This window comes from Chryseobacterium sp. RR2-3-20 (assembly GCF_017808115.1).
In the GTDB taxonomy this organism is placed as follows: domain Bacteria; phylum Bacteroidota; class Bacteroidia; order Flavobacteriales; family Weeksellaceae; genus Chryseobacterium; species Chryseobacterium oryzae.
On sequence record NZ_JADQBD010000020.1, the window covers coordinates 1 to 45069 of the forward strand.

The following is a 45069-nucleotide window of genomic DNA, read 5'->3' on the forward strand; positions in this document are numbered from 1 at the left end:
ATCAAGGGGTTCTTTTTTGAAATTAAATGTAAAGCTAAATGTAAAATAGGTATTTAGGCTGTTTCTATTTTTAATAATTTTTATTTAGGACAGTATTGACTTTAACAAAAATAAATCTCTTTATTACAAGCTTAATCAATGGATTGCCAAAGATGCGGTTATCTTACATATTGCCAATGATTTCGGGCAGAAAGACGTTCTTCTTACCCTTCAGCAGGCGAAAAGAAAGCTGTTCAGCCAAATACGAGATTCAGAAAAAAGAGCTGTTGCAAAAAACAATTATCTGGTAAAGAAAAGAAAACTGTTTTATATTGAAAACCTATCAGAAATCAATAAAAAGGTTGATGTGCTTTTAATTTCAGATCAAAATTTCGATCTAAACAGCATTACAGATTGCCCGGAAACCGTTATTCTCCTCAATATTGAAAATAATGTTTTTGAAAACCAAAATTATAAACAATTGTTTAATTCTGGTTCATTAAAAATATTTAGGCACGAATAATAAATCTAAAATCATATTTTTGTAATACATAAAAAAGATTAATGCAAAAAAACATACTCGTAATTTATTATACTCAGACCGGGCAACTGGAAGATATTGTAAAAAATATTGCGAAACCTTTTGAAGATAAAAAAACTGAATACAAAGTAACTTATTACAATATTCAGCTAAAAAAAGACTTCCCATTCCCATGGCCGGGTGATGTTTTTTTCAATACATTTCCAGAATCTTATTTACAGATCCCAAGTGAAATTTTACCTCCACCGGAAGAAGTTCTCAATACAAAATTTGATCTGATTCTTTTCGGATATCAGGTATGGTATCTTACCCCTTCTATTCCTATTATTTCTTTTCTGAAAAGCGGTTTTGCCGAAAAGATAATGAAAGATGTACCGGTTGTCACTATTTCTGGCACCAGAAATATGTGGATGCTGTCTCAGGAAAAATTAAAAGTATATTTAAAAAACCTCAACTCAAAATTAGTAGGAAATATCGCTTTGGTAGACAGACATGATAATTACACCAGCGTTCTTACCATTCTGAGATGGCTTACAACGGGTAAAAAAGAGAAATCCGGAATGTTACCCGCCGCAGGAGTTTCGGATGAAGAGATACAGGGCTCGGTAAAATACGGCAGAATTATAGAGCAACATTTCAGCAGTAATTTTGTTGGTCTGCAGCCGGAACTTGTAAAAAACGGAGCTGTGGAAATACGCCCTTTTTTGGTAAGAGTAGAAAAAGTGGGAAACAAAATCTTCACCGTCTGGTCTAACCTTATCATCAGAAAAAAAGAAAAACGCCCTTTGCTTATTAAACTCTTTAAGGTATATTTGATGGCAGCGATTTGGATTATTTCGCCAATTGTTCTTATATTTCACCTGCTTCTTGCTCCCCTTTTATGGAAAAAGAGAAAAAAACAAAGAGAATATTTACAAGGTATTAATTTAAAATAAAAAAATGAACGAAGTATTTATAACCAAGGCATCTACATACTTGCCAAATGAGCCGATTTCTAATGATGAAATGGAAAGCTATCTTGGCCTGGTGAATAATACCCCTTCTAAAGCACGTGCTTTAATCCTGAGAAACAATAAGATTACCACGAGATATTATGCTTTAGACAAAAACGGAAAACCCACACATACCAACGCACAGATTACGGCAAAAGCTGTGGAAGGTCTTTTTGATGAGCATTTCAAAAAAGAAGATATGGAGCTTCTTTCCTGCGGAACGACTTCTGCAGATCAGATCCAGCCTTCCCATGCATCTATGGTACACGGCGAACTCAACATGGGAAAATCGGTAGAAATTAACACTTCTACAGGATTATGCAATTCCGGAATGAATGCTTTCAATTATGCATTTTTAAATGTGAAAGCAGGTGTGAAAGACAATGCAATCTGCGTAGGTTCTGAAAGGTTTTCTGCATGGATGACCGCAGATAAATTCAACCACGAAGCCGAAAATCTTAAGCTTTTAGAAGAAAAGCCCATAGTAGCCTTCAAAAGAGAATTTTTAAGATGGATGCTTTCTGACGGAGCAGGAGCTCTTTTATTGGAAAATAAACCGAGAGAAAACAGCACTTCTTTAAGAGTAGAATGGATTGATTTTTATTCTTATGCACATCAAATTGAAGCATGCATGTATTCCGGGTGCGAAAAACAGGAAGACGGAAGCCTGAAATCCTGGGCCGAATATCCTGCCGAAGAATGGCTGAACCAGTCTATTTTTGCTTTAAAGCAGGATACTAAAATTTTAGATAAATACATTCTGGTGAAAGGTGCAGAAAGTTTAAGAACTTCTTTTGATAAGCACGAGCTGGATCCCGATTCTATTGACCACGTTTTGGCACATATTTCTTCAGGTTATTTCAAAGAAGGCCTGAAAGAGGAGTTTGCCAATGTAGGCTTAGATTTTCCATGGGAAAAATGGTTCTACAATCTTTCTGAAGTAGGAAATATTGGTGCAGGTTCTATTTTTATTGCCCTGGAACAGCTTATGAATTCCGGTAAACTTAAAAAAGGGGAAAAAGTGCTGCTCTGCATCCCGGAAAGCGGAAGATTTGCTTATTCTTGCTCACTTCTAACGGTAGTTTAATGGAAAACAGACTGCCTTCATCCGACAAGCAATTTGTAGAAAGCCTTATTCCTCAGAAGTTCCCTTTTGTTATGGTAAGTGAACTCGCAGAATATTCAGAAAATCATTTAATCTCCGGCTTTACTATAGAAGAAGAAAACATTTTTGTGAGTAACGGAATTTTTCAGGCATCGGGTTTAATCGAGCATCAGGCACAGAGTGTGGCTCTTCATACCGGATATCAGTTTTATCTTTTGGGAAAACAGGCTCCTACAGGATATATCGGAGCGATAAAATCTTTTGAAGCCGAAGCATTACCAAAAATAAATGATATTTTAAAAACCGAAGTTTCAATTTTAAATGAAATGATGGGTGTAACATTGGTGGAAATCGTCACCAAAATCAACAACGAAATCATTGCCAAATCACAGATGAAAACCGTAGTGAAAGAGTAAAATTAAACAAAAACTTAGCGGGTTACGCCCGTTAAGTTTAAATAATAATCAATGGAACCAAAACAGGACAACCTCATCGATATTTCTCAATTTTTGCCACATCGTACTCCAATGCTGATGGCAGATTATATCCTTGAGCTCACTCCTGAAAAAGTAGTCACTTCATTTGAAATAAAAGCAGGCAATATTTTCGTCAGAAACGGTTTTTTTTCGGAATCAGGATTAATTGAGCATTCGGCACAGACATCTTCTTCCATTTTGGGGCAAAATTTCTTTGCCAACCCCGATTCCGATACGAAAGTGATCGGTTTTATTACCAATATCAAAAAAATTGAAATTTTCGAACTTCCCGCAGTAGGAAAAAAGATCATTTCTAAAGCCTCATTAATTTCAAAATACGAAAACATCTGCCAGATTTTCTGCGAAACTTTTTTAGATGAAAAACTTTTGATACGTACAGAAATCAGTCTTTTTATTCAGGAAGTAAATTAATTCAACTTCATTTTTCAATATTGAAGAGGCTGTCTCAAAAGAGAGACAGCCTTTTTTATGCAAAAAAGGAAAGCCTAAGCTTTCCTAATAGTTGCAAATTTTGTAATTTGCTGTGTGTTAACTAAGTCAAAAGTAGTCTTTAAAGATTACAATCCCAAACAAAATTTGCTTTTTCCTCCGAATTTATCGGAGTTGATTGATGAAAAGCATCCTGTGAAAATAGTTTCAAACATCATCGATGGTTTGGATATTAAAAATTTAATCAAAACCTACAAACCGGGAGGAACTTCATCTTACCACCCGAAAATGCTTTTGAAAGTATTGATTTATGATTATTTGAGTAACATTTATTCAAGCCGGAAAATGGAACAGGCATTGAAAGAAAACATCCATTTTATGTGGCTTTCGGCGATGAGCCGTCCTGATCATAATACTTTGAACAGGTTTCGAAGCGAGCGATTAAAGGGTGAAGTAAAAGCCATCTTTACACAAATTGTTTTGCTCTTGGAGAAGGAAGGCTTGGTAAGCCTGGAAACCACTTTTGTAGATGGGACCAAGATAGAGGCCAACGCCAACCGCTATACTTTTGTTTGGGGAAGAGCCATCAAGAAGCATCAGGTAAGAATTGCAGAGCAACTGGAAGAGCTATGGAATTATGCAGAAAGTGTGGCAAAAGAAGAGCTTCAAAACACTGAAAACATCGATTTTAAAGAGATTGATTCAGAAAAAGTAACACAAACCATCGACAAGATCAACGAGGTGTTGAAGGATAAAAAAATACCTTCGAAAGTTCGCCAGAAACTGAATTATGCCAATAAAAACTGGGCAAACAATTTGGATAAATACAAAAAACAACAGGCGATTTTACAAGCCAGAAACTCTTATTCCAAGACCGATACAGATGCTACTTTTATGCGGATGAAAGAGGATCATATGCGAAACGGACAGCTCAAAGCTGCCTATAATCTACAGATTTCTACGAATAAACAATTTATTTTACATTATTCCATCCATCCCAATCCTACGGATACTAAAACATTGGAGTCGCATTTAAAAGGTTTTGAGGACAGCTATCATAAAGTTCCGAAAGAGCTCGTTGCCGATGCAGGCTACGGTTCGGAAGAAAACTATAACCTACTGAAAAACAAGAAAATAAAATCTTATGTTAAATACAATTACTTCAGAAAAGACCAAAAATCGCAACAAATAACCACTTCTCAAAACAATCCTCGACTGGCAAAAATCAGGGAAAGGGTTTTCAAACTACTCAATACCAAAAAAGGCATTAAACTCCGAAAACAGCGATGTCACGATGTTGAACCTGTTTTTGCAGAGCTCAAACACAACAAAAACTTTAAACGCTTTATGCTTCGAGGAAAAACCAAGGTCGAGGTAGAAATAGGCATCCTAGCCATTGCCCATAATCTCAAAAAAATGGCAAAAGCAGCCTGAAATAGACTGTTTTTTGACTTTTTTAGCTTTGTTTTTCAAAGTTTTTATAAAAACAAAACCCTAAAAATGTTTTTTTTTCAACTCAGCACAAAAAAGAGGCTGCCCTTTTGAGACAGCCTCTTTTATTATTTAGACAAGTTTAGAGTTCAATATTCATCAACAATAAAAAAGTGGGGCATTACTGCCCCACTTCAAACAATTTATATCAATGAAAATTAATATCCGAAGATCTCTTCAAGAGTCACTTCTTTAAATTCTCCCATTTTATTAATTGATTCCATATTCAGGTTTTCTTTTTTCCCGATAATGGCTGTATTATATTTTAACGGTTTAATATCAGAATTGTAAAAATTAGTCAACTGAGGCAACGTTAAAGTTTGAATTTCCGCATAAACATCTTTTCGGATATCGTAATCTACACCCAGTTTTTTAAGTGCTAATTGATTGAAGAAAATATTGGTTCTGTTGATTCTGTTAGACGCAATTTGCTTTAAGGCTGAGCCTTTAGAATTTTCGAACTGAGCAGGAATCTGTGGAAAATCTGCCATCAAATCATTCATCGCATTTACTGCTAAAGGTAATTTATTTGCCTGTGTTCCGATGTAATTGGTAACATAGTTGGGATGACCTTTTTCTGACGCATTTGCGAAAGAAACATACGCTGAATAAGCTAAAGATTTACTTTCTCTAATTTCCTGAAACACAATAGACGAAAGTCCTCTTCCAAAATACTCATTGAAAACATTTGCCTTACCAAAATCTGCAAGGTTAACATCTCCACCTCTAGCTACTTTAGACATTTCCATTTGTACCATATCGTAGTTGGTAAAATAAACTTTTCCTTGTGTTGCCGGTTCCGGATACACTTTGGCTACTGCAGGTTTTAATGATGCATTGCTGATAAAAGGCTTAACCGATTTTTCTAAATCTGACTGGCTGTCTCCATATAAAAATACTTCATAAGGATAGTTATTCAGTGTTTTAATTTTAGACATTAAATCGTTTACATTGATGCTTTGTAAACGTTGTTTAGAAATAATATCTGTCATTCTAGACTCTTTTCCATATTTAGCATAATTGGAAAGAGCAGCCATAATTCTGTTTTTATCTTTTTTCGCAGCTTCTCTAGACTCAAGAATCGTTTTAACGGTTTGATCGTAGATAGTTTTATCTGCTTTCACATTCGTCATCCAATGATTTAAAAGCTGAACTCCTTTTTTCATATTGGCTTCAAGACCTGTTAAAGTAATAAAAGTTTGGTCATTTGAAGTTCTGAAACTGTTTGAAATTCCAAGCTTGTAAAATTCTTCTTTCAATTGTTCCGGAGTATATTTATCTGTCCCAAGATACTGAAGAACACTTACGCCTAACGATAATTCTTTATCATTATCTGTTCCGAAAGGGAAAATATAAGTTACCTGAGCAACTTTATTGTATTTATTTTTTACAAAACTGACTTTTTTATCTTTAATTTGACTTGTAGCGATAGCAGTTTTGTAATCTATAAATTGAGGCTTAATTTCGGCAGGTTTATTGGCTAAAATATCTTTCAGGAAAGGCGACTGAGCATCTCTGTTAATTTTAATGGGTGTAATTCCCGGGTTTTCTACTCGAACCAATTTATCATTCACTCCTTTCTCCTTATAAACGACAACATAATTATCTTTAAAGAAATCGTTGGCAAACTTTACTATATCCGCTTTAGTAATTTTCTCGTACTGGTTAATTTCATCCAGTTCCTGTTCCCAGGTTCTTTCCCCAATGTAATTTCCATACAGTTCTGTTGCTAATCCATCGGCAGTTTCCCAAGACTTCATACGCTGAACTTTCATATCGTTTACAATCGCTTTCAAAATCCAGTCGGGGAATTCTCCTTTTTTCACAAGATTTATCTGTTCCAAAAGAAGTTTTTTAGCTTCATCAAAGCTTTGTCCGTCTTTAGGAGTTACCGATAAATTGATAGATCCATAGGTTTTCAGAGGATTTGCATAAGCTCCAGCTCCAAGTGTTTTTTGTTTTTGGTTTACATTCAAATCAATTAAACCAGCATCTCCATTATTACTAAGAATTTCTGCAACCATATTGGCAAGTCTTGCCTGTTGAGTTCCGTAAGAATCTGTTCTCCATGCCATTGTCATTCTTGGTGTAGAAGGACTTTTTACTGTTCTCTCTACAACTTTTGTCATAGGTTCTTCAGAAACCATTTTCTTCATCGGCAATTCTTTGTACTTGAACGAGCCAAAATACTCATCCACCAGTTTTATGGTTTTGTCGAAGTCTAAATCTCCTACCAAAACTACCGCCATATTATTAGGTACATAGTACGTATCAAAATACTTATGAATAGCCTTCATAGAAGGACTTTTCAAATGTTCGGATGTTCCGATTGTTGTTTGCTGACCGTTAGGATGTTTTGGGAAAAGTGCATCCATCAAAGCATAATTAACCAATCTTCCGTCGTTATCCTGTGCTCTGTTATATTCTTCATAAACGGCTTCCAATTCTGTATGAAAAAGCCTTAGAACCAATTCAGAAAAACGTTCTTTTTCAACCTTAAGCCATTTTTCAAGCTCATTAGAAGGTATATTATTCTTGTAAACTGTTTCGTCTAACCAAGTATGAGCATTGGTTCCGGTTGCTCCCAAAGACGAAATAGCCTTATCGTATTCGTTGGCAATAGCATATTTTGAAGCTTCCTGAGATACTTCATCTATTTTTTTGTATAACGCTTTCTTTTTTTCAGGATCTTTTTCTGCCTTATGTTGCTCATAAAGATCTGAAATCTGTGCCAAAAGAGCATTTTCTTTTACCCAGTCTGAAGTACCAAGATGAGAAGTTCCCTTGAAAACCATGTGCTCCAAATAATGAGCAAGACCGGTATTATCACTCGGATCATTATTAGAACCTGTTCTAACCGGAATATACGTCTGAATTCTTGGTGCATCGTCATTTTTTGCAAGATAGACTTTCAGACCATTTTTCAAAGTGTAGATTCTTACTCCAGCCAAATCGTTTTTTACAGTTTCGTAAGAATAGCCTTGTGCATCGGTCTGTTTTTGGGTTTCAAACTTTTGAGCCATTGCCATAATGGTGCAGAAAAGAGAAACGGATATAAAAAATTTCTTCATATAAAATAAGAATTAAAAAATATTGGTAGTAAAAATAAGCATAAAGTTACATTTAGAATAATTATTTCTCAAACCTATTTTTTTTGAAACATGCCTCTCCTCGTAATTAAATGATTATAAAAACCTTCCTGAAATTGATAAAATTAAACACTTTGTTAACATAATAAATGATTTACGATTCACAACAAACGAGCATTTCGAAAAACCCATTTAGAAGATACTTAGAAAAAACCATGAATTTATGTCCTGCAATTTTACTACTTTAGCCATTTAATTGACCTTATTATCGAAATAGTTGTGAAAAAACAAGACATCCCACAGGACAAGGGCAGTTTAACCTCTGCTAATATGACGGAGGTTCTGTACGTTACAGACGAAAATAATAATTACGGCACTGCCAAAAGCAGTGGTTGGGATATCAAGAATGCGGTTTTGGACGAATCTATGGAGCTCATCTCAGAACGTGTGGATGAAGCAAAACGCAACGTTGCCAATAATATCGTTAGCCCGATTATCTATTTTATGGAACTCAACAAAATGGATTTCCAGGTTCTTGCAGCCTATGTTGATAAATGGCAATGGACCGTTAAAAGACACGCAAAACCATCAGTATTCAAAAAACTTAGCGATTCTACCCTGAAAAAATATGCCGACGCATTCGGAATTTCGGTGGATGAATTAAAAAACTTCGACGGTAAATAACAATGAAAATCAACTTTGAACACCACCAAACCGCTCACTGCGAAAACGGTGTTGCCTCCAACCTGTTACTCAACAAAGGCTTAAAACTCAGCGAACCTATGATTTTCGGAATCGGTTCCGGATTATTTTTTGTGTATTTACCTTTTTTAAAAGTAAATTTTGCACCTGGATTCAGTTATCGGCCAATGCCCGGCTCAATTTTCAGCAAAGCGGCAAAAAGACTGGGAATTAAAATCAAAAGACAGAAATTCTCCAATCCAAAAGAGGCACAAGCTGCTTTAGAAAAAAATTTAGAACAAAATATTCCGACCGGACTACAGGTTGGGGTTTTCAACCTCACTTATTTCCCTGAAGAATATAAATTCCATTTCAATGCACACAATTTGGTGGTTTATGGCAAAGAAGATGGAAGATTTCTCATTAGCGACCCGGTTATGGATTTCGCAACTTCCCTTTCGGAAGCAGAACTGGAAAAAGTACGTTACGCCAAAGGCGCACTTCCGCCAAAAGGTCATATGTATTTCCCAACCTATATTCCCGAAACCGTGAATCTTGAAGAAGCCATCAAAAAAGGCATTAAAGATACCTGCAAAAATATGCTGGCTCCCGTTCCTTTGATTGGTGTAAAAGCGATGCGCTGGGTAGCGAAAAGCATCCCAAAATGGGCAGAGAAAAAGGGAACGAAAGTGACCAATCATTATCTCGGGCAACTCATTAGAATGCAGGAAGAAATCGGAACCGGCGGCGGCGGATTTCGGTTTATTTATGGTGCGTTTTTACAGGAAGCGGCTGTCATTCTAAAAAATGATGAGCTAAAAGAATTATCCAAAGAAATTACAGCCATTGGTGATCTGTGGCGAGATTTTGCCGTGGATATTGCAAGGGTTTATAAAAACAGAAATTCGAAAAGTGATATTTACAATCAGCTTTCAAAATCGATGTTGCATATCGCGGATTTGGAGGAAGCTTTTTATAAGAAACTGAGAAAAGCGATTTAACCGTCAGTAGATTAATTTATCTAAATTTGTACTAAAATGCAATCACTTATGACAACATTCAGTTTTAAAATAGATTCCAGCGAGAGTAAAAAAATCAAAGCCATTTTAAAAGCTTTAGGTGTTGCTGATTTAAAAATACAGGAAGATGAAACTCCTTCGAAAGATTTTTCTGAAAAAGTAAAAAGAGCAAGAAAAGCTTATTCAGAAGGAGATGTTGTTGCTGTAAACACAAAAAACATATGGGAAGGTATCAAATAGTCCGTACAAAAGAAGCGGAAAAAGACCTTGCTAAAATTTTAAAGTCTGGCAATAAATCTGATGTTAAAAAAGTGGAAATTTTCTTTAAAGAATTAGAAGAGCATCCAAGAACGGGAACTGGAAATCCGGAACAATTAAAGTATTTTGATGGAGAAATTTGGAGCAGACGAATCAATAAAAAAGACAGGTTTGTTTATGAAATTTATGAAGAAGATAAAAATGTAATCGTAGTAAGTTCTTTGAGATATTACAGTGATAACTAATCTCTTCTAAATTTATTCATAAAAAGTCAGAACTAACAATGTCAAATCCCATCATCGAAATAAAAAATCTCTACAAAAAATATAAAAATGCAGAAGACTTTTCTGTCAATGAGATTTCTTTGAACATCAATAAAGACGAAATTTACGGCATTCTCGGCCCCAACGGAGCGGGAAAAACCACTTTGATTTCTATGCTTTCCGGTTTAATCAAACCGACATCGGGAAGTTTTACCATCAACGGACTTTCGCCTCAGAAAAACAGCACGAAACTCAAACAAATCATTGGCGTTGTCCCCCAGGAATATGCACTCTACCCGACTTTAACCGCCAAAGAAAACCTGATGTTTTTCGGAAGTTTGTACGGTTTAAGCCACAAAAAACTGAGAAATACCATTGATGAAGCATTGGAATTGATGGGTTTAACGAAATTTGCCAACAAAAAAGTTGAACAGTTTTCCGGTGGAATGAAACGCCGTTGCAACTTGATTGCGGGAACGCTTCACAACCCGAAAGTATTGTTTCTGGACGAACCGACTGTTGGAGTGGATGTCCAGTCCAAAAAAGCGATTATTGATTATCTTTTAGATTTGAATAAAAAAGGAACCTGCATTATTTACACCTCGCATCACCTTTCTGAAGCGGAAGAATTCTGTACAAAAATTGCCATTATCGACCACGGAAAAATCCACGCTACAGGAACGCCTCAAGAACTGGTGCAAAGAGTTGCCAATGCAGAAAATCTGGAAGACGTTTTCATATCATTAACCGGAAAAGAACTGAGAGATGTTGTATAAACTGTGGAGAAGTTTTTTTAAGGAAATCCTTTTACTGAAGCGGGATATCGGAGGAATTGTCATTATATTCCTAATGCCTTTGCTGCTTATTATTACCATTACGTTGATTCAAGATTCGACGTTTAAAAATCTGGAAGGTTCAAAAATCCCGATTATTTTTATTGATAACGACCATTCTGAAATTTCAAAAAGAATAGAATCTGAACTAAAAGCCAGCAAAAGTTTTCAGCTTTTGACAGATTACAACGAAAATTCGGCTAAAGCTGCCGTATTTTCGGGTGAATATCAGATGGCAATTGTAATTCCACAGAATTTAACGAAAGATATCAATTCAAATATTGATTCCAAAGTTCAAACGATTGTGAGTTCTTTTGGTCTGGAAACCGATTCAGCTTCCGCAAAAGTTGTAGACACAAAAGCGAAAGACATTCATCTGTACTTCGATCCAGCAACCAATGCAAGTTTCAAGAATTCTGTGATGAATGCCATCAACAAAATGGTCTTCGAAATCGAGAACAAAAAAATATACAAAGCATTCCAGGACCAGTTGGGAACCACGGAAAATTTGGATAACAAAAGCCTGATTACTTTCAAAGAAATCGTTCCAAAATCTGCTTTGGAAGCCAAACCCAACTCAGTACAGCATAACGTTCCGGCTTGGGCGTTGTTTGCCATTTTCTTTATCGTGGTGCCGTTATCTATTAATTTAGTTAAAGAAAAAAGTCAGGGAACGAGTGTGAGAGTTCGTGTGAGTCCCACTCCCTATTACATTCACATTTTAGGAAAAACATGTACGTATTTAATTATTTGTGTTATTCAGTTTTTGCTGATGGTTGCAGTGGGAATCTGGCTTTTTCCTTTAATGGATTTACCACAGTTCGATGTGACCGGAAAAATGTTTAACCTCATTATCGTCACTTTATTTGCAGGTTTGGCAGCCATAGGATTTGGCGTTTTACTGGGAACAGTGGCGAAAACTCAGGAACAATCTGCACCATTTGGAGCAACATCAGTGGTTGTTTTGGCAGCCATTGGTGGCATCTGGGTTCCGGTTTTTCTGATGCCTGAATTTATGCAGAAAATCGCGGCATTTTCTCCAATGAACTGGGGGTTGAATGCCTATTACGACATCATTTTAAGAAACAGCGGCATTGGTGATATTGCAAAAGAATTGATTTTCTTATTTTTATTTTATGTAGCGATGGTTGGTATTGCTTTATTTTATGAGAGAAAACAGAATGCAGTCTAAAGATTTAACTTGTACAGAAGAAGTACGTGTACGCTTCAATGAAACAGACCCGCTAGGAATTGTCTGGCACGGGCATTACATCGTATATTTTGAAGACGGAAGAGAAGCTTTCGGAAGACAGCACGGTTTGACTTATCTTGATATTCAAAAAGCGGGATATGTAACGCCGATTGTAAAAACAACTACGGAGCATTTTCTGCCTTTAAAATACGGAGAAACGTTCAAAATTGTAACGACTTTTGTTAATTCTAATTCAGCGAAATTGATTTACCAATACGAGCTTTTCAACGAAGCCAACCAATTGGTCTGTTCAGGGGAAACGATTCAGGTTTTTCTGGATTCCGACAATAATTTATGTTTATATAATCCTGAATTTTTTCAGGCCTGGAAAGATAAAATGGGATTGTAATGACCACAGAAATTTATATTACAGATTACAACTGCGTCACGCCTTTAGGTTTTGACGTTCCTTCTAATTGGAAAGCCCTTTTGGACGGGAAATCCGGCGTAGCTTTACATCAAATCATCAAAAATCAGGAGCCGTTTTACGCTTCAAAGATTGATTCTGAAAAATTGACAAAAGAATTTAATAGATTCTTCGACTTCGCTCAGAATGACAATATTGAATTCACAAGGCTTGAAAAAATGTTGCTGTTGAGCTTAAAACCTCTGGTAGAAAGACATAACATCACAGAAGAAACCGCATTTATTTTATCAACCACAAAAGGAAATATCAGCCTATTAAAAAATATGGAGACTTTGCCGGAAGACGTTTTTCTTTCAAAAATGGCTCAGAAAATGGCTGATTTTTTCGGTTTTAAAACCAAACCAATTGTGGTTTCCAATGCCTGTGTTTCGGGAGTAATGGCGATTGCTGTGGCGAAGAATATGATTCAGTCCGGAAAATACAAAAATGCTTTTGTAGCAGCCGGAGATGAGATTTCTGAATTTGTGATTTCCGGATTCAACTCATTTCAGGCAATCGGAACAGAAATCTGCAAACCATACGACAAAAACCGCAACGGAATCAACATTGGTGAAGCAGCAGCTGCGGTTTATATCACTTCAGAATTAAATAAAACCGAAAAATTTAGTTTTAAAATTTCAGGAGATTCAGCCATTAACGACGCTAATCATATTTCAGGACCTTCAAGAACTGGTGACGGTTTGTTTGCCAGCGTTCAAAATGCAATGAAAGAAGCAAAAATTTCATCAGAAAAAATCGATTTCGTTTCTGCACACGGAACAGCGACTATTTACAACGACGAGATGGAAGCCATCGCTTTTAACAGAATGGATTTGCAAAACATTCCTTTGAACAGTCTGAAAGCGTATTACGGTCATTGTTTGGGAGCTTCAGGATTATTGGAAAGTATTATTTCTATGGAATCTGCTTTGAATAATACCTTAATTCCATCAAAAAATTTCAACGAAACGGGAACTTCCCAACCTTTGAATATTATTAAAGAAAACCAAACGGCAGAAATCAAATATATTTTGAAAACAGCTTCTGGTTTTGGAGGATGTAATGCGGCGATTGTTTTGGAGAAATCATAAAATAATTTTGTAATTTTATAATCACAAAAGTTTTGCCCAATGGAATCTACTGTAGATATCAGAAAAAGAATTCACGAATTCATCGACATTGCAGATGACAGAATTTTGCGCATCATCAACGGAATCATCGATGTGGAGGAACAGGAAGATAACTATCCTGCTGTTCCGGATTGGTTTTATGAAGAGTTAGATAAAAGAAAAGAGAAACATCTGAATGGGCAAAGCAAATCTTATACTTGGGAGGAAGTAAAAGAGAATGTAAAATCTGCTCTGAAATGATTTATGAATTAATCGTACAGGAAGAAGCAAATCTCGAAATTCTGGAGGCATATCTTTATTATGAAAATGCACAAAAAGGTTTGGGAGAAAAATTTATGAAGCAGCTGGATAAATACTTCAAGAGAATTAAAACCCACCCAAAACATTTCCAAATTAAGAAAAAATACAGAGAAGCTTTCCTGCAAAAATTTCCCTATCTTATCATTTTTGATATTATTGATGATAAAATCATTGTTCTATCTGTTTTCAACACCCACCAAAATCCACAAAAGAAGCCCTAACCTTTTTTCGAAGCCATCAATGAAGAAAACAGACATTTGCCTTATAGAAAACCCAAAAATCATTCTCAACAACGAGATTATTTTTGAATCTGAGACCCAGAATTTCTCAGATTTTGCGAAAGAAGCTTATAAAAGTTTAGCATTAAATTATCCAAAATTCCACAAAATGGATAATCTCAGCAAACTCGCTTTTCTCGCCTCTGAAATGATTTTAAAAAACGAAGACCAAAGCAGAACAGCATTGGTTTTTGCCAACAAATCATCAAGTCTGGATACCGATTTTAAATACCAGGAAAGCATCAATTCTGAGGAAAATTACTTCCCAAGCCCTGCGGTTTTCGTCTATACTTTGCCCAACATTTGTGTAGGAGAAATCAGCATCCGTCACAAAATGCAGACAGAAAACGCTTTTTTCGTATTGGATGATTTTGATGAAGAATTTTTAAACAATTACTCAGAACAGATTCTAAAATCCGGAAAAGCTGAAAAAGTGCTTTGCGGCTGGATAGAACTGTATCAGGAAAGTTACAAAGCTTTTGTATATTTGCTAACTGTGTAAAAATATAACAATGTAAAAATGTACCGGTTTACCAATTTTTAAATAATGCTAATAACTCATTGTTATATTGTTAAACTTATACATTGGTACATTATAAATGAAATTTATTTATGGAAAACTTAAAAGAAGAATTAAAACACAAAATCATTGAAGTTCTTAACCTTGAAGATGTTGCAGTAGAAGAAATCAAAGATACAGACCCATTATTCGGAGGTGGTCTTGGCCTGGATTCTATTGACGCTCTTGAGCTGATTGTTCTTTTGGATAAAGAATACGGAATAAAATTAGCCGACCCGAAAAAAGGAAAAGAAATTTTCTCATCAATAGATTCTATGGCAAAATTTATAGAAGAAAACAGAACAAAATAGTCCATTTTTTTTAACTTTTTATAAAAGTCTTTTTTGAGATCAGAATATGCGTATTTTACTATTAGATAAAAATCACCCACTTATTACCGAACAGCTTTCGGCTAAAAATTTCTCTCTTGAAGAAGACTTTTATTCCAGTTACGAAGAAGTTCTGAAGAAAATTGAGCATTACGATGGCATTATCATCCGAAGCAGAATTCCTTTAGACCAAAATTTTTTAGAAAATGCAAAAAATCTAAAATTTATTGCAAGAGTAGGTGCAGGAATGGAAAATATCGACATTCCGACAGCCCAAAAACTCGGCATTCAACTCATCAATTCACCAGAAGGAAATCGAGATTCTGTTGCCGAACATGTTTTGGGAATGTTATTACTCATCATGAACCGTTTAATTATTGCTTCTAATGAAGTAAAAAACGGAATTTGGCTTCGCGAAGAAAATCGTGGTGATGAACTTTTAGGAAAAACAGTGGGTTTAATTGGCTACGGAAACATGGGAAAAGCCACAGCAAAAAGACTTTCCGGTTTTGGCTGCAATGTGATTTTTCATGATATTTTGCCTAATCTTTCGGATGAATTTGCTCAACAGGTCAGTTTAGAAGAGTTAAAAGAAAAAGCGGAAGTTCTAAGTCTTCATATTCCTCTCACTACAGAAACTCAATATCTTATCAATCATCAATTTATTAACGATATGAAAAATGATTTTTATTTCGTTAATACCGCAAGAGGAAAGAATGTTGAAACTAAAAGTTTGGTTGAAGCCCTCAAAACAGGAAAAGTAAAAGGCGCCTGTCTTGATGTTTTAGAATACGAAAAATCTTCATTTGAAAATCTTGATACTTCTTCAGAAAAAAATAAAGAAAACGAAGATTTACAATACCTTTTGCACTCCGAAAAAGTAATTGTAACCCCTCATATTGCAGGATGGACTCATCAAAGTAAAGAAAAACTTGCACAATATATTGTAGATAAAATCTGTAATTCTTTTTCTTAGATTTTTATAAGTGGATATTCAAAACATTCAACCTTATCTGTTCGGCATTTAAGCGGAAATCTATTATGTTAAATTAATCTTAATTTACCGCCATTTTAAATCTTTTGTTTTGAGTTTTATTAAATTGCCAATCATTTTTTTGAAATTCATGAAGAAGTTTACTACTCTATTACTCTCAGGTATTTTTATTTTATTTATTTCGTGTAAAAAAAACAAAACAGAATCGGCTTCCGAAGAGCCTAAAACCAATCTTCCAAACTACGGAAATGTAGATTTGAACAAGGTTTTTGAAAATGAAAACATCCACATCTCCAATAAAAATTATTTAACAGGATATATAGATCAGTATTACAAAAAAATTTGGGAACAGGGCAATCTGAGCGGAGGTATTTTGGTAGCCCAAGGAAACGAAATTCTTTATGAAAACTACAGAGGCTTTGCCAGAGAAAACGAGCAAAACCCTATTGATAAAAATACACCCCTTCATGTAGCTTCGGTTTCTAAAACGCTTACTGCAATGGCAACAATGAAACTTGTAGAAGCAGGGAAAATTAAACTTTCCGATCATATTACCCAATTTTTTCCACAGTTTCCTTATCCTAATGTAACTGTACAGACTCTTCTCGACCAAAGAAGTGGTCTTCCGAAATACGAGTATTTTATTACTAAAATTCAGCCCGCTCCTGCTGAACTTTCAAAAAGTTTTTTATCGAATCAGGATATCCTGAATATGATTATCAAATACAAACCCGATTTGGCAAGAGAAACAGATACCGGGTTTATGTACTGCAATACCAATTATGCTCTTTTAGCTTTAATTATTGAAAAAATTACATCGAAACCTTTCCCACAAGCAATGAAAGAAATGGTCTTCACTCCGCTTAAAATGAAAAACACGTATATTTTTCAGGAAAAAGACATTCCTACAGCGTCTCAGTCATTTTATTTTGGCGGAAATAAAATGTATCCTTTAGATCGTCTTGATTTAATTTACGGTGATAAAAATGTGTACACAACACCAAGAGATTTATTCAATTTTTCTAAAGCTATGTTTTCTAAGGATTTTCTGAAACCCGAACTCATGAATATGGTATTTACGCCTTACAGCAATGAGAAAGCCGGGCAAAATAATTACGGGCTTGGATTCAGAATGAAAATCTACGACAATGGCGAGAAACTCACCTATCATAACGGTTGGTGGCACGGAACCAATTCTGTTTTTGCCCATCTTCTTAAATCCAAAGTTACTATTGTAGCTATCGGCAACAAATATTCAGGAAAAGTTTATTCGGCATTGGCACTCTCGGCTCTGTTTGAAGACTTTCCGGTTCAGAAAGATAAGCTTCACAGCATTATGAAAGATAATCAGGATACTTTAAAAACCGGAAATGAAGTTTTTGGAGAATAATGTTTATTTTTGCTCAAATATTTTCATGAAAAGATTTCTTCTTTTATTGCTGATTGGGTTGCTTCTACAGTCTTGTGCCAGAGTAGGTTCGCCAATTGGAGGTTCTAAAGATACACTAGCTCCTCAGGTTATTGGTTCTAATATAGATACTACGAGAGTAAATGTAAGAAGAGACATTAGAGAACTCAGAATCGATTTTAATGAGTATATCACGCTGAAAGACATCAATAAAAATCTGAATATTTCTCCTACGATAGCCAATATCAAAAGAATACTTCCATCTAATATTGCCAATAAATTTTTGGTAATCCAGTGGACAGATACTCTAAAGGCAAATACCACTTATAATTTCAACTTCGGAAATGCTATTGTAGATAATAGCGAAGGAAACCCGCTCAGATATTATAATTTCGCTTTTTCAACAGGTGAAAAATTAGATGATCTTTACATTAGCGGTGAAGTAAAAGATGCAATGGCAATAAAAAAACAGACCAATTCTCAAAACAAAATGGTTGTTGGCCTTTATCCGCTAAAAGATACGATAGATTATAAGAAGAAGCCGTATTACATTACTAAAGTAGATGATGACGGATATTATGAGCTGAATTATCTTGCACCCGGAAAATATAAAATCATTGCATTTGATGATGAAAATGAAAACTCAATCTTCAATCCGGGAAAGGAAAAAATTGCTTTCAGAAAAGATACTATTACGGTTGAAAAATCTATCTCAGGATTAAATCTTAAACTTTATCCTTCTAAAAAGCCTTTTAAAAAGCCCGAACTGAAAGAAATGCCCGGCGGAATACAAATGTTGTTTGAAGGAAATCCCGAAAATGTAAAAGTCTCTTCCCTAAACGAAAAACTGAAAGATATAAAAGTAACTCAGAATGCTAAGTCTGATACGGTAAAAATCTGGTTCGATGCTGTAAAAGCTGATGTTGGACAAGCCGCAAATGAAAAACTGCAGTTTGCCTACGAAATATCATCAAAAAAAGATACCGCTACCATTTTTTATCGATATAATAAAAAGAACGCAATGTCTTTAGACAGTGGTGGTGGAATTTTGGCTCCGAAATCCGATTTTACACTGAATTCTAACTACATCATCGACAAAATTAACACCGATAAATGGACTTTAAAAATTGATAGCTTAACAGTTCAGCCATTTACGGCAAAAATATCAGAAACCAATCCTTATCAGTTACTTATTCATTCGGATTTTGTTCAAGGAAAAAAATATCAGCTTACCGTTCCCAAAACAACAGTATCTTCTTTTTATGACAAAAATTCTGAGTCTAAAAGATTCGATTTTGAAGCTGATAAAGTAGAAAATTATGGTGAACTTACATTTATTCTAACCAATCCGCCGAAAACGAAATATTGGATACAACTGTTAGATTCATCCGAGAAACCTGTCTATCAGAAATATACTAGCGGTAACACTGTTGTTTTCGACATTGTAAAACCCGCAGAATATATCGCAAGAATTCTTGTAGACAATAACGAAAACAAGTTCTGGGACGAAGCAGATTTTGAACACGGAATCTTTGCCGAAGATTCTTATGTTTACTATAAAACGGTAATAGTACGACCGCTTTGGCAATCTAAAGAAGAATGGGATTTGAAAGACACCAGAGTTTTAGATGCCAGTAAACTGATTAACAGCAGCAATACCAGCAAACCAAATCAGGATAAAAACAATAAAAATCTGCAAAACAATACGCTACAGAATAATAACAGTTCTTTCCAAAATACGGGTACGGGAAATACTAACAGAGGACGGGATTTTCAAATAAACAGATAATGAAAAAATTTGCTAAAATAATTTTCTGGATTGCCATAGGTATAATTGTAATTCAGTTTATCCCTGTAAACAGAGACAATCTCCCGGTAAAAAAGAGTGAAAATTTTATTGATGTGCAAAAAACTCCGGAAAAAGTTTCTGCAATTCTTAAAAATGCTTGTTACGATTGTCATTCTAATGAAACAAAATACCCTTCTTATGCTTATATAGCTCCATTTTCCTGGTCTTTAAAAAGCCATGTAAACGAAGGAAGAGAGCACCTCAACTTTTCTGTATGGACTGCTTATAATAAGGATTTAAAAAAAGGAATGCTTGAGAAATCTATTCAAACAGTGGAAAATAAGGTAATGCCCATGCCTGCTTACATTATTTATCATAAAGAAGCCAATCTCTCGGATGCTGAAAGAACGTTACTGAATAATTATTTTAAAAGCCTTTTAAAAGAAGGAAATTATTAGGAAAAATTCTTTAAGTAATCTTCAAAAAAGCTTTTTTGAGAATCGAAAGCAATTTCATCCAGCTTAAGATCTTTTAAAGGAATCCAAACTGCTTCTGAGATTTCAGAAAGCTCTAAATTAACCTCAAATTTACTGGAAACTTCATATTCGTAGAAAAGATCTATGGTATTATAATCAATTTCTTTATACTGATAAACATTTGGAAGACTGGTAAGATATTTTAGGTTGTGAATATCAATCTGCAGTTTAAGCTCTTCAAAAAGTTCTCTTTTACAAGTATTTTCTGCACTTTCCTTAGGATCTACAAAACCTCCTGCTAAATCCAGCTTTCCTTTTTTCGGTTCTTGGTTTCTTCGTGTAAGATAAATTTCATCTTTATATCGAATGACAACAGCAACTGCTCCTGCAACATTATTATATAGTGTGAAGCTACATTCTGGACAGCTCCACTTTTTTTCCTGATCCCATAATAGGGTTTCATTTCCACAGTTTGGGCAATATTTTAAAACTTTCATTCTACAAAGTTATTATTTCGCGGATGAAAATTCAAAATTACATCACGAAGTTCTTCGGTTTTTAAATGAGTATAGATTCCGGTAGTTGTAATACTAGAATGCCCCAACATTTCCTGAATAAAACGTAAATCTGCTCCATTTTGAAGTAAATGTGTAGCAAAAGAATGCCTGAAAGTATGCGGAGATATTTTTTTGCTGATGCCTGCTTTATCGGTAATTTCTTTAATAATAATAAATACAATTACTCTGGACATAGAGGTTCCTCTGCTGTTGAGGAAAAGCGTATCTTCATGTTTTTTATTGACTTTTACTTTTGATCTTACTTCATTAATATATTCCTTCAAAAGTTTAGCCGTGTACTGAGCAAGGGGAACAAACCTAGATTTATTACCTTTTCCGTTAATTTTTATATAACTTTCTTTGAAATTAATATTGGATATTTTTATATCTATAAGCTCGGAAACACGTAAACCACATCCGTAAAGCACTTCAATAATACAATGATTACGCTTACCCAAATCTGTATTTTTGTCTACTGCAACAATTATCTTTTCGATATCAGCAAGAGTTAGAGTGTCGGGTAAGTAAAGCCCCAATTTAGGACCTTCGAGTAATGCTGAAGGATTATCTTCTCTTACTTCTTCCTCCAAAAGAAATTTAAAAAATGCTTTAATAGAAGAAATCCATCTTGCCTGAGACCTTTCGCTAAATTTTTGTTTTGAAAGTTGGAAAATATACTCCTGAATATTATCGTAAGTAATGGTTTGCGGAGAAACACCTTCAAGATCATTTAAAGCATAATCTCTGAGTTTTCTGATATCCCGAATATAAGCGTCTAGCGTATTTTCGGAAAAATCTCTCTCGAATCTCAAAAAAATTTCGAAATCTTTTATTTTTTCATCCCAAGTCATTGTGTTTTTGTTTTTAAAATTTATAATTCTTTTTCAGATACCTGTATTATTTCGATTTGATGGTTTTTTAAAAAATCTATGCCTTCATTATCCGAATAAGCATTCATGTAAACTACTTTCGATATTCCCGACTGTAGAATCAGTTTGCTACATTCTTTACACGGAGACAATGTTAAATACAGAGTAGCTCCCACTGCCGACTGTGTAGAACCGGCAAGTTTCAGTATCGCATTTGCTTCAGCATGAAGCACATACCAATGGGTTTTCCCATTTTCATCTTCGCAGCAGTTTTCGGATCCCGATGGTGTTCCGTTATACCCATCAGAAATAATCATCCTATCCTTTACGATTAATGCACCTACCTGTTTTCTTTTACAGTAGGAAAGTTTTGCCCATTCCTGAGCCATTTTTAGATAAGCTTTATCAAACTTACTATACATCAGCATTTATTTTTTCGAAATAATTTATAATTTACTAAAAATTAGGCTTTCTTTTCTCAAGGAAAGCAGAAACGCCCTCTTTTTTGTCGTCCATATCAAAAAGCTCCCCGAAAGAAACAATTTCTGTTTCGAAACCTCTTTCTGTATCAGACAAATTGGTTGCTTTAATGGCTTTAGAAACTGCCATAGGCGAATTTCTTGCTATCGTTGAAGCCAATTCTTTGGTTTTTGCAAGAAGTTCTTCAATAGGAAAAACCTCATTTACCAAACCTATTTCTTTTGCTTTTTGTGCAGAAATCATTTTTGCAGAAAAAATCATTTCATTGGCAATACCTTTTCCAACAAGCTTTGGCAATCTTTGAGTTCCACCATATCCAGGAATAAGTCCTAAAGTAACTTCTGGCAAACCTAATTTAGCATTATCTGAAGCATATCTTATATGACAGGACATTGCCAGTTCCAGACCACCGCCCAGAGCAAATCCGTTTATGGCAGCAATAACGGGCTTATTCAGATTCTCAATTTTATTAAAAAGGTTATTCTGACCGGTTCTTGCCAACTCTTCTGCTTTTTCCTGATTAAAATCGCTAAATTCTTTAATATCTGCTCCGGCAACAAAAGATTTTTCTCCACTACCTGTTATAATAATGACTCTCGTTTCAGCATCATTCTGTAACTCATCAAGAGCGGAGCTTATTTCACTTATGGTTAAAGCATTAAGCGCATTAAGACTTTGAGGTCTATTGATGGTAATTACAGCTGTTTTTTCTTCGTTGCTGATAAGAATATTTTCGTATGCCATAATTTTTTTAATCTGTTATAACCTGCAAATTAAAAAAAAATAATAAAAAAAAGGAAAAAAATTATTTTTTCCTTTTTATATCTGCATTAATAATGTATTTATTTTGAATGATTCATCATATTTGAATCTATGTTGACACTTAATCCTGAAGCCACTTTCATTCCCAGTTCTATATTGGCTCTAAAGAAGTGACACAGCTGTCGGTTGATGATTTCATCTTTCTTAGGACCATCTATCCCACTCATACTTCCAATAATATTATGAATTAGATTTTCTCTGTCTTCTTGGTTCATTGCCTTTGTGTAAAGCAATCCGGGTTGAGTGTAATGATCGTCATCATTTTCATTCCTGTTGAAATTAGCAACTTGATTACTGTCTAATTCATACTCAAAATTTTTGTAAGCCGGATCCGGTTTAACCTCATCAAAACTGTTTGGATGATAATTCGGTTTATCCTGATAATGACTGGAATCTGCCATAAAACCATCTCTTTGATAATTATTTACCTGAAACGGACATCTATTTACTTCTAATTGATGAGCGTTGACTCCCACTCTGTAACGGTGAGCATCTGGATAAGAAAATAATCTTCCCTGAAGCATTTTATCCGGCGAAAAACTAATCCCGTTGATTAAATTACTTGGAGAGAAAGTAGACTGCTCTACATGTGCAAAATAGTTAACAGGAACTTCGTTCAGCTCCATTTCTCCAACCTCAATTAAAGGAAAATCGCTCTGAAACCACACTTTGGTAATATCAAACGGATTCCATCTGAATTCTTTAGCCTGCTCCTCGGTCATTACTTGGATATACATTGTCCATTTTGGAAAATCTCCTTTTTCTATTGCATTACACATATCTTCCTGTGCAAAATCTGGATTTTCTCCTGCCATTTTCAATGCTTCAGAATCTGTGAAATTTTTAATTCCCTGCTTAGTTTTAAAATGAAACTTCACCCAAACTCTTTCATTCTTATCATTAATCATGGAGAAAGTATGAGATCCGAAACCATGCATGTGTCTGTACCCATGAGGCGTTCCTCTATCAGACATTAAAATAAGAACCTGATGGAGAGATTCAGGATTCAGGCTCCAGAAATCCCACATCATAGTAGCACTTTTAAGATTGGTTTTCGGAACCCGCTTCTGAGTATGTATAAAGTCTGGAAATTTCTTAGCATCTTTAATAAAGAAAACGGGTGTATTATTACCCACAAGATCCCAGTTTCCGTCTTCTGTGTAGAATTTTAAAGCAAAACCTCTAGGATCTCTAGCAGTATCTGCACTTCCTTTTTCTCCACCTACAGTAGAGAAACGTGCAAACATACGGCACGAATTGCCAACTTTAGAAAAAAGCTTTGCCTTGGTATATTGTGAAATATCGTGCGTAACAGTAAAAGTACCATACGCTCCGGTTCCTTTAGCGTGAACTATTCTTTCAGGAATTCTCTCTCTCACAAAGTGAGCCAGATTTTCCTGCAAAATAAAATCCTGCAGCAAAACAGGTCCTCTTGCTCCAACGGTTTGTGAATCCTGATGCTCATAATATGGAGCACCACTACTGCTCGTAAGTTTTTTATTATCCATAAGTATAATAGGGTTTTGTTTCTATAATTATTGTTCAAATTTAGATGAATTTTTGATTGATTTTACCAAAAACATTATATCTTTGTAATAGATAATATTAATCAAATGAACATTCAGCAATTGGAATATCTTATCGCTGTAGATAAGTACAAACATTTCGGAAAAGCAGCTCAGGCATGCTTCATCACTCAGCCCACCTTGAGTGCAATGATACAAAAGTTTGAAGATGAACTGGATGTTAAAGTTTTCGACAGAACCACCCACCCTATCAGAACGACGGATGTTGGAGTGCAAATAATAGACCAGGCTAAGGTTATTATAGAATCTGTAAACGAACTGAAAAATAAAGCCAATCTTCTAAATAATATTTTAGGAGGAACCATAAATTTGGGTATTATTCCTACAGTTTCTTCCTTTATTCTTCCAACAGAAATTTTTCATTTTCTTCAGAATAATCCCAAAATTCAAATGAATGTAAAGGAAATGACGACAGACAACATCATAAAAGCACTTAAAAGCGGTGAATTAGATGCAGGAATTATTTCTACGCCTTATGATAATGCCAATGAGTTTTATCAGGATTTTCTTTTCAACGAAGAACTAATGATTTACAGTTCAGTCACCGAAGCCAACAAGAAAAACACTTTTATTGTTCCGGATGAGCTCAATATGGAAAAAGTCTGGCTTTTAGAAGAAGGAAACTGCTTACGAAATCAGTTTGAAAACATCTGTCATTTAAAAGAAAATACTCTAAAACCAAAAAACCTTGATTTCTTAGCATCAAATATTCAGACTTTGGTACACATGGTTGATAAAGTGGGAGGAATAAGCATTTTACCGGAACTGGCTCTCAACCAACTTTCAGAAGAGCAGAAAACGAAGGTTTTCAGATTCAAGAAACCTTTTCCTTATAGAGAAATAAGTATTATCTATTACAAACCTACTTTTAAGCAAAAAATCATTGATGAATTGGGAGCTTTCATTAAATCTTCTGTAGATTCCAAATTGAATTTCAACAAAAATCCGAAAGAATTTGTAAGCATCAAACCACAGTAGCTTAAATGATTTTCATCATCAATTTTGAATTAATTTAAATAATAAAGTCTTAAAATTTTGAGTATTAGAAAATAGTCCCTAAATTTGCAGACGTTTATTAACGAGGAAAAATTTGACCTGATTGCAACCTCTCTAAAAAAATGCTAAAACAGTAATCCTTTTAGCTATTTACGGGCAGTTATTCACTTTTTTCTTCACATTTTCAATAAAATACAAAGAATAATATGTCTTATTTATTTACATCTGAATCTGTTTCAGAAGGGCATCCTGATAAAATTGCCGATCAGATTTCCGACGCATTAATTGATCATTTTTTAGCATACGACAAAAACTCCAAAGTTGCTTGTGAAACATTAGTTACTACAGGACAGGTTGTTTTGGCGGGTGAAGTAAAATCTGATGCATATCTTGATGTACAAACGATTGCCAGAGATGTCATCAACGGAATCGGTTACACAAAAGGAGAATATATGTTTAACGGAGACTCTTGTGGAGTTATTTCTGCTATTCATGAGCAATCTCCAGACATTAACCAAGGGGTAGACAGAACTGTAAACGACGAATCTTTCGAAGCAAAAGCTAACGCACAGGGAGCAGGAGATCAAGGTATGATGTTTGGTTATGCAACCAACGAAACAGCTAATTACATGCCTTTAGCTCTAGACTTGGCTCATACCATTCTTAAAGAACTTTCTGCAATCCGTAGAGAAAACTCAGATATTACTTATCTTCGTCCAGATGCGAAATCTCAGGTAACCATTGAGTATTCTGACGATCACAAACCCATTAGAATAGATTCTATTGTTGTTTCTACACAACATGACGATTTTGGGTCTGAAGAAGAAATGCTGAACAAAATTAGAGAGGATATTAAAAATATTTTAATACCAAGAGTTGTTGCACAGCAATCTGAAGAGATTAAAGCTTTATTTAACGACCAAATTAAATACCACATTAACCCTACAGGTAAATTCGTAATCGGCGGACCTCACGGAGATACTGGTCTTACAGGAAGAAAAATTATCGTAGACACTTATGGTGGTAAAGGTGCTCACGGAGGAGGAGCATTCTCAGGAAAAGATCCGTCTAAAGTAGACAGAAGTGCAGCGTACGCAACGCGTCACATCGCTAAAAATCTGGTTGCTGCAGGTGTTGCCGATGAAGTTTTGGTACAGGTTTCTTATGCAATTGGTGTTGCAGAACCTTGTGGATTGTATATTAACACTTTCGGAACCGCTAAAGTGGATATGCACGATGGTGAAATCGCTAAAAAAGTATCTACTATTTTCGATTTGAGACCTTATGCTATCGAACAAAATTTAAAATTGAGAAATCCTATTTATCAGGAAACAGCTTCTTACGGCCACATGGGTAGAGAACATTATGTTGCTGATAAAACTTTCAATAAAGGACAGAAAAACGAATTAACTCTAGAAGGTCTAGAATTCTTCACTTGGGAGAAATTAGACAAAGTAGAAGAAATTAAATCTTCTTTCGGAATTTAATCAAAATTTTCGGTACAGAAACTGCTTTATCATCTAAATGCTAAAGCAGTTTTTTTTATTTTTACATCCAAATTTAATACAGTAAACACCATTATATGAAACAGTTTCCATTATTACTTCTGTTAATTTTGACAGGTTTAACAGCGAAAGCACAATATACTGTTCACAAAATGATAAATGTGGGATACGTTTATCAAAACCAGAGCTTTGGTGAGATTGGCGGAAAATTGCTTTTTCTAAAAAATGATGATGTAATATACAGACTTGGAGCATCTGCATTAATGGGATCTGCAAATTCAGATTTTGCAATTATGCCAAAAGTACAGGCTGATGTATTACTCAATTTTGAAAAAAATGTGGATTTTAATCATTCATACTATTTTTTGGCAGGTGTTGAAGGTACCAACAAATATGTAGCTCCAAAAATTGGCGTTACGCTTTTCGGACTTCTCGATCTTACAGGAGGCTATGCGTTTCCAATTGGTGACAAAGGTTTAAATGGAAAACAAATGAAAGGAGTGAATATTAATTTCACATTAAATATTCCTACCACATTCTTACATGACATGTTTAATTAACTTTTTTTATTAATTTTTTTAGAAAATTTAATATTTGTTTAATACTTATTAAAATTTTATTATATTTACAGCATAATTTGATGCTTATAGAATATACTCTACTCTAAAATCCGTCTTAAGACAAATTCTCTAATGAACTTGATATAAAAATCAGGAAAGAGTTTGTACTGTAATAAATTTTTGAGAAGAGTTATGAAACCAACAGACAGCCAACTGATATCCTTGTACCAAAAAGGAAACGAAGAAGCATTATCCACTCTTATACATCGACATCAAAGAGAGCTTTTCACATTTATTTTCTATAAAATAAACGATCAGGATCTTGCCAATGATATCTTTCAGGATACGTTCATGAAAATTATCGTTATGCTGAAGGAAGGACGATATAATGAAGAAGGAAAATTTATCCTTTGGGCAAAAAGAATTGCACAAAATTTAATCATTGATTATTTCCGTGCAAAATCTAAAAACACGAAAGTGTCCGAAACTACTTTTAATAACGAAGAGTTTTCTATTTTCGATCTTATTCGGGAACCATCAGAAAACATAGAAGATCAATTGGTAACCACTCAAATTCATGAAGATCTTTTAAAAATGCTTCATTTTCTTCCTCAAAACCAGCAGGAAGTAATAAAGCTGAGATATTATGATGGCTTAAGCTTCAAAGAAATTGCAGAACATACCGACATGAGCATTAATACCACTTTAGGAAGAGTGAGATATGCTCTTATCAATCTTCGAAAAATTATGGAGGAAAATAATATTATTCTTACAAGATAATAATTTGGTACAATTTTCGTTTTAAAGAAAATACAATTTTCGCCTATGAAAAATAACGATTCTTTAAAATTGAAAAATTTGAAACCCAAAAAGCAAACTGTAGATTTTCTCCTGAGCTTCTCTAAAAATCTGGAAGTTGTAAAAGTGAAAAACAAAAATTATCACTTTACAAAAAACTAAAAATATTTAAATTTGTGCTGTATGAAAATTCAGCACATTTTTTTTGACCTCGACAACACCCTTTGGGATCATCGCAAAAACGCCTATTTAACCATTAAAGATCTTTTCGAAAAAGAAGAAATTTCCTTAAAATTCAATATTGATTTTGAGGAGTTTCATTCTGCGTATCACGACATTAATGAAAGACTTTGGGAACAGATTCGTGATGGAGAAATTGACAAGGATTATCTCAGAAAACACCGTTTTTACGACACATTCAATCGTTTCGGAGTAGACAACCTCAAATTATCCATGTATTTTGAGGAACATTTTTTAGATAAAATCCTCAATCACAATCATCTCGTAGAAGGAGCAGAATACATTTTGGAATATTTAAAGAATAAAAATTACAAACTTCATATTATTTCAAACGGATTTCAGGAAGTAACGGAAAGAAAATGCATACTTTCTGAAATAGATCACTATTTCCAAACCATTACCAGTGCAGATTCTGTTGGGGTAAGAAAACCTAATCCTGAAATTTTCGAATATTCCTTATCATTGGCAAATGCTTCTAAAAACGAGAGTATTTTAATTGGTGACGATTGGATTGCCGACATAATAGGAGCCCAAAACTTCGGAATAGACGTTATTTTTTTTGATGTTTTAAAGGAAAACAAATCTTCGGAAAATCTTAAGACAATACAGCACCTTTTACAGATTAAAGAATACTTGTAAAATGTTAAGTTGAGAAAACGGTAAATCTGTCAGCAAAAACAGAAATTATATATCGAAAGAAAATTTCAATTCATGTCTATACTTATTTATACATTTGAAGCATGTTAAATTTCATCAAGAAACAGGCAGCACTTCTCTGGGCGAAAAAAAGTGTCAGAAAAGCAGAAGAATTTAAAAATAATGCTGAAAAAAACCAAGAGCAACTTTTATTGTCGCTTATAAAACATGCTGAAAAAACATTGTTTGGAAGAACACATCAATTTGAGGAAATAAAATCTGTTGAGGATTTTCAGAATCGTGTTCCGGTTTCAGACTACGAAGATTTAAAACCATATATAGAAAAGGTAAAAAAAGGGCAACGTAATATATTATGGACCGAAACTCCGGAGTATTTTGCCAAAACTTCGGGAACTACTTCTGGTGCAAAATACATCCCAATTTCGAAAGAAGGAATGCCTTATCAGATTGCCGGTGCACAAAGTGCATTGTTTCATTATATCGCAAAAAAAGACAATGCCGATTTTGTAAACGGAAAAATGATTTTCTTGCAGGGTAGTCCAGAGCTTGAAGAAGTTTACGGCATCAAAACCGGAAGACTTTCAGGCATTGTAGCCCATCATATCCCTAATTATCTTCAGAAAAACCGTTTGCCAAGCTGGGAAACCAACATGATTGATGACTGGGAAACTAAAGTGGAAAAAATAGTTGAGGAAACCGAAAAAGAAAACATGACGCTCATTTCCGGAATTCCACCTTGGCTGATTATGTATTTTGAAAAATTAATTGAAAAGAACGGAAAAAAAATTAAGCAGATTTTCCCCAATCTTCAACTTATTGTAACCGGAGGCGTAAATTACGAACCTTACCGCGACAAAATGGAAGAACTTTTGGGCGGGAGCGTAGATATCATCCAGACATTTCCTGCTTCTGAAGGTTTTTTTGCTTTTCAGGACGATTATACAAAGGAAGGCTTATTGCTTTTAACAAATCATGGAATTTTTTATGAATTTATCCCTTTAGAAGAGTACGGAAAACCCAACGCCAAAAGGCTAACTTTAAAAGATGTAGAACTCAATAAAGATTACGCCCTTATTTTAACCACCAATTCTGGTCTTTGGGCATATTCTATTGGCGATGTGGTAAGATTTATAGATAAAAAGCCACACCGAATTTTGGTGAGCGGAAGAACCAAACATTTTACGTCTGCATTTGGTGAACACGTTATTGCTTACGAGGTTGAAGAAGCCATGAAAGCAACTTTAGAAAAATATCCTGCACAGATTACAGAATTTCATCTGGCTCCGCAAGTAAATCCTGAAGAAGGGCTTCCTTATCATGAATGGTTTATAGAATTCGAAAAAGAACCAGAAAACATAGATTCGTTTAGAACAGAACTCGACAATCAACTGAGAAAAAGAAATACGTATTATGATGATTTGATTTCGGGAAATATTCTTCAAAAACTCCATATTTCGAAACTCAAGAAAAATGCTTTTCAGGAATATGCAAAATCTGAAGGTAAACTGGGAGGTCAGAACAAAATACCTAGACTTGCAAATGACAGAAAAATTGCAGATTTATTGAAAATTTACAAATTTTAGCCATATTTTCTTCAATACAAAAAGATATATTCAAAAAAAATTATAAATTTGAAAAACTAAAATAATATAATGAAAGCATCTGTACTTTTAAAATCGTCTTTATTAACGTCTTTATTTGTAATTTCCTCATGTGCTACTACAAAGTACAGCGAAGATATTGCTCAGAATAATTACTCTAATCTCGAAGCGGGGAAAATCTATACAGTAACTCCAAGAGACGGATCTAAAAAGCAAACGATTTTATTCCGAAATGTTGCAGGTGATAATATTATCGGAACGAAAGGAAAAAAAGACAGCACACAAGTGGTAATCCCTAAATCTAACATTGCTTCGGTAAAAGACAGATCTAAAGCAAGAGTTACAACTGGTGCGGTAATAATTGGAGCAGCCGCTGCTGCAGCCATTGTAATTAGCTCATCTAAAGCAGATTAAAATTCCACATTTTAAAATAATTACCATCACGGTTTTTTAAAAATATTTTGAAATTAAAAAAATCAATAGCCTTGAATGAAAATTCAAGGCTATTTTTGTAAGCATGATTCCTTCTTTACCGCTAAAAACATTGCAAAATGTTGAGTTCAGAAATCTTCTTACCGGAAGATTCGTTATTGTGATGGCATTTAGAATGTTGGCAACTTTATTGGGATGGTGGGTGTACCAACTTACCAAAGACCCATTTTCTATCGGATTAATCGGACTTTCTGAGGTAATACCCGCCGTAAGTTGTGCATTATACGCCGGCCACGTAATTGATATGAATGAGAAAAAAAAACTTCTTCTCATTTGCAATTATGCATATGTGTTTCTTATTGGTCTTTTGCTAATTCCTGCATTTCTGAATGTTGAACTTCATTTTTCGGGACATCAAATCACCTATTTTATTTATACTGTAATATTTTTTACAGGAATAGCGAGAGCATTTATCGGCCCGATTGTTCCGTCTATGATTCCTCAAATTGTGCAAAAAATTAATCTTCCTAATGCCATAACTTTAAATCAGGCAACATTTTTAATTTCTTCTGTATGCGGACATGCTGCGGGTGGCTTTTTAATTGAATTTTATGGAATTAAATGGACTTTAACCGTTATTATTGGATTAATTATTCTGGCATCATTTTTCTTCTGGAAACTTAAACCTCAGTTCTCAAGCCATAAAAAAGGAGAAGTAAAGGTTATGGAAAGTATTAAAGAAGGTGTTTCTTATATTTTCAAAACAAAAGAAATCTTGGGAGCTCTCTGTCTGGATATGTTTGCTGTACTTTTTGGAGGAGCTGTTGCCATGATTCCTGTTTTCGCAACCGACATTTTAAAATCCGGAGCAAATGGCTTAGGATTATTGAATGCAGCTTCGGATATCGGCTCCATGATTATCATTACTACCCTTTCAATCGTACCATTACGAAAAAATCAGGGGAAAGTATTATTGGCCGTGGTTGCAGGGTTCGGGTTATGCATAATAGGTTTCGGATTATCTGAATATTATTGGCTTTCATTCATGTTTTTGGTTCTCAGCGGAATGCTGGATGGGATTTCGGTGGTCATCCGTGGAACAATTGTTCAGTTGAAAACACCGGATCATATTCGCGGCAGAGTTTTGAGTGCCAATTCAATCTTCATTATGTCGAGTAATGAAATGGGACAATTTGAAAGTGGTTTGGCTGCCAAACTTCTAGGCGTTGTAAAATCGGTAGTTGTCGGTGGTACATTAACAGTAATGATAGCCGCAAGCGTTGGAGTCTTTAACTCAAAATTACGCAAAATGCAATATTAAAGGTATTGCAGCGTTAACGTTATATATATACTAAAAATTACATCATTAAGTTATTATTTTTTTTATATTTGTATCAAAAATTTTTTTAAAATGAAAAAAACTTTACTCATTTTTTTACTAATTATATCTCAATTTTTTTCTGCACAGTCCGACTGTCCTACAGCGTTTACTGTTTGCGGAAATTCAGGTATATCCTACACACCATCTGGTCCGGGAGATATTCGTGAGATTTTGGGAGGATGTCTGAGCACTAATGAGCATTATTCTGTATGGTACACCTTTACAATTGCTACAGCGGGGACATTAACATTCACGATTAATCCTAATTATTTCCCAGATGATTATGATTTCGCAGTATATGGTCCCAACAAACAATGTGGCAGCTTGGGTGCACCATTACGTTGTAACTATTCTGGAGCAGACGGTCCTACCGGTTTAAATCTTGCTACCATACACCCAACTGTAAACGGACAATGGAGTGGTTTTATGAATGTTTTACCAGGAGAAGTATATTATTTAATTGTTGATAATTTTTCTAAAAGTGCCAACGGATTTTCTTTATCATGGGGTGGTACTGCAACGTTAGCATCACCATTTAACGACCCTTCTCTAGCCAACAACCCATTTGTTGCTCCTGGTCAGCCTAATGCAAACCCGGCTCTTCCCAATGAAGTTGTTATTTGTTCTAATCCTGCAACTTTTGATTTTAGCACATTGAATGCAGGAATTATCAACGGAAATGTAAACTTCTCTGTAAGTTATTATCTGAACAGTAATGATGTTCTTACTGGAAACGCTCCCATAACAACACCAATTTCTGTAAATACAAGTGATACATACTATTACAGCATTATGTACACTGATCCCACTAACCCAAATAGCCCTATTAATAAGTGTAAACAGACGGGTACTTTTAAATTTAAAAATGGAAGTTTTGTAGCAACAGATGCTACTCTCACCGAATGTAGCAATAACAACACAGGAGTAGGAGTTTTCAACCTTACAACTGCGAATGTTTTCGGAGATCCTACATATACTAGAAAGTATTATGCTTCAATGTATGATCTTAATAATAATATCAATGAGATTACAAACCCTTATCAATATACATCTGCAGGAGGATCTGTTTTTGTTTTGGTAACTTCGCCTTTTGGATGTAAGGATGTGGCAGAAATAAAATTAAAATTCTACCCTGTCATTACCGTAACTGAGGCTACATTGAGAACTTGTTTTATTGAAGGAAATCCTTCTACCGGTTCTTTTAATTTAACGACTGCTTTAATTAGCAACCCATCGGGAACTACAAAAAGATATTTCCCTTCGATGACTGATGCAGTGAACGCAACTAATGAAATTAATAACCCAACCAATTATATTGCTCCTACAGGTGTTGTGTATATTAGAGTAAGTGATGGAAACGGATGTTATACAGTTGCAAAAGTTAATCTTATTGTGATCCCACCTACATATTCAACCGTACTGCAAGACAAAGTTATTTGCTTTGAAGATAAGACCACTTTGGATGCAGGACCAGGTTTCAGTGGTTATGTATGGAGCACGGGAGCAACTACTCAAACAATTACTAACGTTAGCGTAGGTACTTATTGGGTAAAACTGAAAACAGGAGACTGTACTGCTAAACAAATTGTAAAGGTATATGCTTCCGAACAGCCTGTAATTTCTAATGTTGATATCTCAACCAACAATATTACCGTGAATGTAATAGGAGGAAGCCCTGCTTACAAATACTCTATCGACAATGTAAACTGGCAAGAATCTAATGTATTTAAAGATATTACAAGAGGCGATCATACAGTATATGTTAAAGACTCTTATGACTGCGAACCAATCCAAGTGAGTGTAGTTGTTCCTAATCTTGTGAATGTTATAACTCCTAACGGAGATGGCGTAAACGATGTAATTGATTATTCTGCATTAGCAGGAAAAGAAAATTTAGTTCTTAGTATTTTCGACAGATACGGTGCTAAAGTCTTTCAGGCAGATAAGACCAATGGTTACAAATGGAACGGTACAACCAATGGAAGCACCCGTGTTCCTACAGGTAATTACTGGTATTCTGTTACATGGAATGAAAATAACAAAACTAAAACGCCAATTAAATTTTCAGGTTGGCTAATGGTAAAGAACAGAGAATAAACAAGTTGATAAACTTATAAATAAAGCCGCATGTAGCGGCTTTATTTATATTTAACTATAAACAATCTATTTTAGAATAAATTTTTAGCTAAATTTGTTACAAATATTTATAATATGAAAAAAATACTACTCTTTTTTGTGGTTATAATATCGCAGATATTTTATGCACAGTCAGACTGTATTTCAGCAATACCCGTCTGTGGAAATTCCGGAATTAGTTACAATCCAAACAGTAATGGAAATGTTATAGAACAAACTGCTGGAAGCTGCTTGGGACTAGAAAACTACTCTGTTTGGTACGTTTTTACCGCTGCAACAAGTGGTACGATCGAATTCACCATAACCCCTAATACGGTTCCTAACGTAAATCATTATGACTATGATTTTGCAGTTTATGGACCTAATATAGATTGCTCTACGTGGGATTTTGGAAATGCAATAAGATGTAATTACAGTGGACTTAGTGGTCCTACAGGATTAAGCTCTACAAATACAGGTGCTCAATGGGGACTTCCTCTTCCGGTTTTAGCTGGAGAAACCTATTATTTACTGATTGACAATTATATCCCGAGTAACCCGTACGGTTTTGCTTTAACTTGGGGTGGAACAGCAACTTTGACTTCCCCATTCACTAACCCTTCTTTAACACCTAACCCTTTTCTTCCACCAGGACCTGCCCATAACGGAATCCTATCAATATGTACAAACCCGTCGCTTTTTAATTTTTCCACTCTTTCTACAGGAATCATCAATGGAAATCCAAATTTTTCGGTGACGTACCATACATCATCTAATGATGCATTAACTAATGCCAATCCTATTACCACTGCAATAAGTGTAAATACTACGGATACTTATTATTATGCTATTCATTATCTTGATCCTTCCAACCCTACCAATCCGTTAAATGACTGTACACAGACTGGTACTATAAAATTTGTTTTAGGTCCTATAGTAACCTCTAACGCAACTATAAAAGCATGTAACAATAACAATGCAGGTAGTGCAGTTTTCGATCTTTCATCTGGATCTGTATATGCTGATCCTGCTGCGGTTAAAAAATATTTTCCTTCATTAGCTGATTTAACTGCAGGTACTAATGAAATCACTACACCTTTATCCTATCAATCTACTGCACCTAAAAAAATATTTGTAAAAGTAACTACAACCGATGGATGTACAGGAAATGCAGAAATAGATTTAGAATATTATCCTTCTATTCCTGTTACACCTGCAACATTAGAATCTTGTTTTATTGAAAATGCAATTCTCACCGCTCAGTTTGATCTTACCCAAGCCGCTGTAACAACTGCGACTGGAACTACTAAAAAGTTTTACAGAACTAAAGCTGACGCACTTGCCGACATTAATGCAATTACCGACCCTACAAATTATATTTCTACAGCAGGAGAAGTTTATGTGAGAGTTATCAGCCCGAATGACTGCTATGAGATAACTAAAATTACCCTGAAAGTAACTGCACCCGTAAAATCTACCGTTCTGAAAGACAAAACAATCTGTATGGAAGACAGAACTACTTTAGATGCAGGTCCTGGTTTCTCTAGTTACGAATGGAGTACGGGAGCAACTACACAAACTATTCAAGGTGTTGCAGTAGGATCTTATTGGGTAAAATTACAAACCGGTAATTGCTTTACATTCCAAAGAGTAACTGTTCATCCTGCTCCACAGCCAGTAATTGCAAGTGTGGATATTAACAATAATACTATTACAGTATATCCATCTGGAGGAACTGCTCCTTACGAATATTCTATAGATGGAATTACTTGGCAGAGCTCGAATGTATTTTCTAATCTTCCAAGAGGAGAAAACAAAATATTTTTAAGAGACAGCTACGATTGTACGCCTATTCAAATACAGCTTACAGTACCGAATCTTGTAAATGTAATTACACCGAATGGAGATAACGTAAACGACGAAATAGATTATTCTGATTTAGCTTATAAAAAGAACTTAGTATTCACCGTTTATAACAGATACGGAAACAAAGTTTACGAAGCAGACAAAGTAAGAAATTACAAATGGAACGGTACATCCGGAGGTAAAAAACTAAATACAGGAACTTATTGGTACACAATTACCTGGAATGAAAATGACAAGAACAGTACACCAACACAATACAAAGGTTGGGTTCTTCTCAAAAACAGACAATAATTTAAAATTGAAAAAAATCACCTCGCGTTTGAGGTGATTTTTTTATCAACATTACCCAATCCTTGTATTTAAAGGATTTTTTAGACTTATCAACAAAGAATATTAATTACTCTTTTCAAATTATTTTTTAAATAAACTATCTTTGCAGTATGGCTCAGAAAGAAACACTCTCTTCACTTACTCAGGGTAATTTTGCTAGAGAATTGTCGATTGCAGACGGAAAAATGCCTCCCAATGCAGTAGATTTTGAAAGATTGGTTATAGGTACTTTTTTAATTGATAAAAAAGGACTCGATAATTCTATAGACCTTCTCACCTCCGAAGTTTTTTATGACCCAAGACATCAGGTTATATTTTCTGCATTGCTTAAGCTGTATGAAGGAAATTTGCCGGTGGATATAATGACAGTCATTCAGGAATTAAAAAAGACAGACAAGCTTAATACCGCAGGAGGAGATCATTACATTATCGAACTTACTATGGGAGTAAGTTCATCTGCACATATAGAATATCATGTAAGAGTTATTCTCGAAAAATACATTCTGAGAAGTTTAATTAATGTTTCTGCCAATGTGATAGATTCTTCTTACAAAGAATCTACAGATGTTTTTGAACTTTTAGATAAAGCGGAACAATCTTTCTTTGAAATTACAAACGGAACCATCAAAAAAGGATTCGATACCGCGAACTCATTGGTTAAACAGGCAATTGATACCATAAAAGCTCTAAAAGACAAAGAGGGAATCTCCGGAGTTCCATCAGGCTTCAGAGATATAGATAAAGAAACTGGAGGATGGCAAAATTCTGACCTTATTATTATTGCTGCACGTCCCGCAATGGGAAAAACCGCCTTTCTTCTGTCTATGGCAAGAAACATTGCTGTAGGACACAAAATTCCAATGGCATTATTCTCGTTAGAGATGGCATCCGTACAGCTTATTACCAGAATGATTGCCTCAGAAACAAGAATTTCTTCAGAAAAGCTGAGAAAAGGAACTTTGGATGATGAAGAATGGCAAAGATTATTCTCCAATGTTTCGGAACTTGAAAATGCACCATTATATATTGATGAAACACCTTCCCTATCCATTTTCGATTTCAGAGCAAAATGCAGAAGACTCGTGATGCAACACGGAGTTAGGTTGATAATGGTAGACTACCTTCAGCTGATGACTGCCGGTGGCGGAGGCAAAGGAGCAGGTAACAGAGAGCAGGAAATATCCATGATTTCCCGTTCATTAAAAGCCATTGCAAAAGAACTGAATGTTCCGGTAATTGCACTTTCCCAGCTTTCCCGAAGTGTGGAAACACGCCCTGGTAAAAGACCGCAGCTTTCAGACTTAAGAGAATCTGGAGCAATTGAGCAGGATGCGGATATTGTATCTTTTATCTTCAGACCAGAATATTATAAAATTGCCGTTTGGGACAATGACGAAGAAGGTCAGGAAACTTCCACCGAAAATCAGGCAGAATTAATCATTGCAAAACACAGAAATGGGGCAACTGCAGATGTAAGACTTTCATTCTTAAAACATTTTGCCAAATTTGGAGATATTGAAGCCGCTTTTGATGGAGGAGCTGGTTCTATGGGATATAGTTCGAATTCAGGTTTACTGGGTGAACCAAGTGGGTTCGACAAAATAAAAACAACCATTCAGCCCGGAGCTGCCTTTGACTTGCCCGACAATTCAAAACTATCCGGATCATCCATGAATGATTTTGATGATGAAGATGATTTTCCATTTTAAAGACTGAAAATGTAGAGATTACTTTAGAATTAGTTTTTCAAAATTAACTCTAAAATCCCCTTTAGATAATATATGAGAATTGAAATTTATACAGATGGAGCATGCAGCGGAAATCCCGGCAAAGGAGGATATGGAATTCTCATGCGTGTTCCTGAGAAGAATTACCAAAAAACGTTTTCAAAAGGCTTCAAAAAAACAACCAACAACAGAATGGAGCTTTTAGCAGTTATCACCGCATTAGAAAAATTGAAATCTGCAGAAAATGAAATTCATATATTCACCGACAGCAAATATGTTTCTGACGCCATCAACCAAAACTGGATTTCCGGATGGGTAAAAAGAGGTTGGAAAAATGTGAAAAACCCAGATTTATGGAAAAGGTTTATCATACTTTACAATCTTTACCTTCCAAAAATACATTGGATAAAAGGCCACGCCGGACACTTCGAAAATGAACTTTGCGATAAACTTGCCGTAGCTGCAGCAGCTTCTGACCAACTTGAAACGGATGTTTATTTTGAAACCCAGAACGACAGTTCTTTATTTTGAAATTACAAATCAAAATCCAAAATAAATACCCTTTTCATTAGTTTGTCGCTATTTCATTATGAAATAAATATTAAATTCAATAAAATTAACACACAATATTCATTTGTTTTCGGATTATTTATATCTTTACATCTGTAAATCTAACGAAAGCTAATACATGAATAAAAAACTACACTTTTATTTACTTTTCCTATTTTTTTGTTTCGCCCAAAATTTTAAGTCCCAAACCTTTCAATTAACAGGAAATCCCGTTAACACAACCGGTTGGGATGTAGTGCCTTCCGCAACGGTGAACACAGATTTTATACAGCTTACAGCCGACCAGATTTCTCAGGTTGGAGGTATTAAGCTAAATGCTCCTATTAATCTGAAATATTGCGATAAATGGCGGGTAGAATTCGATTTCAGAATAGATGGAAACGGCACAACTTCTTACGGAAAAGGTGACGGACTTGCATTTTGGTACCTTGCAAATCCGCCTGCTTCTTATACTGCAGGTGGAGGTCTTGGAATTCCTGCCAACGCAACAGGACTTATGGTTGGGTTTGATATTTTTAATAATGCTACCGAAGCTCAAATGAGCAAGGTGCATGTTTTATACGGCACCAATAACGGAACTGGTTCTAATATTGAATACAACAATACTCCGGGAAGTACTTATCATACAGCCGATCTCATCAGTACACAACCTTTTGTAGGACCTAACTTTAAACATGTTGAAGTAACCGGCGAAGTAGACAGCAACAATCTTAGCAATTGGATTATTAAAATAAAGATTGATAATGTTTTAGTGGTCAATCAAACATTTGCTCCATCGGGTGCAGCTGTAGGAATGACACAGGGATATTTTGGATTTTCGGCTTCCACTGGAGCTGCAAGCGCAAGACATTCAATTAAAAACGTGAAAGTTTTCACAGATAAAGTAAGCATTTTAAATCCTTCAATTACACAATCGGTTTGCCCAAATCCTTCTACCGGTTTTGGAACTATTAATCTAACGGCTCTTAACTCTCAGTTTGTCACCAATCCTTCTGGTTATACATTTACTTATTCTGTAGGAGGAACAGTTATTTCGAACCCTACAAGCTATCAATTTAATAGCAACACAACTGTAAATGTTATCATTAAAGATAATTCGGCATTACTTTGCGACAACCCTGATGGAACCATCAAACTTACTCTTGGAAATTTCAGTGCAAATAATGTAACGATTGCAGAATGCAATAATAATGGAGCTACAACTGCGGTTTTTAATCTTACATCCGCCTATGTATCTGCTGTTCCAGGGATTACTAAAAAATACTTCCGCACTTTAGCCGATTTAAATGCAGGTACAAATGAAATTACAAATCCTTCAGCATTTATTTCTGCTCCGGGAAAAGTATATGTGAAAGTAACCACACCAGAAGGATGTACAGGAAATGCAGAGGTAACCTTAACATTCCATCCATTACCGGTTGCCCAAGATGCTATGTTAGAATCTTGCTTTATAGAAGGACAAACATCTTGGGGAATGTTTAATCTTACCGCAGCCAACATTACTACCGAAACAGGAATAACAAAGAAATTCTACACTTCTTTCGACAATGCGATGAATGGAATTAATGAAATCTCCACTCCTATCGCATATATTTCTCCTAATGCAGATGTATATTTAAAAGTTACTGCAGTGAGCAATTGTTTTGTCATCAAAAAAATAAAACTAACCGTAACACAACCTGTAAAATCTAGTGTATTAAAAGATAAAATTATCTGCATAGATGCAAGAACTTCATTAGATGCCGGACCAGGATTTTCAGAATATTTATGGAGTACAGGTGCCACTACTCAATCTATTCAGGGAATTTCTGCAGGCGCATATTGGGTAAGACTTAAAACCGGAAACTGCTACACGTATCAAACCGTTAATGTAAAAATTGCGGTAAATCCGGTAATTTCTAATATAGACATTAAGAATAATACGGCAACGGTAAATATTCTTGGTGGTACTGCTCCATATAAGTTCTCGCTTAACGGTATTAATTGGCAAGATTCTAATGTGTTTACAGATTTACCAAGAGGCGAAAATACATTCTATGTAAAGGATATTTATAATTGTACCCCAATCCACGTACAAATTACAATTCCTAATCTTGTAAATGTTATCACCCCGAATGGCGACAATGTAAACGATGTAATAGACTACACAGCACTAGCATATAAAAAGAATTTAACATTTACTGTATTCGACAGATATGGGAATATGAAATATGAAGCTGATAAAATAAGAAATTACAAATGGGACGGAACCTCAGGTGGCAAAAAATTAACTACCGGAACTTATTGGTACACGATTTCCTGGAACGAAAACGACAAAAACAGCACTCCAACAGTTTATAACGGATGGGTTTTGCTGAAAAACAGAGAATAATTTTTTTCACACTTCATATATTAAAATTAAGATGAAACCACTTCAAACGAAGTGGTTTTTTTATAATTTTTACAAAGTAATTTTTAAATAAGCTTTTATTCATATTCTATTATTAAATTTGTTTTATGAATTATTTGGAAGCACTAAGCAGAAGATATTCTGTAAAAAAATTTAATCCGGATCTTAAAGTTCCGGAAAGCAGCCTTTTGAATATTCTGGAATCTGGCAAACTTGCGGCAAGTTCGCTAGGTTTGCAACCTTACAGAATTTTAGTGGTACAAAGCGGAGATATTATTCAGAAACTTATTCCTGCATTCTACAACCCTTCCCAGATTTCCACCTGTTCTCACCTTATTGTTATTGTATCCAAAAAGACGATTGAAGACTCTTATATTGAAGGCTACTTTAGACATATTTCTGAGGTAAGAAATCTTGAAATCGAAAAACTGGATCTTTTTAAAAACAGCATCAATCAGCATATTACGCAACAGACAGAAGATCAGCTTTTTGGGTGGGCAGAAAAACAATCTTACATCGTTTTGGCCAATCTTATGTATGCAGCAGCCATGGAAAATATCGACAGTTGCCCAATGGAAGGATTCCGACAAAATTTAATTGAAGAAATTCTAGAGATTAATACAGACAGAGAAAGGGTTACCGTAACGCTTGCTTTAGGCTACCGCTCAGAAGAAGACCACTTTCAGCACATGAAAAAAGTGAGAAAACCAAACGAAAAATTGTTTAAATTTATTTAATACAAAAACAAAAGAGGTTTAAATTTAAATATGATAAAAGCAGATGTACTGGTAATCGGCTCCGGAATTTCCGGTTTGTCTTATGCCATAAAAATATCCGAACAGCTTCCTGATGCAAAAATTATTATTGTCACTAAATCTGATGAAGATGAAAGCAATACAAAATACGCACAGGGAGGTCTTGCCGTTGTTACAGATTTTAAAAATGATAACTTCGAAAAGCATATTGAAGATACGATGCGTGCAGGAGACGGCGAAAATAAACGCGATGTTGTAGAAATGGTCGTGAGAGAAGCCCCTGCAAGATTTAATGAAATCGTAGAATGGGGAGCAAATTTCGATAAAAAAAACGGAGAGTTTACGCTGGGAAGAGAAGGCGGACATACCGAAAACAGAATCGTTCATCACAAAGATATCACAGGTTTTGAAATTGAGAGAGCACTCCTACAGACTGCAAAAAACAATCCCAATCTTGAGATTTTAGACCATCATTACGTTATAGATATCATCACGCAGCATCATGTTCCCGGAAAAAAACTCAATGAAGATGAAATAAATTGTTATGGTGCTTATATTTTAGATGAAAAATCAAAATCTATAAAAAAAATCACATCCAAAATAACTTTGGTTGCGACAGGAGGAGCAGGACATGTTTACAAAAACACAACCAATCCTACCATTGCCACAGGAGACGGAATTGCTTTTGTTGCCCGTGCAAAAGGAAAAGTAAACAATATGCAGTATTATCAGTTTCACCCCACCGCTTTATACAGCAAGATAGACGGAATGCTGTTTTTAATTTCGGAAGCGGTAAGAGGTGATGGAGCCAAACTTCTCACCAAAAAAGGTGAAAAGTTTATGCATAAATATGATGAAAGAGAAGAACTTGCATCCAGAGATATTGTTGCAAGAGCTATTGATGCTGAAATGAAAACTACCGGAGACGAATATGTAGGATTAGACTGTCGAGAAATGAATCATGAAAAATTTCTTGAACATTTCCCCAACATATATAAAAAATGCAAAGACGAAGGTATCGATCCATTTACACAACTCATTCCGGTTGTTCCTGCATGCCATTATCTTATGGGAGGAATTGAAATTGATAAAGACGGACAGTCTTCTATTAAAAACTTATTTGCAGTGGGCGAATGCACCAATTCCGGATTACATGGAGCCAACAGACTGGCTTCCAATTCACTTTTAGAAGGTTTGGTTTTCGGACATAATGCTGCCATGAAAACCGTTGAACTTTTAAAAGAAAACAATTTCAATTTTGAAGACCTTAAAGCAGTTCCGGAATGGAACGAAGAAGGAATGAAAATAATTGATGAAATGGTGATTGTTTCATACCTTAGAAAACAACTTCAGGAGATGATGAGCGATTTGGTAGGAATTGTTCGCAGCAACAAAAGACTAAAAATGGCATCACAAAAACACGCTGAAATTGAAGCAGCAGTAGACGAAATTTACCACTACTCTATTCTTTCCCCTCAACTTTCTGAACTTAGAAATCTTACAACTGTTGCAAACCTCATCATAACCCAATCTATGGAAATGACAAAAAATAAAGGGGCATTTTACAACAAAGATTTAGCTTAACAGTAACTGATTAATCAACAAAAATGAAAAGACCAAGCTACGCGACCAATAAAGTTTTAAAACAATTCATCAACAATGCATTAAAGGAAGACATTCAGGATGGAGATCACTCTACCCTTTCTACCATTCCTAAAGATTTGCAACAACAGGCAAAACTTTTGGTAAAGCAAGACTGTATTTTGGCAGGAGTAGAATTGGCAGAAATTATTTTTAAAACTTTTGATAAAAGCTTAAAAGTAAAAACATTTATAAAAGATGGTGAAACTGCTAAAGTTGGCGATGTAGCATTTATAGTTTCCGGAAGTGCGAGATCTATATTATCTACGGAAAGACTCGTTCTGAACTGCATGCAGAGAATGAGCGGCATTGCAACACTTACACACGATTGGGATTCAAGATTAATAGGATCTAAAACTAAACTTTTAGACACCCGAAAAACCACTCCCAATTTCAGAGTTTGCGAAAAGTGGGCAGTAGCTATCGGTGGTGGGACAAATCACAGATACGGACTTTATGATATGATAATGCTGAAAGATAACCATATCGATTACAACGGGAGCATTACCAATGCTGTAAAAATGGCGAAAGACTATATCAAAAAAAACAAGAAAAAACTTAAGATTGAAGTTGAAACACGAAATCTAGAAGAAGTAAAAGAAGCCATCAAAGCAAAAGTTGACCGAATTATGTTGGATAACATGAATATTGATACCATGACTGAAGCTGTAAAACTAATTAATGGTTCTTGCGAAAGTGAAGCATCGGGAGGAATTACAAGAGAGCAACTGAAAGAAATTGCTGCTACAGGAGTTACTTTTATTTCTGCCGGAGCATTAACACACTCAGCAGAAAATATAGATTTAAGCCTAAAAGCAGTTAAGTAAAAACATTATATTTTTAATAAAATCTTATCACTTTTGTTAAAAAATAGATAATATGATTTTTTTCATACGAAAAATCATAAAAATCACAACTTACTGAAAAACAACAGAATAAGGCTTATCAAGACTGATTAAAAATTAACATACAGTTAATAATAGTTAAAAATTATTATTGATTATCCGTTTTTAATCATAACCCTGTAATGTTAGCAATAATAAGCCTTTCAAAGAGGCTATCTCCAAAATATCTTCGATTTAGCTTGTAGATGA

General features: G+C 35.0%; 44 protein-coding genes. 38 read left to right on the forward strand and 6 right to left on the reverse strand.

Features of this window, described 5'->3' with window-relative positions:
• The first annotated feature begins 543 nt into the window (after nucleotides 1-543).
• The 5 genes from IV513_RS06765 to IV513_RS06785 all read left to right on the forward strand — a co-directional run bounded on the left by IV513_RS06765 (nucleotide 544) and on the right by IV513_RS06785 (nucleotide 4977).
• Nucleotides 544-1455, forward strand: a complete 912-nt coding sequence (locus tag IV513_RS06765; RefSeq protein WP_209389850.1) for a dialkylrecorsinol condensing enzyme DarA — start codon at nucleotides 544-546, stop codon at nucleotides 1453-1455.
• Nucleotides 1456-1459: 4 nt separating this feature from the next.
• The gene (locus IV513_RS06770) at nucleotides 1460-2599 is read left to right on the forward strand and encodes a beta-ketoacyl-ACP synthase III (RefSeq protein WP_209389851.1); all 1140 of its coding nucleotides are present in this window, start codon (nucleotides 1460-1462) and stop codon (nucleotides 2597-2599) included.
• On the forward strand, nucleotides 2599-3033 hold the full coding sequence (locus IV513_RS06775) for a hypothetical protein (protein ID WP_209389852.1): 435 nt from the start codon (nucleotides 2599-2601) through the stop codon (nucleotides 3031-3033). Before IV513_RS06770 ends, IV513_RS06775 begins: the two co-directional genes overlap by 1 nt.
• Before the next feature lie 51 nt (nucleotides 3034-3084).
• On the forward strand, nucleotides 3085-3525 hold the full coding sequence (locus IV513_RS06780; RefSeq protein ID WP_209389853.1) for an ABC transporter permease: 441 nt from the start codon (nucleotides 3085-3087) through the stop codon (nucleotides 3523-3525).
• 114 nt (nucleotides 3526-3639) lie between these two features.
• Complete coding sequence (locus IV513_RS06785) at nucleotides 3640-4977, forward strand: IS1182 family transposase (RefSeq protein WP_209389854.1); 1338 nt, start codon at nucleotides 3640-3642, stop codon at nucleotides 4975-4977.
• A 215-nt stretch (nucleotides 4978-5192) separates the two neighbouring features.
• On the opposite strand, the gene IV513_RS06790 is transcribed toward IV513_RS06785, so the two are convergent.
• Complete coding sequence (locus tag IV513_RS06790) at nucleotides 5193-8105, reverse strand: pitrilysin family protein (RefSeq protein ID WP_209389855.1); 2913 nt, start codon at nucleotides 8103-8105, stop codon at nucleotides 5193-5195.
• Between the two features lie 297 nt (nucleotides 8106-8402).
• On the opposite strand from IV513_RS06790, the gene IV513_RS06795 reads away from it, so the two are divergent.
• The 16 genes from IV513_RS06795 to IV513_RS06870 all read left to right on the forward strand — a co-directional run bounded on the left by IV513_RS06795 (nucleotide 8403) and on the right by IV513_RS06870 (nucleotide 20080).
• Nucleotides 8403-8807 (forward strand): hypothetical protein, encoded by a 405-nt coding sequence (locus IV513_RS06795; protein WP_209389856.1) that lies wholly within the window; start codon nucleotides 8403-8405, stop codon nucleotides 8805-8807.
• Nucleotides 8808-8809: 2 nt separating this feature from the next.
• A complete protein-coding gene (locus IV513_RS06800) occupies nucleotides 8810-9805 on the forward strand; it encodes a BtrH N-terminal domain-containing protein (RefSeq protein WP_209389857.1) in 996 nt (331 codons plus the stop codon).
• 48 nt (nucleotides 9806-9853) lie between these two features.
• The gene (locus IV513_RS06805) at nucleotides 9854-10063 is read left to right on the forward strand and encodes a DUF2683 family protein (RefSeq protein ID WP_209389858.1); all 210 of its coding nucleotides are present in this window, start codon (nucleotides 9854-9856) and stop codon (nucleotides 10061-10063) included.
• Nucleotides 10045-10326 (forward strand): Txe/YoeB family addiction module toxin, encoded by a 282-nt coding sequence (locus tag IV513_RS06810; protein WP_209389859.1) that lies wholly within the window; start codon nucleotides 10045-10047, stop codon nucleotides 10324-10326. The genes IV513_RS06805 and IV513_RS06810 overlap by 19 nt, the downstream gene beginning before the upstream one ends.
• Nucleotides 10327-10364: 38 nt before the next feature.
• Complete coding sequence (locus IV513_RS06815) at nucleotides 10365-11120, forward strand: ABC transporter ATP-binding protein (RefSeq protein ID WP_209389860.1); 756 nt, start codon at nucleotides 10365-10367, stop codon at nucleotides 11118-11120.
• Complete coding sequence (locus IV513_RS06820) at nucleotides 11110-12369, forward strand: ABC transporter permease (protein ID WP_209389861.1); 1260 nt, start codon at nucleotides 11110-11112, stop codon at nucleotides 12367-12369. Before IV513_RS06815 ends, IV513_RS06820 begins: the two co-directional genes overlap by 11 nt.
• A complete protein-coding gene (locus IV513_RS06825; RefSeq protein WP_209389862.1) occupies nucleotides 12359-12778 on the forward strand; it encodes a thioesterase family protein in 420 nt (139 codons plus the stop codon). Before IV513_RS06820 ends, IV513_RS06825 begins: the two co-directional genes overlap by 11 nt.
• Nucleotides 12778-13926 carry a beta-ketoacyl synthase N-terminal-like domain-containing protein gene (locus IV513_RS06830; protein ID WP_209389863.1) on the forward strand — a complete coding sequence of 383 codons (1149 nt, stop codon included), beginning with the start codon at nucleotides 12778-12780 and terminating at the stop codon, nucleotides 13924-13926. The genes IV513_RS06825 and IV513_RS06830 overlap by 1 nt, the downstream gene beginning before the upstream one ends.
• A 39-nt stretch (nucleotides 13927-13965) precedes the next feature.
• Nucleotides 13966-14205 (forward strand): addiction module protein, encoded by a 240-nt coding sequence (locus tag IV513_RS06835; protein WP_209389864.1) that lies wholly within the window; start codon nucleotides 13966-13968, stop codon nucleotides 14203-14205.
• Nucleotides 14202-14486, forward strand: a complete 285-nt coding sequence (locus tag IV513_RS06840; protein ID WP_209389865.1) for a type II toxin-antitoxin system RelE/ParE family toxin — start codon at nucleotides 14202-14204, stop codon at nucleotides 14484-14486. Before IV513_RS06835 ends, IV513_RS06840 begins: the two co-directional genes overlap by 4 nt.
• A 19-nt stretch (nucleotides 14487-14505) precedes the next feature.
• Nucleotides 14506-15045 carry a 3-oxoacyl-ACP synthase gene (locus IV513_RS06845; protein WP_209389866.1) on the forward strand — a complete coding sequence of 180 codons (540 nt, stop codon included), beginning with the start codon at nucleotides 14506-14508 and terminating at the stop codon, nucleotides 15043-15045.
• 110 nt (nucleotides 15046-15155) lie between these two features.
• Complete coding sequence (locus tag IV513_RS06850) at nucleotides 15156-15413, forward strand: phosphopantetheine-binding protein (protein WP_209389867.1); 258 nt, start codon at nucleotides 15156-15158, stop codon at nucleotides 15411-15413.
• A gap of 46 nt (nucleotides 15414-15459) precedes the next feature.
• The gene (locus tag IV513_RS06855) at nucleotides 15460-16407 is read left to right on the forward strand and encodes a 2-hydroxyacid dehydrogenase (RefSeq protein ID WP_209389868.1); all 948 of its coding nucleotides are present in this window, start codon (nucleotides 15460-15462) and stop codon (nucleotides 16405-16407) included.
• A gap of 148 nt (nucleotides 16408-16555) precedes the next feature.
• Complete coding sequence (locus IV513_RS06860; protein WP_209389869.1) at nucleotides 16556-17815, forward strand: serine hydrolase; 1260 nt, start codon at nucleotides 16556-16558, stop codon at nucleotides 17813-17815.
• A gap of 25 nt (nucleotides 17816-17840) precedes the next feature.
• Nucleotides 17841-19622 (forward strand): Ig-like domain-containing protein, encoded by a 1782-nt coding sequence (locus tag IV513_RS06865; RefSeq protein ID WP_209389870.1) that lies wholly within the window; start codon nucleotides 17841-17843, stop codon nucleotides 19620-19622.
• Nucleotides 19622-20080, forward strand: a complete 459-nt coding sequence (locus IV513_RS06870) for a heme-binding domain-containing protein (protein ID WP_209389871.1) — start codon at nucleotides 19622-19624, stop codon at nucleotides 20078-20080. Before IV513_RS06865 ends, IV513_RS06870 begins: the two co-directional genes overlap by 1 nt.
• Here IV513_RS06870 and IV513_RS06875 read toward each other — a convergent pair.
• The 5 genes from IV513_RS06875 to IV513_RS06895 all read right to left on the reverse strand — a co-directional run bounded on the left by IV513_RS06875 (nucleotide 20077) and on the right by IV513_RS06895 (nucleotide 24334).
• Entirely contained in the window at nucleotides 20077-20595 is a 519-nt protein-coding gene (locus tag IV513_RS06875) for an NUDIX domain-containing protein (protein ID WP_209389872.1), read from the reverse strand. The two genes, IV513_RS06870 and IV513_RS06875, sit on opposite strands and share 4 nt — an antisense overlap.
• Entirely contained in the window at nucleotides 20592-21506 is a 915-nt protein-coding gene (gene xerD / locus IV513_RS06880; RefSeq protein WP_209389873.1) for a site-specific tyrosine recombinase XerD, read from the reverse strand. Before xerD ends, IV513_RS06875 begins: the two co-directional genes overlap by 4 nt.
• Nucleotides 21507-21526: 20 nt before the next feature.
• The gene (locus IV513_RS06885) at nucleotides 21527-21952 is read right to left on the reverse strand and encodes a dCMP deaminase family protein (protein WP_209389874.1); all 426 of its coding nucleotides are present in this window, start codon (nucleotides 21950-21952) and stop codon (nucleotides 21527-21529) included.
• Nucleotides 21953-21980: 28 nt separating this feature from the next.
• Entirely contained in the window at nucleotides 21981-22748 is a 768-nt protein-coding gene (locus tag IV513_RS06890; protein ID WP_209389875.1) for an enoyl-CoA hydratase-related protein, read from the reverse strand.
• A gap of 98 nt (nucleotides 22749-22846) precedes the next feature.
• The gene (locus tag IV513_RS06895) at nucleotides 22847-24334 is read right to left on the reverse strand and encodes a catalase (protein ID WP_209389876.1); all 1488 of its coding nucleotides are present in this window, start codon (nucleotides 24332-24334) and stop codon (nucleotides 22847-22849) included.
• Between the two features lie 105 nt (nucleotides 24335-24439).
• Between IV513_RS06895 and IV513_RS06900 the strand changes: the two genes are divergently transcribed.
• From IV513_RS06900 to nadC, 17 genes are all read left to right on the forward strand, one after another.
• Nucleotides 24440-25390: a LysR substrate-binding domain-containing protein gene (locus IV513_RS06900; protein WP_209389877.1), complete on the forward strand. Its 951-nt coding sequence runs from the start codon at nucleotides 24440-24442 to the stop codon at nucleotides 25388-25390.
• Nucleotides 25391-25614: 224 nt separating this feature from the next.
• Complete coding sequence (metK, locus tag IV513_RS06905) at nucleotides 25615-26895, forward strand: methionine adenosyltransferase (protein WP_209389878.1); 1281 nt, start codon at nucleotides 25615-25617, stop codon at nucleotides 26893-26895.
• 95 nt (nucleotides 26896-26990) lie between these two features.
• Nucleotides 26991-27473 (forward strand): hypothetical protein, encoded by a 483-nt coding sequence (locus IV513_RS06910; protein WP_209389879.1) that lies wholly within the window; start codon nucleotides 26991-26993, stop codon nucleotides 27471-27473.
• Between the two features lie 192 nt (nucleotides 27474-27665).
• The gene (locus IV513_RS06915; protein WP_209389880.1) at nucleotides 27666-28253 is read left to right on the forward strand and encodes an RNA polymerase sigma factor; all 588 of its coding nucleotides are present in this window, start codon (nucleotides 27666-27668) and stop codon (nucleotides 28251-28253) included.
• Between the two features lie 45 nt (nucleotides 28254-28298).
• Nucleotides 28299-28433 (forward strand): hypothetical protein, encoded by a 135-nt coding sequence (locus IV513_RS15925; RefSeq protein WP_262897330.1) that lies wholly within the window; start codon nucleotides 28299-28301, stop codon nucleotides 28431-28433.
• 21 nt (nucleotides 28434-28454) lie between these two features.
• Nucleotides 28455-29150 (forward strand): YjjG family noncanonical pyrimidine nucleotidase, encoded by a 696-nt coding sequence (locus IV513_RS06920; RefSeq protein WP_209389881.1) that lies wholly within the window; start codon nucleotides 28455-28457, stop codon nucleotides 29148-29150.
• 101 nt (nucleotides 29151-29251) lie between these two features.
• Nucleotides 29252-30751, forward strand: coding sequence for a GH3 auxin-responsive promoter family protein (locus IV513_RS06925; protein ID WP_209389882.1), 1500 nt, complete (start codon nucleotides 29252-29254; stop codon nucleotides 30749-30751).
• A 69-nt stretch (nucleotides 30752-30820) separates the two neighbouring features.
• Nucleotides 30821-31183, forward strand: coding sequence for a hypothetical protein (locus IV513_RS06930; RefSeq protein WP_209389883.1), 363 nt, complete (start codon nucleotides 30821-30823; stop codon nucleotides 31181-31183).
• A gap of 103 nt (nucleotides 31184-31286) precedes the next feature.
• Nucleotides 31287-32522: an MFS transporter gene (locus IV513_RS06935; RefSeq protein ID WP_209389884.1), complete on the forward strand. Its 1236-nt coding sequence runs from the start codon at nucleotides 31287-31289 to the stop codon at nucleotides 32520-32522.
• A 90-nt stretch (nucleotides 32523-32612) separates the two neighbouring features.
• Nucleotides 32613-34679, forward strand: coding sequence for a gliding motility-associated C-terminal domain-containing protein (locus IV513_RS06940; RefSeq protein WP_209389885.1), 2067 nt, complete (start codon nucleotides 32613-32615; stop codon nucleotides 34677-34679).
• Nucleotides 34680-34793: 114 nt separating this feature from the next.
• Entirely contained in the window at nucleotides 34794-36854 is a 2061-nt protein-coding gene (locus IV513_RS06945; protein ID WP_209389886.1) for a gliding motility-associated C-terminal domain-containing protein, read from the forward strand.
• Nucleotides 36855-37003: 149 nt separating this feature from the next.
• Nucleotides 37004-38602 (forward strand): replicative DNA helicase, encoded by a 1599-nt coding sequence (gene dnaB / locus IV513_RS06950; protein ID WP_209389887.1) that lies wholly within the window; start codon nucleotides 37004-37006, stop codon nucleotides 38600-38602.
• A gap of 72 nt (nucleotides 38603-38674) precedes the next feature.
• Entirely contained in the window at nucleotides 38675-39151 is a 477-nt protein-coding gene (rnhA, locus tag IV513_RS06955; protein WP_209389888.1) for a ribonuclease HI, read from the forward strand.
• Between the two features lie 157 nt (nucleotides 39152-39308).
• On the forward strand, nucleotides 39309-41561 hold the full coding sequence (locus IV513_RS06960; RefSeq protein ID WP_209389889.1) for a T9SS type B sorting domain-containing protein: 2253 nt from the start codon (nucleotides 39309-39311) through the stop codon (nucleotides 41559-41561).
• A 125-nt stretch (nucleotides 41562-41686) separates the two neighbouring features.
• Nucleotides 41687-42316 (forward strand): NAD(P)H-dependent oxidoreductase, encoded by a 630-nt coding sequence (locus IV513_RS06965; RefSeq protein WP_209389890.1) that lies wholly within the window; start codon nucleotides 41687-41689, stop codon nucleotides 42314-42316.
• A gap of 30 nt (nucleotides 42317-42346) precedes the next feature.
• Entirely contained in the window at nucleotides 42347-43918 is a 1572-nt protein-coding gene (nadB, locus tag IV513_RS06970; protein ID WP_209389891.1) for an L-aspartate oxidase, read from the forward strand.
• A 23-nt stretch (nucleotides 43919-43941) separates the two neighbouring features.
• Nucleotides 43942-44802 carry a carboxylating nicotinate-nucleotide diphosphorylase gene (gene nadC, locus IV513_RS06975; protein ID WP_209389892.1) on the forward strand — a complete coding sequence of 287 codons (861 nt, stop codon included), beginning with the start codon at nucleotides 43942-43944 and terminating at the stop codon, nucleotides 44800-44802.
• Nucleotides 44803-45069 lie beyond the last annotated feature (267 nt).

What these genes read in the sequence shown, in the direction of transcription:
- IV513_RS06765 (WP_209389850.1), top strand. Translation starts at nt 544, where the DNA reads ATGCAAAAAAACATACTCGTAATTTATTATACTCAGACCGGGCAACTG.
- IV513_RS06770 (WP_209389851.1), top strand. Translation starts at nt 1,460, where the DNA reads ATGAACGAAGTATTTATAACCAAGGCATCTACATACTTGCCAAATGAG.
- IV513_RS06775 (WP_209389852.1), top strand. Translation starts at nt 2,599, where the DNA reads ATGGAAAACAGACTGCCTTCATCCGACAAGCAATTTGTAGAAAGCCTT.
- IV513_RS06780 (WP_209389853.1), top strand. Translation starts at nt 3,085, where the DNA reads ATGGAACCAAAACAGGACAACCTCATCGATATTTCTCAATTTTTGCCA.
- IV513_RS06790 (WP_209389855.1), bottom strand. Translation starts at nt 8,105, where the DNA reads ATGAAGAAATTTTTTATATCCGTTTCTCTTTTCTGCACCATTATGGCA.
- IV513_RS06800 (WP_209389857.1), top strand. Translation starts at nt 8,810, where the DNA reads ATGAAAATCAACTTTGAACACCACCAAACCGCTCACTGCGAAAACGGT.
- IV513_RS06805 (WP_209389858.1), top strand. Translation starts at nt 9,854, where the DNA reads ATGACAACATTCAGTTTTAAAATAGATTCCAGCGAGAGTAAAAAAATC.
- IV513_RS06810 (WP_209389859.1), top strand. Translation starts at nt 10,045, where the DNA reads ATGGGAAGGTATCAAATAGTCCGTACAAAAGAAGCGGAAAAAGACCTT.
- IV513_RS06815 (WP_209389860.1), top strand. Translation starts at nt 10,365, where the DNA reads ATGTCAAATCCCATCATCGAAATAAAAAATCTCTACAAAAAATATAAA.
- IV513_RS06820 (WP_209389861.1), top strand. Translation starts at nt 11,110, where the DNA reads ATGTTGTATAAACTGTGGAGAAGTTTTTTTAAGGAAATCCTTTTACTG.
- IV513_RS06825 (WP_209389862.1), top strand. Translation starts at nt 12,359, where the DNA reads ATGCAGTCTAAAGATTTAACTTGTACAGAAGAAGTACGTGTACGCTTC.
- IV513_RS06830 (WP_209389863.1), top strand. Translation starts at nt 12,778, where the DNA reads ATGACCACAGAAATTTATATTACAGATTACAACTGCGTCACGCCTTTA.
- IV513_RS06835 (WP_209389864.1), top strand. Translation starts at nt 13,966, where the DNA reads ATGGAATCTACTGTAGATATCAGAAAAAGAATTCACGAATTCATCGAC.
- IV513_RS06840 (WP_209389865.1), top strand. Translation starts at nt 14,202, where the DNA reads ATGATTTATGAATTAATCGTACAGGAAGAAGCAAATCTCGAAATTCTG.
- IV513_RS06845 (WP_209389866.1), top strand. Translation starts at nt 14,506, where the DNA reads ATGAAGAAAACAGACATTTGCCTTATAGAAAACCCAAAAATCATTCTC.
- IV513_RS06850 (WP_209389867.1), top strand. Translation starts at nt 15,156, where the DNA reads ATGGAAAACTTAAAAGAAGAATTAAAACACAAAATCATTGAAGTTCTT.
- IV513_RS06855 (WP_209389868.1), top strand. Translation starts at nt 15,460, where the DNA reads ATGCGTATTTTACTATTAGATAAAAATCACCCACTTATTACCGAACAG.
- IV513_RS06860 (WP_209389869.1), top strand. Translation starts at nt 16,556, where the DNA reads ATGAAGAAGTTTACTACTCTATTACTCTCAGGTATTTTTATTTTATTT.
- IV513_RS06865 (WP_209389870.1), top strand. Translation starts at nt 17,841, where the DNA reads ATGAAAAGATTTCTTCTTTTATTGCTGATTGGGTTGCTTCTACAGTCT.
- IV513_RS06870 (WP_209389871.1), top strand. Translation starts at nt 19,622, where the DNA reads ATGAAAAAATTTGCTAAAATAATTTTCTGGATTGCCATAGGTATAATT.
- IV513_RS06875 (WP_209389872.1), bottom strand. Translation starts at nt 20,595, where the DNA reads ATGAAAGTTTTAAAATATTGCCCAAACTGTGGAAATGAAACCCTATTA.
- xerD (WP_209389873.1), bottom strand. Translation starts at nt 21,506, where the DNA reads ATGACTTGGGATGAAAAAATAAAAGATTTCGAAATTTTTTTGAGATTC.
- IV513_RS06885 (WP_209389874.1), bottom strand. Translation starts at nt 21,952, where the DNA reads ATGCTGATGTATAGTAAGTTTGATAAAGCTTATCTAAAAATGGCTCAG.
- IV513_RS06890 (WP_209389875.1), bottom strand. Translation starts at nt 22,748, where the DNA reads ATGGCATACGAAAATATTCTTATCAGCAACGAAGAAAAAACAGCTGTA.
- IV513_RS06895 (WP_209389876.1), bottom strand. Translation starts at nt 24,334, where the DNA reads ATGGATAATAAAAAACTTACGAGCAGTAGTGGTGCTCCATATTATGAG.
- IV513_RS06900 (WP_209389877.1), top strand. Translation starts at nt 24,440, where the DNA reads ATGAACATTCAGCAATTGGAATATCTTATCGCTGTAGATAAGTACAAA.
- metK (WP_209389878.1), top strand. Translation starts at nt 25,615, where the DNA reads ATGTCTTATTTATTTACATCTGAATCTGTTTCAGAAGGGCATCCTGAT.
- IV513_RS06910 (WP_209389879.1), top strand. Translation starts at nt 26,991, where the DNA reads ATGAAACAGTTTCCATTATTACTTCTGTTAATTTTGACAGGTTTAACA.
- IV513_RS06915 (WP_209389880.1), top strand. Translation starts at nt 27,666, where the DNA reads ATGAAACCAACAGACAGCCAACTGATATCCTTGTACCAAAAAGGAAAC.
- IV513_RS15925 (WP_262897330.1), top strand. Translation starts at nt 28,299, where the DNA reads ATGAAAAATAACGATTCTTTAAAATTGAAAAATTTGAAACCCAAAAAG.
- IV513_RS06920 (WP_209389881.1), top strand. Translation starts at nt 28,455, where the DNA reads ATGAAAATTCAGCACATTTTTTTTGACCTCGACAACACCCTTTGGGAT.
- IV513_RS06925 (WP_209389882.1), top strand. Translation starts at nt 29,252, where the DNA reads ATGTTAAATTTCATCAAGAAACAGGCAGCACTTCTCTGGGCGAAAAAA.
- IV513_RS06930 (WP_209389883.1), top strand. Translation starts at nt 30,821, where the DNA reads ATGAAAGCATCTGTACTTTTAAAATCGTCTTTATTAACGTCTTTATTT.
- IV513_RS06935 (WP_209389884.1), top strand. Translation starts at nt 31,287, where the DNA reads ATGATTCCTTCTTTACCGCTAAAAACATTGCAAAATGTTGAGTTCAGA.
- IV513_RS06940 (WP_209389885.1), top strand. Translation starts at nt 32,613, where the DNA reads ATGAAAAAAACTTTACTCATTTTTTTACTAATTATATCTCAATTTTTT.
- IV513_RS06945 (WP_209389886.1), top strand. Translation starts at nt 34,794, where the DNA reads ATGAAAAAAATACTACTCTTTTTTGTGGTTATAATATCGCAGATATTT.
- dnaB (WP_209389887.1), top strand. Translation starts at nt 37,004, where the DNA reads ATGGCTCAGAAAGAAACACTCTCTTCACTTACTCAGGGTAATTTTGCT.
- rnhA (WP_209389888.1), top strand. Translation starts at nt 38,675, where the DNA reads ATGAGAATTGAAATTTATACAGATGGAGCATGCAGCGGAAATCCCGGC.
- IV513_RS06960 (WP_209389889.1), top strand. Translation starts at nt 39,309, where the DNA reads ATGAATAAAAAACTACACTTTTATTTACTTTTCCTATTTTTTTGTTTC.
- IV513_RS06965 (WP_209389890.1), top strand. Translation starts at nt 41,687, where the DNA reads ATGAATTATTTGGAAGCACTAAGCAGAAGATATTCTGTAAAAAAATTT.
- nadB (WP_209389891.1), top strand. Translation starts at nt 42,347, where the DNA reads ATGATAAAAGCAGATGTACTGGTAATCGGCTCCGGAATTTCCGGTTTG.
- nadC (WP_209389892.1), top strand. Translation starts at nt 43,942, where the DNA reads ATGAAAAGACCAAGCTACGCGACCAATAAAGTTTTAAAACAATTCATC.